Raw genomic sequence first — 53330 nt, 5'->3', positions numbered from 1 at the left:
GCTGAACGTTCTGTTCTGGTAACAGAATGCACTTAGCCAAAATCAGGATTTTTTTCATCTATAACACTTTCTTAAGATTCACAGAAATTTTCCTGACAACTTTCTTGACAAAATCTGTAATTAAATGTAGAATATAGTAAGAAAAATTACAGAAAAAGAGGGAAAAACAAAAAAAACCTGTCGAAATTTAACTGAAAATAGGTAATTTTTTTGTGACGAAAGACAATTCCCAGAGATCCAAAGGGAATGAAAGTGAGGAACAATCGGATGAACGGTATATTTGGGAATAGCATTTCAATGGCTGAGAAAACTTTGGATTATCTGTGGTCAAAGCAGCAGGTAACGTTGAATAATATTGCTAACGGAGAAACTCCGGGCTATAAGGCTCGTTATGTAACGTTTGAGGACGAATTCCGAAAACGTTTGCTGGCAGGAAAAGAGGGTACGTCAAGAGACATCGGGAAGGCCATAAGCAGTTCCAGACATTATATCCATGAAACAAAGGATGAATCAGCAAGAATGGACGGGAATAATGTTAACATGGATGTAGAGAATGTAGAGCTGGCAAGAACGAATCTTCAATATCAGTATCAGCTGAATGCATTGAATAGTGAAATTAGCAGGCTTCGTACTGTTATTAAAGGTTAAGACGGGAGGTATATGAGATGGAGCAGATGTTTATAAGACCTATGATCAATGGAGTCCATCGGGAATATAGGAATCGAAAAGAAAGTGACAACCGGACAGGATGGAGGTTCGGTGTTTCGTGATATATTTAAAGAAGCTATTCAGAACGTAAGAACCACGGATGAAGATTTGACGACACAGGAATACCTGCTGTCAACAGGCCAGATTGACGATGCGCATACCGTACCGGCGGCAGCAGCAAAAGCCCAGTTATCTGTAGAACTTTTATCATCTCTTCGGAATAAGGCGCTGGAAGCCTACAATGAGATTATAAGAATCAGCGTTTAAGTAGATAACAGGGCGGACGGATGCGATGGAAAAGATAAAGGAACTTTTAGGAAAACTGAATGATAAAGTAAAAAAAAGCCATAATCATCGGCGCTGTCGGCGTGGCGGTTGTGGCGGGCGCAATTGTGATCGCGCTGTCCATGCGGGAGAAGCCTTACGAGGTGATGTTTCCAAGTGTCAGCAGCGAAGAAGCCAAACAGATCATTGGAAAATTACAGGAAGACGGAATCGATTATCAGTATCATAACGGTGACATTCTGGTGCCCACGCCCCAGCTGGACACCACCAGAGCAAAGCTGGTTTCGGAAGGATATCCCAAAAGCGGTTTTACATATGATGTATTCAAAAATAATGTAAACTTAATGACTACGGATTCAGACCGGCGGAGGTTTGAGCTTTATGATCTGGAAACCAGAATCGGTTCTACTATTAAAGTGTTTGATGGCGTACAGGAGGCATATGTAACCATAGCTTTGGGAGAACCCTCCAAATATGCACTGTCTGATGACACGGCACAGGAGTCCAGTGCCCAGGCTGTTGTGGTTATGAAGGATGGAGGATCTCCCACGGAGGAGCAGGCAAAGTCTATCCAGCTTCTTATATCCAGAAGCATACCTGGATTGGTCATTGAGAATGTCTCTGTATTTGACGGAAATGGACGGGAAGTTTCCACCGGTTCCGATGATGAGGACATTAATAACGGTAAGGCAGGAGAAGAGATCACCAGGATGATCGAAGATCAGATTTCTGCAAAGGTCTTGAATGTCCTTGGACCTGTATACGGAAACGGCAATGTTCGTGTGTCCGTAAAAGGCACGGTCAATATGGAAAAACTGATTCGGGAGAGCATTGTTTACAATACCCCCGAAAAGATCGATGAAAAAGATAAAACGGGTCTTACCTCCGAAGAATCCATATTCAAGGAATATTCCGGAAGCGGACAGAATGCTTCCGGTGTGGCCGGCTCAGAAGCCAATGCAGATATTCCTCAGTACAATGCAGGAGGGACAGATGCGGAGAACGCATATGGTTCCAGCAGCCTGACCAGAAAATATCTTTTGAATCAGATAAAAGAACAGGGCCAGGTCAATCCGGGAACTTTGGAAAATCTCACTGTTTCCGTAGTGGTAAACGGAACCGGATTCGGCAGCATGTCCATTGACGACATAAGGGATTTAGCCGGAAATGCGGCAGGAATCCCTCAGGGAGAGCGTGCGGAAAAAATAACAGCCGTGGCAGCACCCTTCTATACCGTGGAAGTACCCCAGGCACCTGATATTCCTGCGGAAGCAAATACCAGCGGCATTTTGATCAATCAGTGGATTCTGATTGCGGCTCTGGCAGGAGTACTTCTCCTTATTCTGATTATAGTTTTGGCAGTAAGGCACAGAAGGAAAAAGAATGCTCTAATGGAAGGCACAGAGATAAGCCAGGAAGATGTTCCGGAACTGCCGGTTATGGGGGAACTGTCGGAGGCAATTGAAAAAGAACAGGCAATTCTGGAACCTGAAGAAGACAGGGGAGCAGAGCTGCGCCAGAGCGTCCGCGATTTTGCAGAGCAGAATCCAGAGATATCTGCTCAGTTGCTGAAAACATGGTTGAATGGAGGCGGTAACAATGACAATTAATCTGACGCCTGAACAAAAAGCGGCAACAGTAGTTGTTTCACTGGGAGTGGATAAGGCTTCTAAAGTGTACAAATACTTAACCGAAGATGAAATTGAGAAATTAACTCTTGAAGTGGCAAAGCTTGGACATGTGGAAGCAGAGCAGACGGAAGCTACTTTGGATGAATTTTATAAGACCTGCCTGACTCAAAAGGTGGTCACTGACGGAGGCTTGGAGTATGCAAGAACTGTTCTGGAAAAAGCTTTCGGCGAAAGCACGGCCAACAGCCTGCTTCAAAAGGTTACCCAGTCCCTGAAATCCAGATCCTTTGGGTTTATCCGGAAAAGCGATGTAAAGAACCTGCTTTCCGTCCTCCAGCATGAAAGAGCCCAGATCATTGCCCTGGTTCTTTCTTATACAAGTGAGGAGATGGCGGCTCAGATCATTTCTGAGCTTGCCCCTGAAAAGCGCATGCAGGTAGTGGAGGCCATTGCCAGAATGGAAAGCGCTTCTCCTGAAGGAATTAAAATTGTGGAAGATGAGATCAAGAAGCGGTTCTCCGGCATCCTTACTACCGATTACACCAGTGTGGGAGGTATTGATTACATAGCAAACGTTATGAACCACATAGACAGGAGCAACGAAAAGCTTATCTTCGACGAACTGGGCAGAAAGGATGCGGAGCTGGCGGATACCATCCGCAAGAAGATGTTCGTATTCGAGGATATCATTACCATGGACAATCGTTCCATCCAGCGCTTTATCAGAGAGTGCGATATGCGTGACATGGTTTATGCCCTTAAGAATGCAAACGAGCAGATGACAACAGTTATTTTCTCCAATATGTCAACCCGTATGAAGGAAAGCATCCAGTCCGATATGGAAGTTACCGTCAATGTACGCTTAAAAGATGTGGAAGAGGCTCAGCAGAGGATTGTCGGTATCATAAGGCGTCTGGAAGAAGAGGGTGAGCTGATCATCAATAAGGGCGGAAAGGATGATGTCATTGTCTAATATTATAAAGGCTATGCAGATGGCAGACCGTGTTCTGGAGTACGGATTTACCAGGGAATTTGAAAATATCAGGGTAAATGAAACAGAGAATCCGGAAAGGGAATCGGAGCGGGAAGATTCTGCAAACCAGGGATATGACAGGTATCTTCACACTACCGAGTTATACGAAGATGCCATAAAGAAGAGCCAGGTGATTCTGGACCAGGCAAAGGCGGATTCGGAAGATATCCTTAACCAGGCTAAGTCGGACGGGGAAAAGCTCCGTGCTCAGCTATGGAAGAAGGGCGCCAGGCCGGATATGACACGGGATATGAGGACGGCTTTAGAGAAGCCTATGAAGCACATAAAGCGGTTCTTGAGGCGCGCCAGGAAGAATTCCTGGAGGTCATGAAAAATACGATTGAGAGCGTTACGCAGGAAAAGGAAAAGATACTGGATAAATATATTGATGACTTAAAAAAAAGTCACTCTGACCATTGCGGAAAAAGTGATTCAGACCAGTCTGCGATCCAGCGGTGAGATCATTAAACGCATGATCGTGGCTGCCGCGGGAAAGCTTAAGAAAACCCAGTGGGTGAAAATTTATGTATCCCAAAGAGATGCGGGAATGATGATACAGGGAGATGTGGGGCTGTTAAGCGAATTGTCCCACATTTCCGGGAATATCAAGATCATAGCCATGGATCATGAGGAGGACGGAGCTTGTATCATTGAGCTTCCGGAGGAAATTATTGATGTCAGCGTGAATACCCAGCTGGAAAACATTAAAGGAATACTTAATAACGCCAGACTGTAACAGGAGGAACCTGCATGTTTAAGGAATTGACGGATCTCATTACAAAAACTGAGACAATCGACCATATCGGGAAGATTGAAAACATTGTGGGGATGTCCATGGAAGCCTCCGGTGGAAGGGCCAGTATCGGAGACATTGCCTATATTTACAATGAAGACCGGCAGGAACAGATACCGGTTGAAGTGGTGGGCTTTAAGGATGATAAAATACAGCTTATGGCCTATGAAAATATGAATGGCATTGCTGCGGGCAGCTTTGTCCGGAATACAAAACGCAGGTTAAAGGTACCGGTAGGAGATTTTTTAAGAGGTCGGATCATCGATGCAAAGGGAGAACCAATGGATGGGAAAGGACCTTTTGAATCTCCCCGGTACTATTACGTAGAAAATCCTTATATCAACCCCATGACCCGTCCGCCTATTACGGACAAGCTGGAATTTGGGGTCAAGGCCATTGATGGCTTAAATACCATTGGAAAAGGCCAGCGTATTGGGATTTTTGCAGGTAGCGGTGTGGGAAAGAGTACCTTGCTTGGCATGATTGCCAGAAATGTAAAGGCAGATATTAACGTGGTGGCCCTGGTAGGGGAGCGTGGAAGAGAAGTCCGTGAATTCATAGAAAAAGACTTGGGACCGGAAGGAATGAAACGTTCCGTGTTGGTAGTAGCTACCTTAGACCAGCCGGCCATGCTTCGTATGAAGTGCCCGTTGGTTGCTACCACCATAGCCGAATACTTTAAGAATCAGGGCAAGGATGTATTGCTTATGATGGATTCCCTGACCCGTTTTGCCATGGCTCAGAGAGAGATTGGGCTTGCAATCGGAGAGCCTCCGGTGGCAAGAGGATATACTCCCTCTATTTATGCGGAATTTCCCAAGCTGCTGGAACGAAGCGGCAACTTTGGAGAAGGTTCCATTACGGGAATCTACACGGTTTTGGTGGAAGGTGATGATACCAATGAGCCGATCGCGGATACAGTAAGAGGTATTGTTGATGGACATATTGTACTAAGCCGAAAGCTGGCCAATGCCAACCATTTCCCGGCCATTGACATAAGCGCCAGCATTTCGCGTCTGATGACCAACATTGTTTCAGAGGAACACCGGAAATTAGCTTCCCAGCTCCGGGATATGTTAAGCCTTTATGAGAAAAATGAGGACCTTATCTCCATTGGTGCTTATAAAACCGGCACGAACCCAAAGCTCGATATAGCTATATCCAAAATTGATAAAATCAATCAGTTCCTGTGTCAGGGAATACAGGAGCAGGCCAGTTATGAAGAGGTCTTAAAGAAAATGAAGATGATTTTAGCATAGATGCTGAAAGGGGAAGTGGAGCATGAAAAAGTTTAATTTTCCACTTAATACAGTATTAAATTACAAGGACCAGGTTCTGGACAATTTAAAAAATGAGCACGCTCAGATTGTGGATCAGGTAGTCAGGCAGGAAAAAAAAGGTTGAGGCCTTGTCGGACCGTAGGAAAGAGGCATGTAACCGGTTTCAGGAGGAGATAGGCCAGGGCATTGCCGTTAGTATGATGCGGGAATATGAGACCTATATCACCTTTATGCAGCAGAAAATTCTTGCCGAGCAGGGAGTTCTTCAGAGATTGAAAAAAAAAGAGGAACAAAAGCGGGAAGAAGTGGTGGAGGCCAGAAAAGAAGTGGTCTCCATCGAAAAACTGAAGGAAAAGAAGCTTTTGCAGTATAACAAAGAGGTCCTGCGCAGCGAAGAGCTGTTTATTGAGGAATTCGTCTCCAATACGACCTCGGTCCATGGAAGCAGGTAATCCTGCCGGAAAACTTCTGGCAGTTACCATAAAATCAAATGCCTGACGGCATGAAAAGAAAGGAGTGAGAAGATGACAGAGGTAAAAAAACAGCAGTGTGGATCTATTATCCAGACAACTGACCAGCAGTAGGAAAAAAAGAAGAAAAGGTAGCTGACGGCTTATCCGAGTTTAAGGCCATGTTAAAAAACGGCACTCAGAAGAAGGATGGAAAAAGCCAGGAACCAAGGGAATCCTTTGAAGAAAATCCGCCTGCAGCGGAAGTTGCATCAGAGGCTGCAGCTCTGGCTGCTGCGGCTGCAATGGCGAAAGTTCAGGGGGCGGAGGAACAGCTTCAAATAGCCGGACAAGAACCAGAGTTCCAGATTATGGAAGCTATTGGAGAGGCCCAGACTCCGGTTTTGGTGCCGGAAGAAAGCGGAAAAGTCCAGATAATGGATTCATTCCGTGCTTTGGATCAGCTTCGTTTTCAGCAGCTTGCAGAAAATGGCGTGGGAGCAGAAAAACTTGACGAGAGAAGTTTCACGACCTTGACGGATAGTTCAAATGAAACGCCGGAACCCACTTTCCTCAATACAATGGCAATGTTGCAAAAAAACAGGGAAAAAGGAACCTGTGATTCAGGATATAGCAGGGCAGAACCCGGAAGCAGCTGTAGACCCAGATGGGAAAAAGGATATTTTATCGGAGCAGCCGCTTATGAAAGCAGCAGAGACAGTTTCTGATTTAGCTGAAGAGGAACCGGTGGCGATTCTTTCCAAGAGCGGTTCTCAGGAAAAACCAGGCCCTGTGGAAGAAGATCAGGATAAAATCGGGAAAAGCCTTCCGGAAAAGCCCTATGAGCCTGAACGTCTCTGGAACAGACACCTTGAAAAGCCTGAGGAAGTCCCTACAACTGTAAGAGCAGAGAATTCGAAAGAATTGGAAGCAAAGTTATCGGAACAGATTTTAAAACAGATCCGTGAAGGAAATGGGGAACTGGACATCCAATTGGAACCGCATAATCTGGGAAAAATCCGCATAAAAATTTCTTATGAGGATAATCAAATCAGTGTTTCCCTTCTGTGTACGGAAAGCAAAACCCTAAAGCTTTTATCGCAGTCAGCGGGCGATTTGGGTTCCATTCTGGAAACTAATTTAGAGCGGCCCTTCCAGGTTCTGGTAGACAAGCAGGAGCCGGATTACTTAAACCAGCAGCAGGAGCAGGGCGGCAGGCAGGAACAGCGTGGACAGCATCAGGAAAGCCAGAGAGAAGAAAACCGCGAGGATTTTATACAAAAGCTGAGGCTTGGGATTTTTGAGACGGAAAGCGCCGAAGAAAGCGGTGTTGGTTACAGATAAGGAGAGAAATAATGTCGACTGTAAATGGAGTAAATTTGTATGGTTCTCTGGAAGATTTTAAGGCTAGAGCGAAAACCACCAGTAACAGTGAAATGACAACGGAGGGATTTTTCAGGCTTTTGGCAGCACAGCTTCAAAATCAGGACATGTCAAACCCAATGGATAACTCGGAGATGATGACTCAGATGACTCAGATCGCCATGATGCAGGCTATGAATAACTTCTCCACTGCAATGGGGGATTTTGCCCAGGTCAATACAATCAATTATGGAACTTCCATGATGGGAAAAGAAGTAATGGTTGCATACCACGATAAGAACGGGACGGTTAAAAAAATCACGGGAACTGTGACGAGAGTCGATATTTTTAATGGTGTGCCAACTATTTACATTGATGACGATGAAAAGACAGGCTATCCGGTTTCCAGCATTATGTCCGTTTATGAAAAAGGGCATAAGCCTCCGGATAATGTGGATGATCCAAACAAGGGCGATGGAGTCAAGGATCCGGAAACAGATAATAATACCGATGGAACCAAGGATCCGGAAACAGATAATAGTACCGATGGAGCCAAGGATCCGGGGACAGATAACAATACCGATACCAGTACCGGTTAGAATGCGCAGGTGATGATCAATGCTAGGTAAAATAAACCAGCATGAGGAACTAAGGCAGCTAAAGCTGCGGAATGCTGCCGCAATATCAAAACCAGCAGGCGGCTTCAATGAGATACTTCAAAATAGAATCGAGGAAAAGGAAGGGCTTCAATTTTCCCGCCATGCAGCAGAGCGGGTCAATCAGCGCGGAATTGAAATGTCGGATTCATTTTTGCAGGATTTGCAGTCCGCAGTGGAAAAAGCCCGTTCCAAAGGGGCAAAGGACGTGGTGATTATCAGTGACAGAGGAGCGTTTATTGTAAATGTACCTAATAATACGGTGGTAACAACCATGTCTGGCAATGAAATGAAAGAAAATATTTTTACAAATATCGACAGCGCCGTCCTACTATAGCTGGACCATTTATGGAGGCTTTTCCTGTTTGTCTGATTGACAGCAGGAGGAAGGCGAAAAAAACGAAGGAGAACAAAAAAACTATGGTCAAATCAATGTTTGCCGGTGTGGCAGGTCTTAGAACACACCAGGCCAAAATGGATGTTATCGGTAACAATATAGCTAACGTGAATACATGGGGATTTAAGGCAGGTACCATGTCCTTTAAAGACACTATGTACCAGAACACTTCAGCCGGTTCAAAGGGCAGCACGTCTGCCGGTGGCTATGGAGGAACCAATGCCAACCAGGTAGGGTACGGCGTAACGACAGGAAGCATTACCTATGATTTCTCTATGGGAAGCCCGTCGCCCTCTTCCAGAGGCCTTGACTGCTATATTGATGGTACGGGATTTTATATCGTAGGTCCTATGGTTGGGAACGGAGAGGGCTTTTCCCTGGAAGATGAGGATGTCATTTCCTCCAAGGGCCTGAGTCTTTCCAGAGTAGGAAAGTTCAATGTGGATAATCAGGGATATCTGGTTGATGATTCGGGAAATTATGTATATGGATTTGAGAATACCAATACAGGCGATCTTTCCGCCGGAGGAGAATTTAATACAACTACATTAAAGCCTCTGAGAATTCCCATGAAGTCAGATATGGCGGCCATAGGGAATAAGGAGGCGGCTAATGCGGTAGAAGCGGCTAAGAAGCAGCTTGAGGAAGCAAGGGCTGACTTAGCGAAGCTGAATGTGGCCTTAGGGAATGCAAGAAATGAGTATATTGATGCGAATAAAAAATATGAGGATGAATGTAAAAATCCAACTAATGCGACTCCGCCTAAAAGTATAAACGAGTTTATGGTAGATCGGGACGATGCAAAGAAAGCAATGGAAGATGCATATTCAAAGTGGGTAGCTGATAAAAGTGATCCACTAAAGGAATCAGCTTATAATACGGCAAAAGTTGATTATGAGAATGCAGAATTTGCTTTAATTAAGGCTCAAACAGCGCTTCGTCTGAAAGACCCGAGTACAACTCTTGGCGGTCCGAGTAAGTGGGATACGATCAGGGGTGATTATTTAACTGCTCTGGCGGCTTATAACGCAAACCCCAATGATACGACTAAAAATACATTGGATACAACGAAAAAAGGCTTTGGATGATCTTTATGCTGCCTTAAGCAAAATTGAACCAGGCTCGCTGGAAGGCATACGCGACGAAAAAAAAGCAGGCCGCAGATAAGGCTAAGGCCTTTGTTGATGCAGCAGAAAAGACAGTATCTGACAAAGAAAAGAGTTTGGAAACAGCCCAGAACAGCTCAACCAATACCCAGGTAGAAAATGCAGGATCAAGCAGTGAGAATGAACTTGCCAGCTTAAGCAACTACACAATCAAGGAAGATGGTACCCTGACAGGTACTTCTGTAGACGGCAGCGCCACAGTTATCATCGGTAAGGTTGCTTTAGCCGGTGTCCAGAACGTCAACGGTCTGGAAAAGACCACGGGTTATTACTATGTCCCAGGTGCTAATGCAGGCAGTGTAAGCATTTATGAAGCCGGTGGTGTCCAGGGCCGGATCATGGGAAATTATCTGGAAATGGCAAAGGTAGACCTTGCGACAGAGATGACAGATATGATCACTACACAAAGAGGATTCCAGGCCAACTCAAAAATCATAACAGTTACAGATCAGATGCTGGAAGAACTGGTAAATATTAAGCGGTAATAAGCTTTTGCAGATTTGGGGAGGCGGTGCTGCCGCTTCCCCCAATGAGAGGAGTTGAGCCATGATTCGTCTTACGAGACTGAATGATGAAGAATTTATAATCAATTGCAATCAGATTGAGCGGATTGAAAACATACCGGAGTCCAATGTTATACTGGTCAATGGAAAGCATTATGTGGTAAAAGAAAGTATTGATGAGATCATTGACCGGGTGATTGAATTTCAGGCACAGATATATGCGCGTGCGCAGAAAAAGAACGTTTAATCCAGCACTGCCTGGAATATAGGAGGTTACTTATGGATGTATCATTGATCGTTGGCTGGGTGCTGGGAATCGCATTGATTATCTACGGAATCGGCATGGAAAAGCTGATGAATTTTGTGGACATGCCCAGTGTTATCATTGTTGTGGGAGGTACAGCGGCAGCGCTGATAGCCAGCTTTCCATTTAAAACCCTGGCACAGATTCCAAAGCACATCGGAATAATGATCAGCTCCAACCGGTACAATTCGGAAGCCGTTATTCATACTCTAGTGGATATGGCGAAAACGGCAAGAAAAAAAGGGACTTTTGGTTCTGGAAGAACAGGCTGCCACCATCAAGGATCCTTTTCTGAAACAGAGCGTAATGTTGATCGTAGACGCCATGGATGCGGAGAAGATCAGGGAGATGCTGGAAAGTGAAGTGGCAGCCATGATGGACCGCCACGAGCAGGACGTCAGCATCTATGACAGGGGGTCAGGAGTGGCTCCGGCCTCGGAATGATTGGTACGCTGGTAGGATTGGTTAACATGTTAAAAAGTATGGATATGTCAGGAAATGGAGCGAACAGCCTTGGGGCTGATATGTCCGTGGCCTTGATCACCACCTTTTACGGTTGTATTCTGGCTCATCTGTTATTCAATCCCATGGGCAAGAAGCTCCGTATCCGGAACGAGGAAGAACTTTTGTACAAGCAGATTATTATTGAAGGCGTTTTATCCATTCAGGCTGGAGATAACCCCAAGTATCTGGAGGAAAAGCTGCTATCTTACCTGTCTCAGAAGCAGCAGGGAAAGATCACAAAGAAAAAAACCTGAAGAAGGAAGCGCAAATCCTGAGTAATGAGATTGCGAAAGAGGGAGTGCTTTAAGGGCATATCTTAATCCCAAAGAACATGGGTAGGAAAGAGAAAAACAGGTGGTTGTATGATAAAGAGAAATAAGCAGCCGGAGGAAACTGGAAGCTGGATGGATACATATGGGGACATGGTTACTTTGCTGCTGTGTTTTTTTCGTTCTTCTGTATTCCATGTCTTCTATGGACCAGACCAAATGGAAGAAGCTGGTGCAGAGCTTTAATCCCAGTGCTCTTGAAAGCATAGAGTCCAAAGCGAATGAAAGCGAGGGAGAATTCCGTGGAGATCCGGCAAAAGAAGAGGTTACGGATTTTGACGCACTGTATACGGCTCTGAAAGAGATGGTTTCAGAGAGAGGAATGCAGGATTCTGTAGAAATTACCCGCGGAGACGGTTTCACTTTTATCTCATTCCGCGACAAAGTATTTTTTGACGGGGACAGTTCTGTGCTCCGGCAGGAGGGCAAGGACATCCTTGAGCAGTTTGCTGTCGCTATGACGCAGGTGGATTCTTCTATAAAAGAAGTACAGGTATTGGGACATACCTCCCAGGGAGACCCAAACAGACCCAACAACATCCGAAACGACAGGATGCTTTCCGCTCAGCGTTCCGCAGAGGTTGTCATTTTTCTCCAAAGCAGACATGCTGTTTCACCGGAAAAACTGGTGAGCGCCAGCTATGGTCAGTTCCGTCCCATTGCGCCTTTTGATACGGAGGATGGGAGGGCGCAAAACCGTCGCGTGGAAATATTGATAACCAAGAATGATACGGTAGAAAAATCCCTGGAAGAGTATTACAACCAGATATATCAGGATTATCAGAACGTGCCGGGTAATTAAAAAATGAAGCGGAGTGAAACAAATGGCTGAAGTATTATCCCAAAATCAAATTGATGCGCTGCTCAATTCCTTGCAGGGAACAGATGAGCTGAGCCAGGAGATTGAAAAAAAAGAAGATGAATTAAAATATAGGAAATATGATTTTTACAGTCCTAAAAAGTTTACAAAAGACAGGCTTAAAGTTTTAGGCAGTATATTTGACAATTACTCCAGAATTGCAGGTTCCCAGATCAACAGCCTGTTTCGGACTTCCAGTGAACTGTCAGTCGTTACGGTAGAGGAGCAGCGGTATTATGAATTCAGTAACGCCTTAAGCGATAATGATGTCCTTACCCTTGTCAATGTGACTTTGCCGGATCATTCCAAGAATCCGCCGCTTTTAATCAATGCAAGCATGCCATTAATGCTTAGTTTGATTGACCGCATGCTTGGAGGTGTAGGGAAGGAAACCAATGTTAGCCTGTCCTATTCCTATACGGAAATTGAGATGGCTTTATACCGCAGAGTGATCCAATATGTAATAGGACCATTAAAGGATTCCTGGTCAAGTTATATTAATTTAAATTTTGAACTGGAGAGGCTGGAGGAAAACCCCAGCATGTTTCAGGAAATCGGTGTGGATGAAACAATAGTAATTATTGTCATGGATGTAGAAATGGAAGGCTGCTCTGGAAGACTCAGTCTCTGCATTCCGGGGAATCTCCTAATGAACACGTTCAGTATTATAGATAAGCGAAGAGCCAGTGCCATGGGAGATGAAGAGAACAGCCAAGATACGAAGCTTGAAATCTTAAACAACATCAGGGCAACTGACTTGATGATCCGAGCCAAGGTAGGAGAGTCTGTCATCACTCTGGATGATGTTTATAATCTTCATGTTGGAGATGTTATCAACTTAGGAACGCCTAAGGAATCCGACATCAAACTGTATGTGGAAGACCAGCCGTGGTTTAAGGGACAGTTAGGTGTTCACAAAAGGAATACAGCGGTTCGTATTGAAGGTCTTGTAGAAGAAGGAAATTACCAGGCCGGTGAAAGCTGAGTCAGGGATTATATAAAGAATTAAGGATAATAAAGGAGATGTAAAAAAATGGCGAAAATATTATTGGTAGATGATGCAGCGTTTATGAGAATGATGATTAAGGATACGTTGTCAAAAAAATGGATATACCGATTTATACGAGGCATCTGACGGGGCTCAGGCTGTGCAGATGTTCTCTGAAATCAGTCCGGATCTTGTAATCATGGACATTACAATGCCTAACATGGATGGTCTGGAAGCATTAAAGGCTATAAAGGCAAAATCCCCGGATGCAGCGGTTGTTATGTGTTCCGCCATGGGACAGGAGAGCATGGTAATCGAAGCCATCAAATCAGGTGCTAAGGATTTTATTGTAAAACCCTTTAAACCGGACAGGATTCTTAAAACTGTCACAGGCATTATCGGTTAGTTTTACCGCAGAGGAGGGGACAAATGTCATTTTTAAGTTCCATGAACATTAGTGCGTCGGCAATGACCGCCCAGCGTCTCAGACTGGATGTTGCGTCGGAGAACATTGCTAATATTGATACGACGAGGACGGAAGCAGGCGGGCCATACCAAAGAAAAATGGTGGTGCTTGAATCCAGGAATGAAAATAACTTCCGAAGAATTATGATGAATGCAGCCGGCATAAGCAGGCAGCAGAGCACAGGAGGTGTCAGGGTTTCACAGATAGTGGAAGACACCAGTCCCTTTAAGTCCGTTTACAATCCGGAGCATCCGGAGGCGGATGAAAACGGCTATGTGCAGATGCCCAATGTGGATTTGCTAAAAGAAACAGTAGACAGTATGTCTGCATACCGGTCCTATGAGGCCAACATAACAGCATTTAATGCCATAAAAATGATGGCCTCCAAGGCATTGGAAATTGGAAAATAAGGCGTGACTTGGCATAGAGGGCTAATGAGTATAAAGGGAGAAAAGTTGTATGGATTCAAAGAATTTTAGCGCATTTGAAATTGATGCCATAGGTGAAATACTGAATATAAGCCTTGGTGCCTCGGCCACTGCAGTATCTACCATGCTCAATGCCAGAGTTGATATTACCACACCGGTGGTAAAGGTATTATCAAAGGAAGAATTTGAAATTTCAAACCTGGAGCCGGCAGTAGGGGTGGAGATTACATATATTGCAGGACTTAGCGGAAGCAATCTAATGCTTTTAAAGAGGCATGATGTAAAAGTGATTGTAGATATGCTCATGGGCATGGAAACGCCGGAGGAAGAATTTGAATTAAATGAATTGAACATCAGTGCGATCTGTGAAGTGATGAATCAGATGATGGGGGCTTCTGCTACGGCACTGTCCGAGTTTTTAGGCAAGGCCGTTAATATTTCCACACCCAGCTCTTTTGAGATCGGCGATGTAAATGATTTCAAAGAAAAATATTATAACAATGAAGAATTCATGGTTGTGGTCGGATTTACTTTAAAAATTGCGGACCAGTTGGAAAGTGAATTTATTAACGTAATGTCTCTTGATCTTGCAAAGGACCTGGTCAGTGGATTCTTGCCCCAGGAAATGCTGGAACCGGTTCCGGAACCAAAGCCAATCCCGGAGCCAAAGCCAATTCTGGAACCTGTCATAGAGACGAAAACGGAATTAAGGGAGCCGTCTTCAGGCGGAGTCTTATCTCAGGAAGAGATTGAAAAGCTGTTGTCAGGCAGCTTTGGAGGTGAAGAGCCGATAAATGCTGTACAGCCTGCCAACAAGGAGACGGTTTTAGAAAGTCATGAAATACCAAAGATGACAGGAGATAACCAGATGGCAGTACAGCAGATGATGGGCCAGATACAGATGCAGCAGCAGATGATGACTCAAATGCAGCAGATGATATCACAGCTGCAAAGTGAACAGCAGAATATGAAAAAAAACAGGATCTCCAGAACCTAAAACCATAAATGTGAAACCTATCCCCCAAAACAGCTTAAAAGACGGGGGCAATGGATTTGAGGAACAGGAAGAAAACCGGGAACTTATTATGGGAGTGCCTCTTGAGGTGTCTGTTGAAATCGGCAGAACCAGAAAGCTGGTAAAGGAAATCCTTGAATTCACCAAGGGGTCCTTGTTATCCTTGATAAGCTGGCGGGAGAACAGGTTGATTTATATGTAAATGGCCGCTGCATTGCGAAAGGCGATGTGGTGGTTGTAGATGACAATTTTGGCATCCGTATTACAGAGATTACTAAAAAAAGCGGAGAATAGAGAGGAAGTGGCTGCATTTGAATAGCGTGATCAGTCTGTTATCTGCGCTGCTCCTTACCGTAGTCATTCTGTATTTGAGCTATGTATTTACCAGAAGCCTTGGAAAAGGAATCGGGCTGAAGCGGGGAGGAACCTGTATGCAGATGTTGGACAGGCTTCCCCTGGGACAGGATAAAGCGATAGCAATCGTCCGTGCAGGGAGTCACTATTATCTTATCGGCATTGCTTCTTCTCAGATAACCCTTCTATCTGAACTTTCAGAAGAGGACATTCCAGAGGGAATTTCAGCCCAGACCCCATTTACCGGGGCAGAAGGGTATGAAAGCTTTAAAAAAACTGTTAAAAAAATATACAGACAGACACAGATGATGTGTAAGGAGGAACCATGAATACAGATGCCTTGATTAATATTAATGGCGGCCGGGTGCCGACTCTGGAGGTTTTCCTCATTTTGACCATCATTTCCCTGCTGCCATCTATTCTGGTGATGATGACTTCCTTTACAAGGATTATCATTGTTCTATCTTTTACCAGAAATGCCCTGGGAGTCCAGCAGAGTCCCCCCAATATGGTGCTGGTTGGAATTGCATTATTTTTAACACTGTTCATTATGGATCCAGTGATAAAGGATGTGAACACCAATGCTTACCAGCCTTACATCAGGGAGGAGATAAGCCAGAAAGAGGCACTTGACCGGGCGGCAGTTCCCATGAAACGGTTTATGCTCAAGCAGACGAAGACGGACACATTGAATCTGTTTATTGATTTGTCCAAAACCGACAAACCGGAGAACGTTGAGGAACTTCCAATGACAGTAATCATTCCGTCATTTATGACTCAGAGCTGGAGCGGGCTTTTACAGCGGGATTTATGATTTTTCTGCCGTTTTTACTGGTTGATATTATTGTATCCAGTACCTTGATGTCCATGGGTATGGTCATGCTGCCGCCGGCCATGATTTCACTTCCATTTAAACTACTGTTGTTTGTAACGGTTAATGGATGGGAGCTGCTGTTTTCTAATTTGGTTAACAGCTTCCATTACTGACAGGAGGGATAAAAGATGACGGATGTTGCAGTAAACAGCCTGATGTATGAGTTATTCGGGCTGGTGGTCAAGCTGGCCGGTCCGGCGCTTATTGTCAGCATGATCATCGGAATCATTATTTCTATTGTGCAGGCGGCGACCCAGATCCACGAGCAAACGATTACCTTTGTTCCGAAGCTGATCGTTATAGGCCTGATACTTTTGATAATGGGTGATCATATGATGACCACTCTCAGTGATTTTACTATCAATATTTTTAATACCATGCTGAAATGAGATGGGCATGAAACACCTTCCAGGGTCTTATGATGGCCGAAAGATATGGAGAAAGAAGAGGAAACACCCTACGGGTATACCTTTACACCCGGTAAAACGGGGTGGGCCCTGTCCAAAAAGCTTGGACAGTAATGATGAAAGGAAGATTTAGATGCCGGAAATAGGACAGGTAATGCTGTTTTCTCTTATTTTTATGAGAATGTCAGGTTTTATTCTTTTAAACCCGATTTTGGGCAGAAGAAATATTCCGGCACAGGTCAAGGGCGGTATGATCATGGTATTTACGCTGTTGATTTATTCTTTTTCCTCGGCTCAGGTGCCAGAGCCTGTGAATTCCATTGAATTTGCAGTACTTCTTTTAAAAGAGTTTGCCGTTGGGTTTACCATTGGCTTTGTTATGGAATTATTTCTTATGGTCATTACTTTTGCAGGGGCAGTAATGGATTTTCAAATGGGTTTGTCCATGGCAATGATCTATGACCCTCAGACTAACGCTCAGATCGCTCTTACAGGAACCCTTTATCAGGTGTATTTTATCCTGTTGTTTTTCGCGGTGAATGGCCATCTGGCACTATTTAAGCTTCTCATAAAATCTGCAGAAATAGTTCCTTACGGTCAGGTTGTTTTTGGAAGCCGTGTGGCGTGGGCAATGCTGGAAGTTTTTATCCAGTGCATAGTTATGGCCGTTAAGTTTGCATTTCCTATCGTTGCCATTGAATTTTTAACGGAGATTGCAGTCGGGGTTTTAATGAAAATAATCCCCCAGATCAATGTGTTTGTTGTAAATATACAGGCAAAGATCGTAATTGGTTTCATTATGCTGATTTTTCTGTTTTCTCCTATGACGGATTATGTAAGCGGTGTGATAAGCCAGATGCTTTTAACAGTTCAGGATATAATCAGACTTCTATAATGCAAAGGATGTGATGAGCGGCCATGCAAGATCCTTCAAAAACAGAAAAGGCCTCAGCGAAAAAAAACGGCGGGATGAACGAAAAAAAAGGGTCATGTTCCCCTCAGTAAGGATGTGGTCATGATAGCTTCCTTACTTGGAACCTTCGTGCTGTTGAAAATGTTATTTCCTTTTATGTACCGGACCATGCGGGATTATATGATAAAATATTTGAGCCTGGCTCCCGGGGTGGAGAATCTGTCTGATTATTCCACCGGAATTTTTGGAGATACAGCGTGGGCAATTTTAAAATCGGCTCTTCCCATTCTTCTGGCAGGTATTGTACTGGCTGTACTGGGAACTGGGGTACAAACTAGATTTTTGTTTACAAAAAGCAATTTAGCCCCCAAGTTTAGCCGGCTCAACCCCATTCAGGGAATTCAAAATTTACTTTCTCTAAAAAGCCTGATAGAGCTTTTGAAAAATTTGCTGAAGATTACCATACTGGGAATCATCCTGTTCCAGATCATAAAAGGGGATTTAAGGCCAATTGCAAGAACCATTGATATGGACTTAAAAGAATCTGCTATGTATGTACTGAATGCCATTATGGATATGGTATTCAGGGTTTCTCTTATTTTCCTGGCTGTTGCCGGTTTTGACTTCTTTTATCAGCGGTGGGATTATGAACGTCAGATCAGAATGTCAAAGCAGGAATTAAAAGAAGAATTCAAGCAGACGGAAGGAAATCCTGAGATTAAGGGGCGTATCCGCAGCCTCCAAAGAGAGAGGGCACGTTCCAGGATGATGCAGTCGGTTCCTGAAGCGGACGTGATCATACGTAACCCCACTCATTATGCGGTGGCTCTGCGCTATGATATAGAGAAGGACAATGCTCCCGTTCTGGTTGCCAAGGGCCAGGATGAACTGGCCTTGAGGATTGTGGCTATAGGCGAGGAACATGGGGTATATGTGCTTGAAAATAAACCTTTGGCAAGAGGCATCTTTGCCGCCACCCAGGTTGGGGCTGAGATTCCTTCAGAATACTACGGTATGGTCGCTGAAATTCTGGTGTATGTATACCGCATGAATAACAAGATCATAGAATAAAGAAAAACAGCAGAGAAACTGAAAGATATGGTGTAAAAGAATGAAGACTTTACTGAAAAATTCTGTAGTAGTATTTGTCATTTTGATCGTACTTCTATTGATTATTCCATTGCCTCCGTTTTTTTGTGGACGTAATGATTATTATAAATATTTCCCTTTCCATGATTATCCTGCTGATAACCATGAACATAAAAGAGCCTTTGGAATTTTCCATCTTCCGGCCCTGCTTTTAGTGACAACCCTGCTGCGTCTGGGTCTGAATGTGTCTTCAACGAGAAATATTTTGTCCAATCAGGGGTCTTCGGGACAGGTAATCAAAGCCTTCGGTGATTTCGTCTTACAGGGAAATGTTGTAGTTGGTTTTATCATATTCCTCATTATCGTTCTGGTAAACTTCCTGGTTATTACAAAGGGTACGGAACGTGTATCAGAAGTTGCGGCCAGGTTTACCTTAGATGCCATGCCCGGTAAGCAGATGGCCATTGACGCGGATTTAAGCTCCGGTCTGATCAATGAGCAGGAAGCAAAGATAAGAAGATATAAGGTTCAGAAGGAAGCGGATTTCTACGGAGCCATGGATGGTGCCACCAAGTTTGTAAAGGGAGATGCCATCATGTCCCTGATCACCACTGCCATTAACTTTATTGGAGGCGCCATTATTGGTATGGTGCAGTCAAATCTGGAGTTTGGCCAGGTGATGTCCATTTATTCTATTGCAACGGTGGGTGATGGACTTGTTTCCCAGGTCCCTTCTCTTCTGATCGCTACGGCTACCGGTATGGTGGTAACAAGAGCTGTATCAGAAGGCACCTTAAATGATGACGTATCCAGCCAGTTTATGGCCCAGCCCAGGGCTATTATGCTCACTGGTTTTGTAATGATCGTGTTAATGCTGGTACCTGGAATGCCTAAAATTCAGTTGACAGTTATGGCAGCGGTTCTTATTATAACTGGTTACCGGTTAGGGCAGAGGGTTCGTCTGTCAGCCTCCGGTCTTCCGGAAATGGCGGCAGCCATGGCCGCGCCCGAAGAAGCGGCACAGCCGGCTTCCGATGAGGAATCCTACTACCGGGATGTGAACAATGTTTACGCTCTCATTAACGTGGAACCTATTGAAATGGAATTTGGCTATAGTCTGATTCCGCTGATCGATGAGAGCAGCGGCGGGAAGATGATCAACCGGATCGTTATTTTCAGAAGGCAGTATGCACAGGACATGGGGCTTGTTATTCCCTCTGTCAGGCTCAGGGACAGTTCCAGTTTAAATACAAACCAGTATGTCATAAAGATCAGAGGCGAAGAGGTGTCCAGGGGAGAAATTCTGGTAGATTATTATCTGGCATTGGAACCGCCCTCTCTTTCCGGCGAAGTAGACGGAATTGAAACTGTGGAGCCGGCTTATGGAATTCCCAGTAAATGGATCAGGCCGGAAAACAAGGAAATGGCGGAAATTTACGGTTATACCGTTATTGATCCACTTTCTGTCATGCTGACCCATTTATCAGAGACCATCAGGCAGCACGCTTATGAGCTGTTAGGACGGCAGGAAGTCATGCAGTTACTGGAAAATGTGAAGAAGCATTCTCCGGAGCTGGTGGATGAACTGTTTCCGAACCAGTTTACATATGGAGGCATTCAGAAAATTCTCATTAATTTATTGAAGGAAGGGGTTCCAGTCAAAGACATGGAAACGATTCTGGCAACCATAGCAGATTCTCTTCCAACCACCAGGGATATGGATGTGATTACAGAAAACATCAGAATTGCTTTAAAGAGAACCATAACCAGAATGTTCTGTGAAGGAGGACAGATGAAGGTTCTCACCCTGGATGCAGAACTGGAGAAAAATATTATAGGCAGTATGGCAAAAGGAGAACAGGGCATCTATCTGGCCCTCAGCCGGATGTGATGCAGTCTGTGATTGGACAAGTGGGAGAACAGATGAAGAAATTCACGGATTTGGAGCAGAAGCCGGTGGTTCTTACAAGCCAGGTTGTCAGGCTTTATTTCTATCGGTTGATTGAACAGTTTTATCCCAATGTATATGTCCTTTCCTTTAATGAGATTGCAAATAATATTCAGATTCAGGCAATCGGGAATATCACCCTTTGACCGGATTTTGTTACAGAAAGGCAGTGTTAGTCGGGATGGAACAGGATTTAAGCCAATATACCAATGAAGATTTATTAATTAAATATAAGAGAACAAAAGACATCAGGGTCAAGCATGAACTGGTGATGCGGTATATAAATATGGTCAGGAACATATCTCTCCAGATGCGGGACGTATATTTAAGTTTTGCGCAGGTGGAGGATATTGTCAATGAAGGCGTATTGACGATTATGAGCGGAATCGAAAAGTTTGATCCGGAATTAAACGTAAAGTTTGAAACATATATTTCCAAGCGGATTCGTGGAATGGTTATTGATATGGCGAGAAAGCAGGATTGGATTCCCAGAAGCGTAAGAAAAAAACGCTAAAATGATGGATAATGCGGTCGTGGAATTGTGCAACCGTCTGGGCCGTTTTCCTACTTCAAAGGAAACAGCAGATTATATGGACATCACCATGGAAAAATACCAGGAGACTCTTGGCAAGACAAATGTTTACAGCGTCATTTCCCTGGACATGGTCCTGGAGGTGGGAAGTGATGATAAAAAGTCAATGCAGCTTCCGTCAATGAGCGAACATGACCAGCCTGAGAATCATTATCTCCAAAAAGAGTTTAAAGAGATTTTGGTTTCCGCCATAAATGATTTAAAAGAAAATGAACAAAAGGTTATTTCATTGTACTATATGGACGAATTAAATATGAGGGAGATTGCGCAGATTATGAATGTCAGTGAACCCAGGATCTCCCAGATTCATTCCAATGCGCTTCAAAAGCTCAGATTGAATCTGACTAATTTCATAAATGAGTAGCAAGAAGGGAGAAATGAAATGTTTCAAGGATTCTATAATCTGGCATCAGGAATGCTGTATCAGACCAGAAACTTAAATGTAATCGGAAACAATATGGTCAATAGTGCAACTCCGGGGTATAAACCAGACCGCATGGTCAGCACTACGTTTCGGGATGAAATGCTTTACCGGAGCGGAAACCGCGATAAAAGCAATCCCGTTCAGATTGGGTCCGTATCAATGATACGTGCTTCCAGAAGTACAGTGACCAGCCATAATCAGGGGGCAGTAGAGGAAACTGGAGGAAACCTGGATTTTGCTTTGACAAAACCAGGATTCTTTGTCATTCAGGATTCTGCAGGAAATCAGGTTTATACAAGAAACGGCTCTTTTACTACTGATGGAGATGGATACCTTTCTTTAGGTTCCCGGGGCAGGGTAATTGGAGAAGATGGAAACCCCATTGAGCTTCCCTCAGACCATATTATGGTGGATCAGTCAGGCAATATTTATGAAATGCCCATAAAAGGACAGGGAACCGGAGAGGACGATGGGGATACGGAGGAACAGGAGCCGGTTCTCTTGGGAAAACTCCGGGTTGTGGACTTTGATGATTACTCCCAGCTTGTGAAGGGAGACAACGGCGTTTTTACCACGACTGCTGCGGGTAATGGGGTGGATGGAGGAATCCAGTGGAAGTCACTGGAACGGTCCAATATTGATCCCATTGAAGAGATGACTCAAATGATCACCAGCCAAAGAGCGACTCAAAGTGCTGCCCAGGTACTTAAGATATATGACCAGCTTATGGGCAAGGTGGCCAGTGATATAGGCAGAGTATAAGGGGGAAGAGTAGATGAACCAGTCTTTTTATATTGGAGCTTTGGGCGCCTTAAATCAGCAGACAAAGCTTAATGTGGTATCCAATAATATTGCTAATGTAAATACAACAGGCTTTAAACCTCAGTACAGTGTGTTTTCAGATCTGATTTATGCCCAGGCAAGAAGCACTCAGGGCGGCAATGCGGCTAAAACGGGAAGTGGAACCAGAGTAGACCTTGTCAAGTCAGATATGACTGATATGCCTTATCGGGAAACAGGGCTTGAGAACGACTACGCCATAGAAGGAGAAGGCTTTTTCATGTTAAAGGACCCGGTTACAGGGGCTATTACCTATTCCAGGGACGGACACTTTCAGCTTTCCATGATGGGAGATAATTTTTATCTGGTGAATTCTTCAGGAAAGAGAGTCTTAAACATGGACCAGCAGGAAATTTCCTATCCTGTCAAGCCTGCTGTTTATCCCGGACAAGAGGAGGAAATTGAGGAAGAGGAAGAAGAACTGGAAGAAGATGAGCATGATCCCAAAGCCATAGGCGTGTACACCTTTGCAAGAAGAGACGGTATTTCTGACATAGGAAATAACGAATACGCTGTAACGGAAAAAAACGGAGCTCCCATTCTGCTTGAAAAGGCAACGGTAGTAAAAGGCGCCGAAGAGGTGTCCGGCACGGATTTTGCCAAAGAAATGACCAGAATGATGGAGGCACAGAGAGCGTATTCTTACTCTCTTAAAATGGTGCAGACCTCCGATGAAATTGAAACAACCATAAATTCACTTCGGCAAGGCTGAGGATAGTTTATCAGGAAGGAGGGTGATATCATGAAGATAACACGTTACGATGAAATGAGTGGATTAGGGCTGGACTTAATCCGGGAGATAGGCAGTATCGGCACAGGAAATTCAGCCACAGCCCTTTCCTCCATGTTGGGAAAGGCTGTGCGCATGACTCTTCCGGATGTGCAGATTCTCGGTTATAATGATGCAATTAAGTTTTTGGGAGACCCGGAAGAAATTGTGGCGGCTATATTGGTAAAGATGTCTGGAGAGATCAACGGCCTGATGCTGTTTGTTCTTAAGCTGGATTTTATCAACGAAGTTTTATCCAGTCTTATGCAGGAGGAAATTGAAGATTACTATCAGTTAAATGTTTTGGAAACCTCTGCACTGGAAGAGGTGGGAAATATTATCATATCTTCTTACGTCAATGCAATTTCCTCCCTCAGTGACGTTTCCATTAGTTTGTCTGTTCCTGATATAGCGGTAAATATGCTGGGCGGAATTTTAAGCGTGCCCATGGTGGAATTTGGCTATCAGACGGATAAAATGATGATGATCAGCGGCCAGTTTATCATAGGTGGCAAGGTACTCCACAGTGATCTTCTGATGATGCCGGAAATTCAGTCATTGAACTTTTTAATGGAAAAGCTGGGGATAATCAATGGATAAAAATCTGACGGTTGGAATCGCAGACATGAAGTTTGCCAGGCAGGAGGGAATTTTAATCACTTATGCCCTTGGTTCCTGCATTGGGATCAGTTTGTATGACCCAATGATCAAACTGGGAGCTTTGGTACATATTATGCTTCCTGAGGTATTCGGTTCAGGTGATGGGAATATATTTAAATACGCAGATACCGGACTGGCTGAGACGCTGCGCAAGATAGAGATCATGGGAGCCAGAAAGCCCAGATTGATTGCTAAGATTGCTGGAGGAGCCAAGATGTTTGAATTACAGGGAAACAGTACTCTTGGTAATATCGGCGCCCGTAATATTGTCAGCGTGAAGCAGATTCTTCGCTCAGAGGGAATCCGCCTTGTGGCTGAAGATGTTGGAGAAAACTACGCACGGACCATGACTTTTGATGTAAGTACAGGAAGCGTCAGAATCAGAACTTACGGTAGGGCGGAAATTGATTTGTAAACATTATGAACCGGAAGAAATATGCCGATATTTTATTAGGCAGATGTTTTTGCCGGATTATATTGAGATAAAGGAGAAGAAGTATGGCAGAAACAGAGATTTTGTTAGAGTCAGGAACCAATGAGATCGAAATAATGGAATTTACCATTTACGGTGAATTATATGGCATTAATGTGGCAAAAGTACGTGAAATCATGATGTCAGATAAAGTAAAGCCCATTCCTCATGCCCACCCTTCTGTAGAGGGAATATTCAAGCCCAGAGATATCCTTCTCACTGTAATTGACCTTCCTTATTACCTGACAGGAAGCAAAACGGAGCAGCAGCCGAAAGATTTATTCATTATTACTAACTTTAACAAGCTGCATATTGCTTTCCGTGTTCACAGCGTGGTGGGAATAAGCGCATTTCATGGGAGGATATACAGAAGCCGGACAATACCATCAGCCGTGGGGAGGAAGGAGTGGCAACAGGCATTGCCCAGTGTGGTGATGATCTGGTGACAATCCTGGATTTTGAAAAAAATCGTAGCGGAAATTGCTCCGGAAACAGGGATTCAGCTGGAAGAGATTACCAGATTTGAAGACAGGGAAAAAAAATGAAAGTCCAATCCTCATTGCAGAGGATTCCATTCTGTTGACCAGGATGATAGAAACCTCACTCAGAAAAGCAGGCTACGATAACCTGACTTTTAAGAATAACGGACAGGAAGCGTGGGACTACTTAAATGAGATTCGTAACGATTCAGATCTTGATAAAAAAGTCAGCCTGATTATTACAGACATCGAAATGCCGAAAATGGATGGCCACCATCTGACAAAGCTGATTAAGGAAAATATGGCCTTACAGCATATCCCGGTTATTATTTTTTTCTTCCATGATCAATGAGGAATTAATGATCAAAGGAAAAAAAGCTGGGTGCAGATGAGCAGTTGTCCAAACCGGAAATCGGACATCTGGTAGAAGTGATCGACATTTGCTTCAAAGGAGGTAAAAGAATGGATAGATATGTCACCCGGCAGCCTATTAAGGCACTTGCGGAGGATAAGATCATCGGCTACGAGGTGCTGTTTCAAAAGGATTATGACGCCCTGTATAACAGTTCCGACGTGGCGGCGGCAGATACCATTGCAGGTTTTCTTATGCAGAACACGGAAAGGATTTTCCAGGATAAACTTACATTTGTAACATTTACTCCTTCTTTATTGTTTCGTAATATGCCGAAAATTTTTGATAAGGATAAATTAATTATTCAAATTGAAGATCATGTAATGATCCATCCCTTATCGCCCACCATAATCAAAAAATACCGCACAGAAGGCTATGTCTTTGCCATCAATGATTTCCAGTTTTCTCCCAAGTATTTTACCATGCTGGACTATGTTACCTACATAAAAGTGGATATCAGCAGCAAGCACGAAGGAAGAGAACGGATTTCCTTAAGTAATCTTATCAATACCATGAAAGGCTTTGATAAGAAATGCATCGCAACCGGAGTCAATACCAAGGAGGACTATGAGCTTGCCATGGAAATCGGTGCTGACTATGCGGAAGGCAGCTATGTGGCAGAGGCCATGGCCAGGAGAGTAAAGCGGCTGGAATTCCTGGAAGGGAATTTCTTCCAGCTTGTTGTGGAGGTATCGAAAGATGAGCCGGATATTGAACGGATAGAAGAGGTCATAAGCCATGATGCGGCGTTAAGCTACGCTCTTCTTAAAATTGTGAATTCCGCTTATTTTGCCCTGCGCAGACGGGTGTCCTCCATCCGTCAGGCGCTGGTAACCATGGGAATCAGTCAGTTAAAGCAATGGGTATATCTTTTAAGCTTTAACAATGATTTTGAAAGTGATGAGTCCCGTGAGGCCATGATGAAGCTGTCATTCCTTCGGGCTAATTACGCTATGGTTCTTTCCGACCATATCAAGGACCTGCCGATTATCCGGTCAGAGGTTTATATGATGGGAATGTTCTCCACCCTGCAGTACATGATTGATGCGCCTTTGGAGGAAATACTGGAAGAAGTGCCGGTAGCCCAGGAGATTAAGGATGCACTGCTTAGTCAGGAAGGGATATGCGGAGCGCTTTACAAACTCATTCTCAGCTATGAAAATGCGGACTGGAAAGCTGTAAAATCCCTGTCAAATGAATTAGGTATTCCTTCTTCTTTGCTGGCGCAAACCTATATGGATTGTGTGGAAACGGTAAATGAGATATGGGAAGGGGTAATAAGCAGCGGAGAACGGGAATCAGAGAATGTAATAAAAGAAGCCCACACCTAATGGTGTGGGTTTTCTTTTACCGTAGAACAGGCTTTGGTTAATTCTACGACCACCTGTTGGGAAAAGCGGGTGGTATAAAAGTTTAAAAGAGGAGAAGCGGTGGCTTGCTCCGCAACAATATATTTGGGAGGCAGATGGGACAAAGCCAGGGCCGTTACATCGGCAGTGCACCGTTCACAGCTGCATACATCAAATTTATCCATGTATTCTGGTGCCGCATTTTTTTATGATGTGTTCCATAACATTCAAATATTGAAATGGTGGAACCACTGGTTCCGGGATCTTAGGTTCTGCTTCCTGGGCAAGGGCTGGAGCCTCCGGGCCAGGAGCATGTTCCGTCTCCCTCATATCCTCTACATCTTTCATATCCTCTGTTTCCTCCGCCTCTTCTAACTGCTCCCTGATCAGTTCTGCTACCGGGTCTGGAGCTGAAGAGGACATGTCTATAATGGAAATAGGAGTCGGGGGAGAAGGCGGCTGATTTGAATCAGTAAGTTCCCTGATTTTCTCCGTAGAATCGGAGGTTTGTCTGGCTGCAAGATTTTCCCTGGCAGCTTCTTCTTTTGAGGACTCCGCCTCTTCCCCTGCTAACAGATTCATAACATGGGCTGTTTTACTGCTTTTTCTGGCCATAATTAAAACTCCCTTCAGGTAATTAATTTTTATGTTGCTTGATCAATTCCAGAACCTCGGAAATCAATTCCCTGTAGTCCTTGGCCGGATTGGATCTGGGAGCATAATCCAGAAGGTTTTCTCCCTGGGCCGGGGCCTCAGCCACACTGACACTGGATCGAATATGAGTGTTAAATACCGTAGAGTTGATCTGTAAGGCGATTTTCTGAGCCATCTCTTTAACCTCTTTGGAAAGGAGGGTTCTGGGATTATATTTGTTAAGCAATATTCCAAGGACTACCAGATCCGGATTAACGGAGGAACGGACAGTGTTGATGGTATCTTTAATCTGGGAAACTCCCAAAAGGCTTAGAATTTCCGGAATCATGGGAATGATCAGATAGTCGGCAGCCGCATAAGCATTTACAGTTAGAATATTTAAGGCAGGGGGAGTATCAATAATAATATAATCGTAATATCCGGCAACAGTAGAGAGAATATTTTTCAGAATACATTCCCGCTGCTTTCCTGTAAACTCCAGTTCAGCTCCGCTTAAGAGGATGTTGGAGGCGATTACATCGCAGCGTTTTGTGGACTGGATAGCCTCCTGCAGGGAAGCACTCCCCTTTAAAACTTCGTATATGGTTGCGCCGGATTCGATCTGCAGCCCAAGGCTGAAACCCAAGTTGCCCTGAGGGTCTAAATCCACTGCCAAAACTCTTTTATGATTCATGGCCAGACCGCAGGCAAGAGCACAGGAAGTGGTTGTTTTGCCTACGCCGCCTTTTTGATTTGTAATTGCAATGACTGTTGACAACTTCTATTCCTCCAATCGTAAATTGAAATAAAACTATTATCTTTAGTATACAATATGTCGATAAATAAGTATAGTAAAAACAACAAAAAAACTGGATTTTCGACAATCAGATGATGTGTGTCGTTTAGAAAGGAGCTTCAATATGGCATCAGTATACAATAGTGTGACGAATAGTAGTTATTCTTCTTCTGTCCGCGGTTTTGGCGGCCTTGCCAGTGGCTTAGACCGGGATAGTCTGATTGAAGGCATGACCGCTGCCACAAGAGCGAAGATTGCGAAGCAGGAAAAGGGCAAACAGACCCTGCTGTGGAAACAGGATGCTTACCGCTCCATCAGTTCCAAGCTGATTGAGTTTTCTCAAAAATATACTTCCTATACAAGCCCGGATACAAATATTTCCAGTGCTGCTTTCTGGTCAAGAAGCAGTGTGACGCCAATAGGAACAAACAGCAAGTATATCCAGGTATCAGGAAGTCCTTCTAATTCCAGTACCGTTTCCATTGTAGGGGTGAAACAGCTTGCAGAAAAGGCCTCCGCCGTTTCCGGCGATTATGTTACCAATGGAACCTTAAGTACAGGAACGATTGATGTAAATGAAATCAAGACAGTCGGCACGCTGGAAGGGGAGAGTTTAAAATTTCAGATTGGAAACAAAACGTTTAATGTTCGGTTAGACAGCGGTACCGATCAGGATGGGAATCCATATGATTTTTCAAATGGAGCACAAACAGTGAATTCCATTACAAAAGCACTGGAGGGGGTTTCCATAGGAGGGGGCAAGACTCTGGCTGATATGATTAAGGTAACCGCGGATCCTGCCGGTTCAATAAGCGATCCAGCGGGAACTCCATTTACGCTGGATTTTGTGTCCAAGGATACCGCAGGAAATGATATTCGTCTGGCAGGAGGAAGCGAGGGAGCATTGAAAGCCCTTGGCATTGCTGATAGTGATGCCCTTGCGGAACTGGATAAACAGGGCAAGACGGTCATCACTGCCAGCGGAATGGCGAATGAATTAAAGACAAATCAGGATCTTTTTAAGCCTATGTCCTTTCGCGATCAGGTTGATGGCAAAAAGATGACCTTTACTTATAACGGGGTTTCAAAATCCATAACGCTTTCCTACAAGGCCGGGGATAGTTTAAGTGATTTTGCGAAGGACATCCAGACAAAACTGGCAAAGGAATTCGGAGAAAAAAAGAATTGGAGTGGCAGCCATTAATGGAAAGCTCGAGTTTAAGACCCAAAAGCCTGATGGGACTGGTGTGCTGATGACAGATCTTCTGACCTGTCAATATCCTCTGCCGATGCAGGAGTGACAGGGAAGACTGGTGCTTTAAACGTGGAAAATGGGGAATCAAACCGACTGAGGATGAATGCCTCCTTTTTGGAATCAGGGTTAAATAAGGACTCATCGAAGGTGAAAACTGACCCATTAAACATCACCATCAATGGTGTTGATATCAAAGGGCTTACTTATGGTAGTAGTATAAATGAAATCATCAAAAAGATCAATGAGTCCGATGCCGGTGTAACTGTAAGCTATTTAAGAAATGCCGACAGATTCTCCATTGTATCAAGGGACGAAGGAGCATCCGGAAAGATAAAATTCGATGACAAAACTACAGATGGTCAAAATACAGATAACGTGAAGCTGTTTGGATCCTTAGCCGGAACAGAGGATTCTAATGGAGTGGTAACTCCTCCGGCTGTGATTCAGGGCAAAGATGCTGTTATCTTTGCGAAATACGGTGATTCATCCGCTCCAGTGGAATTGACCCGGGGAAGTAACTCCTTCAACCTGGATGGCTTAAATGTTACCGTAAGCGGAACCTTTAATGAGACGGGTGTATACGATAAAGCTGAGGAAGTCACCTTTGATGCCAAAACAGATACGGATAAGATCATAAAAGCTGTTACTGATATGATTAAAGACTATAACGATATCATTAAACTGGTAAATAGTGAAGTTTCCACTAAGCCAAACCGCAAATATGAACCGTTGACAGATCAACAGAAAGAACAGATGAAGGATTCTCAGATTGAGAAATGGGAAACAGAAGCCAAAAAGGGACTGCTTTTTAATGATCCTGAGCTGCGAAACCTTTCTGACAGTCTGCGCTTCGTTTTTTCGGCTGGTTCTGAGAACCAAAGAAAGCTGGAGTCTTTTGGAATATCCACAAGCAAAGATTATTCAGAGCAGGGAAGCCTTGTGCTTGACGAGGCAAAATTTAGAGCAGCTTTAGAAAATTCTGCCGAAGATATGAAAGAACTCTTTACCAAGCAAGCGGATAAGACGACAGGAGAAACAGGCGGCTTTATGTCCCGTCTGACTACCATAACCGATAACTATGCCTCTACAAAAGGAGCAGTTAAGGGCAGCCTGATTGAGAAGGCTGGTTCCATCTATGCTCCTACCAGCATTCTGTCCAATACCATTAAAAAATCTGTTGACGGAATAGATAGTATTATTACACGTCTTCAGTCACAGTTGAAAACAGAGACAGACCGGTATGTAAAGCAGTTTACCTCATTAGAGACATTGATTTCTCAAATGAACTCTCAAAGTAGTTGGCTGAGTTCAGTCGGCGGGCAATAAGGAACGGCGGTGCGTAATATGAATGCAAATGGTTATCAGAATTACAAAGCTCAGGCGGTAAATACCATGACTCCAGGAGAGATGCTTGGTCTCCTGTATGATGAGTTGTTAAAGCGTCTGACTAGAGCGGAACTTGCCCTGGAAAAAAAAGATTATATGCTTTTCGACCAATCCATGCAGCGTTCCAATGAAATTGTCAATTATTTAAAAAGTACCCTGGATCATAACTATGAAATAAGCTCCGAGCTGAATCGGCTGTATGACTTCTTTCTTTATGAGTTCAGCCGGATCAGCGCAGGAAGAAATGCAAAGGTAATCGCAGAAGTCAGACCCTTGATTGTGGAATTGAGAGATGCCTTCAAAGAGGCGCAGCGGTTAAGCAGTTAAAAAAAAGGTGCCGGAGGGAAAATTTTCTCTCGGTTATTTAATATTCAGTTATAAGAATGAGGGAGGATGAACATGGAAGATTCCATGCTGGTTGAAATTCTTAAAGAGATGCAGAAGAAATATATGTCTATAGCTGAAATTGAGCGCATTACCCGGGAGATGGGGGATTCCCTGTCCCGAAATGACAGGGAATCGGTTCAAATGTTGTTGGGAATGCGTCAGGATGAAATGAACAAAGCAGATGTATGTACCAGAAACGTAGAATGCCTGGTATCCGCCCTGTCGCCCGATGAAGGCAGTCAGGTAAAAGAGTGGCTAAACGGCAAAGGAGACAGGAAACCTGACAGTCCTACGGCTGAGCTGCTGGCGGAGAAAGGAAAGAGTATTCAGCTTGTGCTGAAACGGACCATTGAAGCGGACCGCCTCATAAGCATACGGTTATCAGGAAAAGACTCTTACTATCAATAACTAACATGGAAGTACGATTGATTAACCCGGAGGACCGATCATCCAAAGAGGTCCTCCGTTTGAAGCATGGTAGTTTAATTCCTTCAATATAAGAGAGGGATCCCAGTCTATTTGAGAATTATCGTATTGATTAGCATCAGCAATTTTCACCATTCCCCCTTCTGTAAAGCGGGTAAGGATAATAAAATGACCGTTCTGGGTGAAATGCCCCTTTTTCATAAGGGCTACGACCAAATGACCGGAATTTAATGCATCTGCCAGCCCCTGAACCGTATAATCTTTAACTGGTGCGGCATTCAGGCCGTAAGCAAGGGCGCTGTCTAATATCAGTCGGTGATAAGAACCCTGACCAGGGGCCCAGGACTTATTTGCTGCCGCCCACACAGCCATATCAGGTGGAAGTACCTGATTGCCGGTAAGGCTTGTGACAACCATGGCCATGACTGTGGGGCCGCAGCCGTAGGTGGAAAGAGGATCCTTTCCACCATATAGGAAGCTGCCCCATCTTGCGTCAGACTGGTTGTAGTAGGTAAGAGGGCCGCATACGCTGTCCAGCATGAGGTCATATCTTCCTTCTTGAGGGAAATCGGCTGTTGGCGTTTCAGGGCTTTCATTTTGAGAATAGTCTGAGATAATTGCTGTTTCTCCCAGGATCGCCTGATTAAAGGAAGGGGAGGACATAAAAGGAATTACAGTCAGAAACAGAGTTCGGAACATGATATATTGGATGGTATTCAACACATTCACCTTTTCTATAATAATATTCATTTCTATGTTATTTATCGAACTGCTGTCTGATAAAGTTAAGATTGCTATAAAAAAACCGATATATAGTATAAGAAGTATTAATTTTTCAGCGGTAAATGATCTGCTGACAGCAGGAAAACGTATATTGATTAAAGGTGGAATCGTGAATGAGTAAAGGATACGAAGAACGGTATTTAATGACATTGCTGTCATCAGTGCTGAACCAGAAAGAATCACCGGCGCCGCTGAGGTACTTAAATTGGGAAAAGATGTTTCGGATTGCTGATTATCACCGTGTGGCTCATGTTGTTTATTACGGAATTATGGGATTAGATGAAGAGATTCCTCAGTCTGTGCGTCAGCGTTTTTTTGGCAAATATTTAGAATCCGTTCATCGGGTCGAACGTTTACGTTCAGCAGAAAAGCAGGTTCGGACTCTTCTGGAAAGGAACGGGATTAACTGCTTTTTTTTAAATTATTCTGATTTTGTTAAATGTTATCCCATCGAAGAAATGTGCTGCAGGGAGTTTATAGAGATCGGCACGGAAAAAAAGTATGCCCCGGTTGTCAGAACACTTCTTTGGAACGCGGATTTTGAAGAACGATATACGGAGATCCGAGGGGAACTTTACTACCGGGTCCCGGGAAATAAAGTTTTATGTTTCAATCAGACCATGTTTTTTGGCAGATCCATGCAGAAGTTTTATACCAATCTGATTCATTCCCTGCCCAATAAAAGGGGCTTAAATCATATCCGGGAGATGAATGCCAGTGAGACGTATTTATTCCTTATGTGCAGGCTGACGGATTCTTATGCCAGAGGGGATATCAGTTTAAGCCAGATTATGGATTTTTGGGCATTTTATAAAGCCAGGGGGAATTCTTTTTATGGCCTTATATTTACGAACGTTTGAAGGAGCTTAAAATAGAGGAATTTGCGGAACGTCTGGAATATCTTATCCTCCGCTGGTTTGGCACTGGAACGGGAATTGAAAATGTGGAAATATATGATGCCATGGAATCTTACATCTTCAGCAAAGGAACGGAAGGGCGTGAAATCAGTGAGCAGTTCCTGCCCCTAATCAAAACGGTTGCCGATTGTTACTCCAGGGACAGGAAAAAAAGAAGAATTGAAAAGGCTGGTAGCGTGGCTGTTTCCGGATCGGGATTATATGGAAACCATATATCCAGCATTAGAGAAAGCCGGCGTATTCCTCCCTGTTTTTTTGGCTTATCCGTCTTGAACGATATTTTAGAAGGCTGGTTGTCAACAGAATGGAAGAAAAGTTCCGGATTTCAAAAAAAGACGTTTTTTCGGTTTATTTGGAGAAAGTATCAGGCAGTAAATGCGGAAGAGGCGGAAGAAATAATAGAAATAGAAGAGAAAAAGGAAATAGAGGAGAAAAAAAGAAGAAGAACAAAAAAAGTCAAAAAGAAGAAAAGACAGCGGAAATACCTAAATAATATCAGGTATTTCCGCTGTTTTTTTGACTGGCTCATCAAGTCCTTGATTTTGGAAATAGAGCCTGCGTTCAGATGAGAGGAAGCGGCCTCCTGATTGGCCGAGACAGCTTCCAATAACTCTGTACGAAGAATTGAAATTTCCTTTGGTGCATCGATCGCTAACTTTACCCAGTCATTTCCAATCTCGACAATTGTAACAGTTATATTGTCACCAATAGTAAGAGACTGGTTATTTTTTTCTTTGAAGAATCAGCATACTAATCCCCCTTTTTCGTAAAATCCTTAAGCGGATGACGGAAACGGTAAAGGGGATTATCCAAAATTATCTGTCTGGCTTCCCGGGTTTCTGTATTTACCGCAATAGGAGCCTTTAAATTTACCGTGCTGTTTTCCATGGGGTCATGGATCACGCTGATAACATAATAAGAAACCTTATCCTCGCTGTCTGCAATTTTTAAAAGTTTTTGATCCTCTTCCGATAATTCCGGTTCGTATTTCTCATAAAACTGGAATGGATTCATAAGAATAAAGGAAACGCGTGGATCATCTACGGACTGCAGGCAGATCAAAGCATCGCTGTTCTCCTGAAAGGCCAGAGGAACATAATTTTTTTAAGTCAGTAAAACCAAACAGCCCGTCAGAAAAATGTATGAATTCTTTTTCTGAACAGGAAATCTTGCCAAAATATTGTGTATTGATTTCCATAAATACCTCCAGAATACAGGATTAAGCGAGAATATCTACCGGAGTATGATTGAAGTAACTGGCCGCGCTGGGCGGAACATAAAGAGGCTTGCCGATATATTCAATATTCACGTCAGGCATCTGAGTGATAGATAACTCAACATTTCCCGGTATAAACTCAAAATTTCCATTTGCTACCTTCATGTCAAAACTTAATTTATCCATTTGGTATTGCATGGATAAATCAGGATCAGACCATTCGATATCAGGGCCTGTAGTGGGAAGAAAACGTAATCCGAATTCTCCCGTAGGCTGCGACGCACGCTGGCTGAATATCTGATCCAGGGGATTTGTAATCTTTGGGTCTAACAACATGGCACCTTCCTTTGCATATGTAGCAGTAGCCTCCATGGCTGCGGACTTGCCCTTGGCAGCGGCCTGGCGAACGCTTTCCATAGTAGTAGGGCAGACTGAATTACGTGCATCGTACGTATCCAGTTGTAATTTGATCGGGCGATTTTTTTATGGTCAGGCCGCCCTTGATTCTGTTGGCTATCAGTTCAGACTTAGAACTAGAATATTCCAACCTTGCTCTATGGATTTTCAGTTCGTATTCAATAGGTATGGTAGTAATCTTTAGCAATGTTTCCATTATAACACACCTCCATCAATTTTACTTCATGAAATCGATAAAAGATGGAGATAAGATGCTGGTTCCTACCTTAAGGGCGGCATTGTATGCGTACTGATTCCACATGTAATCGGTAATAGCAGCAGCAGGGTCCATTCCTTCCACCTTTAACATCTGTTCTTGCAGAGAAATATCGTTATTTTCAAGCCGGTCCTTTGTTGTATTTAAGAATTCTGATTTAACGCCCAGATTCGTGACTTCATTTAATACCTTGGTTCCTAAGTCTTTAAACTTGTTCATAAGCTTACCATAAGCCTCTGTATCAAAATCATCTGCCTCCAGGGCATCAGCCAGCTGGCCGGCTAATACAATGGCATTATCGCTCAATCCATCCGCATCTTTTCCGAATCCAATGGCTTTTATGCGGGAAGAGAAAGTTAAATGCACTGGAAGGCACGACACGGTCAATGCCATCGAGAGAAAGGCCCATCCCTAAGTCAACATAAAGGGTTTCTTTGGATAATTTAGTAAGATCTTTATAATCCTGGCTACCTGGTGCGGCATTCACATCAATTCCCCGGTAAGTAAGGCTTTTCCCATCCTCAGACAGCACAAAGGGCGGATTCTCTCCGTCTGCTCCGGCAAATAAAAATGTGTCTTCATAGGTGGAGTTAAGGCTTAAAGCCATGGATTTTTGAAACTGACGAATGGCAGCGGCAAAGGTCTCCCGCGCTTCCGGGGTCTGCTTGTCGCCGCTCATAGCCTGTATGTTATAATCAGAACTAATGGTTTTCATAGCATTGGATATCTGCATGAGGGCATCTTCCTGTCCATCCTGACGGGACTGAACATCCGATAAGGTGCTTAAATTATCCAGATTCTTGTAATATTTGCGGTGAAGCTGGGAGGCGCGGGCTGCAGATGCAGGATCCTCTGCAACGCGGTTAAAGCTTCGCTGAGTCATAACATGGTCTCTGGATTTATTTAAATTGGCTATGGAAGCTGCAAGATTGCTTTTATAATTCCGTATAATCGCATTGGTTGAAATTCTCATTGGAAACCTCCTATCGTCCTACGATGCCGGTATTGTTTATTAATGTATTCAGTGCTTCGTCAAGGGTTGTCATTAGACGGGCGGCAGCGAAAAGGATCTTTGGTACTGCATCAGGTTGATGCCTTCCTCATCTAAAGAAACACCTGATACCTCATCCTTGCTGTCTGCAGTCTGCTGTAGAACAGATATGTGGTTATCAAGGATTGCTTTATTGGCGGAACTGTCAATACCCTGAGTATTTTCCAGGTTAGAGTAGCACTGGAAAAAGCTTCCGGTATAATGGGTAATATATCCGGTCTGGGCAACTCCGTTGTTGTCCTTATAGGTGTATTCATATTTGAAAACCCGCTCATCACTCAAGGCTTTCAGCATTTTTAAAATGTTGTCATTGGCAGTGGAACCCGCATCCTCATCATGAGAGGGGATGATGTGAATGGTGTTGTTCATCCAGTCATCGGATATTTTAATGTTGCTGGCGGTAAAACGGCTGCTTCCATCAGAGGTCTGGAACAAATCAAAGTTTCTGATATTGACAGGATTTGCTTTATAGCCAAGGGATATATCTGTTCCATCAAGGTTCTTGATACTGTCCACATCCGTTGATACGGCACTGGTACTACGCCATTCCAGCTTTCCGGAAACATAGGACCATGCACCGGCTTCACTGTTGCCATCCACCAGCATGTTTAGATTAGATGACGGGTCATTCAATTTTGTGACCAGGTTGTTTATACTATCCTCAAGAGTTGCTCCAATGGGTATATCATTTGCACCGCTGCCAAATGTATAAGTCGTGCCATTAACTGTAATGGTTTCTCCTCTTAAGAAGTTTCCGGTCGTCTTTGAGAAATCCATACTGAATACTGCTTCTCCAGTAGCAGAGTCCTTTGATGCTGTGCCCATATCCGGCAGCAAAGTCACTCCGGTATAAGGTTTCGTATTTACATTCAGTTGATTAAAGGTCTTTGCAAAGGTCTGGACAAAAGCTTCAAAGGATTTTTCGTAATATCCGATTCCTCTGAAATCTGTGGAAGGGTTGTCCATTTCTCCCGATTTATTCAATACATCCACAGTTCCTTTTAAAGTTCCCTCTTTCAGATAAGCGGTAATATCCGTTTTCAGAGTGCTTACATCCGCGCTTTCAGGGAAATCACTGGCAGGAATTAATGATATGGAGACCGTACCATCCGGCTCTCCATTTATTCCTTTGTTTCGTTCCATAGAAAATAAAGCGACATTTTGGCCGTGTTCTCCTGCAGTAAGAGGATAAGTCATGCCATCACTGCCTTTGAATTTTATAACCGGATACTCAAATTTAGTTCCTGTGGCAACGACCACATCCTTGTAAGTTACAGTGATGGGAAGATAACCGGCAAGTTCATCGAATTTTTCATTTCGCTGATCCAAAAGTTCAAGAGAGGGATTGCCCTGTACCTGGCTCTTCCAGATGGCGTCGTTTAACTCTCCGATGTCAGAAAGGAGACTGTTGATGGCAGGGATATCCGTACTTTCCAGGCCATTGATGGTTTCCTCCCGAACACTTTTAAGGTCGGCGGCCTTTTGATGGATGTAATTTACAAGGATCTGAGCCCTGGAACGGACAATGCTGTCATTCTCGCTGCTGTTTGCTCTAGAGGCCAGTTCATCAAGGCTGGAGCTTAATGAACTGAGCGCTGTTTTTAGTGCATCTTTATCAGTCTCATCAAAAATATCCGCTAATTGATCCAAGGTAGCCTGTTTTGCATCTGCTGTTCCCACCTTGGCAATCTGATTCCGGAACTGAACATCTAAAAAGGGATCCCTTATCTGGGAAATGCCGGTAATATGAACGCCGTAACCTATTTTAGAACCAGGCCCTGTGCTTGTGTTATCCGCGCCTCTTGTATTAAAGCTTATTAAATCCACCCTCTGTCTGGTGTAACCCTTTGTGTTAATATTTGCTATATTCTGTCCGGTCACGTCAATAGCCCGCTGGCTGGCAGTCATGGCCAGTTGGGCAATAGTAAAGCCAGAAAAAGTAGAGCGTGTCATATTAATCCCTCCCATTTTGCTTTGTCTGGAGCCATTTCCCTTTGAGAATTCTGAATGGCTTTGTCTATCATGTGAAGATTGAGTTCAATCATGGTTCTTGCAGCATCACTTATTTCCTGAAACAGCCTGACCTGGCGGGAAAGTCTGTCAAACAGTTCTTTCAGCCGGTTACGGCTGTCGTCCTCTGAGACTTTTGAAAGGATCTGCTGAAAGGTATCACCCTTCATTCCAAGCTGCTCCTGGCAATCCTCCCGCTTTTTATCAAGCCTCTCAGCTTTAATATGGCGGCCTGTTCCTTGTTCATGCAATCTTCCACATAAGTGACCCGGTTTTTTTTAGCGGCCTCCAGCTTTACCTGTTCAACTGAAACCAGGTCCTGAAAAAGCTGGATCATATCCTCAATAACTGCGATAAAATCATTCATGAAAATCTTCTCCTTTGTATAAAAGAATCCTTTCGGCGATCTTGTTGGCATCCACCTGATAGGTTCCGTCCTCAATCTTCTGTCTTAAGCGGTTCAGCTTTTCTTCTGATGCGGTCTGTTTAATTTCTTTCATAAGGGCATCTTTGAGGGTTGAGATGAATTTGGTATCCATTGCTTCCTGGGGAGCGGAACGGATGGTGATTGCATCGTAATTGTTCTTACCGGATTCAGAAAGGCTGATTTCGTTTTGATCCTGGTTCTGCCGTGTCATGGAGGTATTATACCGCGTACTGTAATAGTTCTGTGAAATACGCATTTATTTACTCCTTTCTAAGAAGTTTATAAGGAAGTTCGATTTGCCTGGCGGCATATCAAACGGCTGATTTTCTAAATGACCTAAGTACCCATTATAGATATTATGAATAAGATTCAGGCAGCGCTTTTGTTTATTGTTATTAAGAAAACCATGCCACGAAAATTTTTTTATTACATCTATAATATCGTCAGTTTTGAGAAAATATTAACTTCGGGAACAGAACTTTCTTAATTAAAGAGAACTTAGATGCTTCATCAGGACGCCTGCTATATTTGCACAGGGTACCTGTCTGGTGACAGCTCCTATGTTGTAGGCTACCATTGGCATTCCGTAAACAACGCAGCTATCCGCATCCTGTCCAATGGTAAAGGCTCCCTTTTTTTTCATCTTAAGAAGTCCGTCGGCCCCATCACGCCCCATTCCGGTCATAATGATCCCCACGGAGGAGGCCCCGGCCGTGTCGGCTACGGACTGGAAAAGAACATCCACGGAAGGACGGTGCCCGCTTACCTTTTCACCGGAATAGCAGTTTACCGTGTAACGGCTGCCCATTTTCACTACCTTCATCTGTAAGTCGCCGGGAGCGATCAGCACCTGGCCCCTTTCTATGGTATCCCCGCTTTGGGCTTCTTTTACGTTCATGGCGCAGAGCCTGTTTAAACGGTCTGCATACATTTTGGTAAAGCCCTCCGGCATATGCTGGGTGACCACAATACCGGGTGTGTCCGCAGGAAGGTCTTTAAGCACCTGGAGAGTGGCTTCTGTTCCGCCTGTAGAAGCGCCTATGGCAATAATGGTATTGCAGGCATTCATGGAAAAGGTCATTTTTCCCACAGCAGGCTTACCAGGTTCAAGGGGAGGAGGGGTAGAAGCGGGGACCTTGATGACAGCACGGGAAGCAATAAAGATTTTGCTGATCAGTGTATTTAAAAATGTGCTGGCAGTATTGCTGCTGGATAAGTCAGGTTTTCTTACAAAGTCCACAGCGCCTGCAGAAAGGGCTTCAAACACGTTTAAATTAAGAGAAGAGACTAAAATGACTGGAACCGGGTGTTTGGGAAGAAGTTTTTTTACAAACTCAATACCATTGACCATGGGCATCTCCACATCAAGTGTTACTACGTCTGGTTTAAGTACAGGAATCTTACGTTCCGCGTCAAATGCATCAACAGCATATCCGATCACTTCTATATTAGGATTTTGAGAGAGATTATCCATTAATACCTTGCGAAACAGCAGGGAATCATCTACTATGAAAACCCGGATTTTATTGGCCATAATTTATTCCTCCTGTTATTTCTTTTTGCCTGCCCACGTTTTATTGGCAGAGCTGCCTCACTTTATCGGGCATAAAGGGATACCCGAAAGAGATTACGTTCATAAGTCGTTACAGTTCAGCTATGCCATATATAATTGTATACTGGTGAATCAAGGGAATATGTTTGCATATCCGGCTGATTCATAAATTCAAGCTGAAAGCTTTTTTTCTTTCAACCTTTGGCGGATAGAACATTGATTCGCCGCTGACTCGTCGAACCGCAGCCCAAAATCCGTGTAATATAAAATCCATTTACTGAAATGGAGAGACAGTAAATAGATTTTATATTACGCAGATCATTCTTTTCGGTAAGTAGCCGGCATTAAGTACCGGTAAGGTGTTTTTTTCTTTGTTGATTGTTTCAGAGTGACCAATAAATAAGTATCCACCTGGGGCAGTTGCGTCATAGAATCGCTGAATCAGCCCATCTTTGGTATTCTGATCAAAATAAATCATGACATTCCTGCAAAAAAATAATATCAAACTTCAATCGGAACCGAATGGGGTCCATAAGATTGAAGGTCTGGAAAATTACATTTGATTTAATTGCCGGAGCTACGGAATACAATCCCTGCTCCGGGGTTTTGACAAAGTATTTGGATATCCACCCAGGAGATAAGTTCTTTAAAGAATCCTCATCATACACCGCTTCCTTTGCAGCTTTTAAGGCATTCTGAGAAATATCCGTGGCAAGGACCCTGGTGTCCCAGAGGGCGGCCTGGGCCCCCAGGGTATCCTTGATGATCATGGAAATGGTATAAGGTTCTTCGCCAGAAGAACAGCCGGCACTCCAAATACTTAAAACTTTATTCTTTTTTTGTATTTATTAAATTAGGAAGAACAGTATTCTGAAAAAAGTTAAAATGAGCCTCTTCCCGCATAAAGTAGGTGTAGTTGGTTGTAAGCTTGTTGAGCATTATTTCCAGATCAGCCTGATTCTTTGATGAAAGAATGTGATCTACATAATCTGTGAAGGAAGTGTATCCCATGGAAATGATGGTGTTTGACAATCTTCCCATAATGAGCTGCATCTTTTTAGACAAGTCGATTCCGTAATTTTTTTTCATGAAATCCACCAGTCGCATGAAATCATGCTGCGAAATAGTTAACATAGGGCGGCCATCCTTTATGAGTTATTGACTAAGGCTTCGCAATCCAGAAGAAGGACAATGTGGTTATCCGAAACGGATATCATGCCGCTGACCAGTTCTTCCCGGTTATTGGCCGGAACCGGTGAGATTCTGGAATAGTCAATATCAAGAACCTGCTCCACAGAATCCACGATGATTCCTATAAAAACAGAATCCACATTTAAAACAATGATACAGCTTGAGCTGGTATATTCAATGTCCGGTTTGCCAAGTCTTGACCGGATATCCATGATGGGAACGATCTGCCCTCTTAAGTTGATGATTCCCTTTACATAGCCTGGCACCATAGGCATAGCAGTAATGGTATGGTTGGTGATGATTTCAATAATATAATTGGTGCTCACACCAAAGGTCAGGTTCTCTGTACGGAAGGTTAAATAACGTTCCGTGGCTTCTGTCTGCGCAGAAGTAAAAACTTCGGATGTAGCTGTATTTTCTGCTGGCATTTGTATTCCTCCAATTCAATTCGGCTGCCCACACTTTCTGGGCTTAAAGGTATACCCCGTGGGTATTTTCATTAATAGTACTGATTTTGTGATGCGGCATGCAGGTTTAAAACGTCTAATATGATGCTGATACTGCCATCACCAAGAATGGTACAGCCGCTGATACCGGAATCCTTAACATTAAAGCTGTTTAAGAATACCGGGAGAGGTTTTACAACAACCTGCTGTTCTCCTAAGAGTTCATCGACAAAGAGGCAGTAAGATTTGTCACCGGATTCCACCCAAACCAGAATTCCATCTTCAATGCTTGTAATCTCGGTTTCAATATTATAAAGTCTGTGAATGCGGATGATGGGATAGAACTGATTCATGCACTTAACGATCTCATTACCTGCCGTATCATAGATCACTTCCTCATTCTTCACCTTAAAGGACTGACGGATATTCGCAATCGGAATAGTAAAGACTGATTTTCCCACTGAGATCTCCATACCATCCACAATTGCCATGGTAAGGGGGATTTTCAAAGTAGTGCACATGCCCTTGCCTAATTCACTGGAAATACTTATGGTGCCTCCAATATTTTCTACATTTTTCTTAACTACATCCATGCCAACTCCCCGGCCGGAAAATTCAGTGACTACTTCATTGGTTGAAAAGCCGGGAGCCAGAAGAAGACTTAAGATTTCTTTTTGAGAATATTCGCTTTCCGGTTTGGTGAGAATGCCGTTTTTCTTTGCTTTTGCAAGAATTGCTGCCGGATTCACGCCCTTTCCGTCATCGCTGATGGTAATGATGACTTCGTTGGTGGTGTGGCTTGCGGAGAGAGTCAGTTCTCCCTGAGGATTTTTTCCTGCGGCAATACGTTCTGCGGCAGTCTCTTCTATTCCATGGTCCATGGAATTGCGGACAATGTGCATGATGGGATCTCCGATGCTGTCTACGATGGACTTGTCAACTTCTGTATTTTCCCCGATAATGGTTAAGCGCACGTCTTTTTTTCAGCTTTTGCTTCATGTCCCGGACAATTCGGTTCATTTTCTGGAATACGCCGGATACAGGAACCATGCGCAGGGACATCACAATGTCCTGTAAATCATCGGTCAGCTTGCGAAGCTGTCTTGTGGCCTTTAAAAAGCTGTCAAGGTTCTTTAAATTCTGGATCTCAGGCGATGAAGTCACCATGGATTCCGTAATGACGATCTCACCGACGATTGCAACCAGGTTGTCCAGCTTTGCCAGATTTACGCTGATCAGATTCTGCTTGTTAGGCATCGGATGGCCGCTTCCTGGAACTGGAGAACCGGGGGCCGGGGTGGTTTCACCGGCAGATGGGGCTGAAACGGCCGTGGCATTCTGCTTTTCTGCAGTGTGAGCAGCCTTGGCACGTGGATTTTCAATCAGTTCATAGGAACGGATGTTGTTCATATTGTTGATATGGGATATGGCTGAGTCCGCTTCCTCACGGGATTGGAAGGTAAGGAAAAGCCTTTTTCAATAATAGGTCCGCAGCTCTGGCTGTTAGTCTCCACATCGGCAGGGTAATAGCCGAATTCCAGACCGGATTCTTTTAATGCGCTGATGATCATGAAAGCCCGAAGGTTTTCCATTCCGCAGCCTTCATCAAAGAAGATGCGAAGGAAAAGGCAGCCGCATCGTCCGGGCATTCTGCTAAGTCCAGACGGATTTCTTCCAGGCTGGAGACAGAGACCGGGGCTGAAATGACCGGCGCCGGCTGGGAAGCTTCTTTGGGACTGGAGGTGCCCGAAAGATCTTTTTCCCCGGCAGCGGCTGGAGTTTCATCGCTGATTTTTTTTAAGAAGCTATTAATTTCTTGGGTCAGATGGTCGACATTATCACTAAGCGGCTCATTATTTTCCACTTTTGAAACTTCAGCGCGAAGCATATCAGTAGATCGGAACATTAAGTCAAAAAGAGTGCTTTTGTGGGAACTGTCAAGGGATTCCAGACCATTCTCACGGATAAAAAAGAATAAATCTTCAATACGATGAGCTATCTGCATCAGAGAGTTAAACTCCATCATAGCGGAAGAACCCTTGATAGTGTGCATAATGCGGAAGATTTCATTTACGTCATCCACCGTAAAATCTCCTGCTTTTTCGGCTTCTATCAGGAGCTCGTCTAATTGCTCCAGGAGGGAATTGGTTTCAAACAGATACATATCAAGCATATTATCCATGCCGTTATCCATAATATTTACACCGCCTTGTCTAGTTTAGTATATGTCTATTTATCGGTATGGTTGGATAAAAAAATAATAGTAATTTAAATAACCTTTCGAAAAATATATAAAATACCAGTTTAATGGAGGCATAATATGGCAGATATTTTGAAAGTCACAACACCCCTTTCAGGTTATGATAATTCCACGATAAAGAACAACCCTCAGGCTGGCCAGGGAATCCATATTCAGAATCCCGTAGACCCTTCAAAAGTGACGAGAGGGATAACCGGACTGATTCCGGGGGAAACGGGGAACAACAGCTGGCATTCCAGTACGGGTCGAATTTTGGGGCATTTCTAAATCAGGTAAAGAACATACCCGATCTTTCCAAAATTTTTACCGATATTTTTTTTCAGGGCGAAGAAATGCTGACGGGCGGAGTCATGGGAGAGGAAGCAGCGCAGAAGATCGCTTCTTTTTTTGAGGCGGCCAAGATGCAGGGGGAAGAGATCCTGCCCTTTATGAAGGAACAGCTGAATCAGCAGTCCGCTTCAATGGAGGTATTTTTGACCAGCTGCGTCATGTGATGGCAGAAACAACTTCTGTGGATTTAAAAGCAGAGATTTTAAATTTTGTTAGAAAATTCAGTGATATGTCTTCCGGAAAGCATATACTTCATGATATATTTAATACAGTGAAGGATATGGAAGGATATGTTTTTAAGCAGACGAGGGAGCAGATCGAGGCCTTGCTTAAGGAACTGGACTTATCTGCACCCGAAGGGGATACTTCCCACAACAGCGCGCTCTTAAAGGAAAAAAATCCTCCCTTTTCTGGGCCGTTATATCGCAATGAATCACGACATGGGCACCATACGTGATAAGATTTCTCTTTTAACGATATTAATGGCAAGGTATGAGAATGGAAACAGGGAAGAAGTTTTACAATCCTTTTCAAGGCTTACAGGTTATCAGGGATTTCGTAAATTTTTTGGAACCATGACAATGGAGCAGTTCGATGAGCTGCTTAATCAGGTTGATTTAGAGCAGGCGGCAGGAAAAAAACCAATGGGCGGATAAGTTTATTGATTTTCTAAAGACCGGCGTGGATGGAGCACTGGCCTTGAGAATAAGCAGATGTTTCAGAATATGCTGCAATCCATGGTTTTAAATGAAAGTGTTTATATGCCTCTTTTACATCTGGCATTCCCCATGAATGTGGATGGGCGGAAACTGTTTTCCGAAATGTGGATTGATCCTGACGAGGAGGGCAGCAGCACCCAGGCAGGGGCAAAGCATACGACCAGAATTTTTGTTAAATTTGATATCAGGGAATTAGGTCAGTTTAAACTGCTGCTTTTTATGGGGACAATGCGGCTTCACTTCAGCTTTATTATCCGGAAAAGATGCAAAAATCAGAGGGCAATATTCATAAAGAGATTAAAAATATCCTTGACCGGTATCATTTCCGGGCAGACAGCATTTACCTCCAGGCAGGGGGCGGACCCACCTCCCCGGTAGAAGTATTCCCCAAAATCCAGGAAAGGAAAAATTCAGTTGATGTCAGAATTTAATAAAACGTTAAATAAAAAGGCGGTCGCGCTTAAATATGATGATGCAAAGAATTCTGCTCCGGTTATCGTGGCCTCCGGTATGGGATATATGGCGGAGAAAATAATAGAAACTGCCAATGAAAGCGGTGTACCCGTTTATGAGGATAATTCCCTGGCAACTATTTTGACCCAGCTTGAACTTGGGAGCCAGGTGCCGGATGAATTATACCAGACTATTGTGGATATTTACCTTTATTTCCTGAATTATGTACCTGGTCCGGTGGAAAAACCAACATCGGAGCCGGAGCCTGTACAGGAAACAGAGGAAGAAGAAATAATAAAAGAGGAAACGGTGGAGTAGGTTATGTTTATTGAATGTGAAAAAGCAAGTGTTTATACTTTGAATGGTGTCTATATCGCAGAGGTAAAGGTAGTTGATTCCCATAAGGACAGTATGGGACTTATCTTTGAAGAGGAAGATATGGATAAAGTGAGCACAGAATCCGTAATCGTATTTTATGACGGCGTTCAAGGGCTTGTTACATGCAAATGCCGTTTATCCGGAAGGGTAAAGATCAATGGCGATGAAATCGGAGAGATCGGAAATGCGATCTACAAGGTTCCATGCCTGATTGATGAATTGATCGGCATAGAACAAAGACGGCGTGACCTTAAGGTCAGGATTTCCTTACCGGTTACCTTGGAAACAGCAGATTCAGACGGAAAGGTAACACATATAGCCGCTAAAATAAAAGATATCAGTGCAGGCGGGATTGGGCTTGAATCAGCTGTTGAACTAAAGCAGGATCAGATCTTTTCTTTTTTTGTTTGAAACTGACAGCGATTGTACCAGACTCAAAGGCTCTATTCTATGGGTGAATAAACTGTCAGGTGAGAATGAACCGCCCCGCTACCGGTATGGCAGCCGTTTCTTTGATATGACATCTTATCAGGAATCCATGGTCAGAAAGTTCACTTTTCTGGAACAGCTGAAAAGAAGAAAGACACAGTAAATGTTTATTGGAGAATAGGAATATGATGGAACAGGTAAATGCAAAGAAACCATAATATGCTGTATATAACTTAGCGGTAGTTTAAACTGTTGAATAAAGGCGTATTTATTAAAAAGGAGCGATTTCATGAAACAACAAAAGAGGGGATTGGCAATAGTTATTTTAGCAGCTTTTTGCCTGTGTCTCTTCCCTGAAAAAGCAATGGCAACAGAGGCAATCAATTCAATCAGCATTAAGGTGGTACTTAATATCGAGGCAGGCGACCGTCTGCCTGACATACAGATTAATAAAACCGGTGGGGAATGCTATGTGAACTCCGGTGATAAAAAGTACACGGTCAGGGATGCGAAGTGGGTCACCTCCACCTCAAAGGATATGTCGGTAGGGGAAGAACCCAGGATGAGTGTGACCCTTACTCCTTCCGATGAATACGATGCTTATTTTAAGTCCTCTTATGAGGCTGCTAAGATGAAAATCACAGGTGGTTCCTATGTCAGCGCAAAGCGAAATGGCAGTGACCTGATTGTCACCTTAAGGACGAAGCCTGTCAAAGGCCTGTACGCGGAACCGGAAGATGTGGGCTGGAAGGATACAAGGCTTGGCCAGGCTGTCTGGTCCAAGGGAGATAACACTTCAGGCGCTTATGAATTATGGCTTTATTGCGGTAAAAAGATCATATTAAAAAAAAGAGCAGGTAAAAGCCACTTCCTATAATTTCTATCCGTATATGACAGAGGAAGGAACTTACTCTTACAAAATCCGTTCTGTCCCATATAAACAGGATGAACTGAAGAATGGAAAGAAAAGCGGCTGGGTGGAGTCTGACGAACTGGTTATCAGGGACCGGGATGTATCCGATGGAACAGGAAAAGACTCAGACACAATTGCCGGTTCAGCGAATGGCTCCGGGGTAAAAGAAGGCTGGGATCAGCAGTCCGGAGTGTGGTACTACCGGTATGCCGATGGAACGGTTCAGGCTAATTCCTGGATGGAACTTGATAACGTATGGTACCGCTTTGACCAGGAAGGAAAGATGGTAACAGGCTGGTTTATCCTGGATTCCGATATCTATTATATGAATTCCAAAGGGGCAATGGTGACCGGCTGGAATAAAATTGACAATACATGGTATTATTTTTATCCGGACAACGGCTACGAGGCCCCCATGGGAGCAGCCGCAACCAACTGGCAGGTCATAGATGGCTATTATCATTATTTTAACAGCCAGGGTGCCATGCAGAAGGATTGGATCAACCAGGCAGGAAGATGGTATTATTTAAATACCATACAGGGGAACTTAGAGGGAGCGATGCTGAAGGGCTTATTCACCCGGAATGGGCATACATATTTTACCGGGGAAGACGGAGTCATGGTAACCGGCTGGCAGAAGATCGATGGACTGTGGCGTTATTTTAATCAGGATGGCACAATGGCGGTTAATACGGTAATCAATGGATTTCCGGTGAATGAAGATGGAGTATGGGTACAATGATGAGAGATAAAAGAAGAAAACTGCATACGATGTTCCTTGCTGTGCTGGTGGCAGCATTTACATGCTTACCGGCTGTTATGTCCTATGCTGCCGATTCTGTTGTGATTCGAAGCGTGAATCTTAAGTTTGACAGCCAGTATGGGAATGAAGAAATACTGATGCCTGGTATTTCCACATCCACTGTCGGAGTATCGGTAAAGGAGGCAGTCTGGAAACGGGATATCAGCAAATGGAAGGCATCAAAGAATGAACGGGTCAGCGTGTTTTTAACATCAGACACTACGATATTTGCAAATGCCTACAACCGGTCAGAGTGCAAGGTTACTGGGGCGAAGTTCGTTTCCGCCAAAGCCCTGGATAACAATACCCTGGAAGTAAAGGTGGATTATGTTCCCGTAGTAATTTTAGGAAGAACAGCCAGGGCCGGCTGGAGCGACAGCAAAAAGACAAAGGCAGTGTGGGAAAAGGTTGAATTTGCTACGGGGTATCAGGTTGCCCTGTATGCAGATGATAAACTGAAGAAGCGCATTTCCGTGGAAACCAATATGGTGGATCTTTCTGAATACATGGATAAGGATGCTGTTTATTACTATGAAGTCCGGGCAATCGGCTATACTACCGATGACCGGAAATATATGAAGGAAGGGGACTATGTCACTTCCGATGATACGATTATGGAATATGACGGCGATACATCAGGTAAATGGAAGGGAAATACCTACAAGCAGGAGGACGGCGGAGTCCCCAGGAATAGCTGGAAGCAGATATTAAATGACTGGTATTATTTTGACGGGAATGGAGTTTACCAGACAGGCTGGCTCCTGTCAGGTCAAAGATGGTATTATATGAATCCCAAGGATGGAAAATTACTCACAGGCTGGCAGTTTGTCAATGGGAAATGGTATTATTTAAATCCGGGCGGAGGAGAGATGCTGACGGGCTGGATACAGACCCAGCCAGGAATCTGGTATTATTTAAATCCGGATGGCAGCATGGCAAGCAGCACAAATGTGGGCAATTATTGGGTGGATGCTTCAGGAAGATGGATTCCGTAAAAGCCGGAGATTGACGGGAGGATTAAATTTTGGCAACGATAGACCAGTTAAGGCTGTCTGCACTTACCAGTGCAAAGGCAGGGCAGGCAGGATATACGGCAGCTTCATCTGCCAAAGGGAATTTTAAGCAGATTTTAAAATCAGTAGTAAAGGCTCCGGAAAACCTTGAGGCCATATTCAAAGAGGCGTCTAAAAAATACGGTGTTTCCGAAAAACTGTTAAAGGCAGTTGCTAAGGCAGAATCGAATTTTAACCCATCTGCTACTTCAAAGAAGGGGGCTGCCGGAGTGATGCAGCTGATGCCAGCCACTGCCAGATCCCTTGGAGTGGACGATCCTTATGATGCAAGAAGCAATATTATGGGGGAGCTAAATATTTAAAAGAAAATCTGGAACGGTATAAAGGGAATGTGGATCTCACCCTGGCGGCTTATAATGCGGGCAGCAATAATGTAAGCAAATATGGAGGAATCCCTCCTTTTAAGGAAACACAGGAGTATGTAAAGAAGGTTAAGAATTATATGGGTGATTCCGAAACTTCAGGATATTTGGCGGACGTATCAAGTAATCTGCAATATCTTCCAGATCAGACATTGGAAGGTGAAAGCGAAAGCGAAAGCCTTGTACCGGCTAAATCCGATTATCTTTATTTGATCGAACTGATGAAGCTTCGGATGCAGATGGCTTCCTACAGCATTTCCGGTCAGTTTGATTCTGATGATTCAGCAGTTGGATCAATCTATAATTTATAAAATAAAGCCTAATGGAAAATCGAAAGAAATAGATTTCATTAGGCTTTATTTAATTAATAATAAATAACATATTATTTTAGTTATATATAAGATCTGTTTGTTGCGAAGATCTTACTTTTTGGAAATTGCATCACTTACTTTTACCAGCGCCTCAATAAAATATGATTTTTTAATGGGCTTAAAAACAAAAGGAATATTGGGACCCAATTCCTGCACCTTCCGATGTGTTTCATCATAGACAAGAGAACTGATGATGATGATCCCTGCCTCTGGATGATGCTCCAACAGGCGTTTGGAAGCTTCGATACCATCAATTCCAGGCATTATAATATCCATGGTCACAATATCAGGCTTTTCCCTTTCATAGGCTTCCAGAGCCTCCTCACCGCTTCTGCACTGGTAGATTACGTCAAAATTTGTACCTTTCAGTAATTGTTCTATCTCACTGCGTGTTACAATTGAATCATCGACGATCATAATAGTTTTTTTTCATATAGCTTCCCTCCTTCTGAGTTAATTACTTCCGATCGTAATTTCACCTTCGTTATTTTTATAAATGATACTTCTGGAGTATTCCTCCTGAACCAACAGGCTGGAAGAGCCGATTCGGATGCGAACCACGGGCAGCAGCTGCTGGCATTGAATGATTCCGGATTGTTCCTTGTCAATTGTGTCTATTTCTTCCAGACGGTTTGTGATCTCCTGTTCCCGGATGCTTAAATAGGTGGAAGCCTGCTTTAAATCCTCCAATAAATGCTGTTTATCCTGTCTCTGGGTGGTTTCAAGATAGGTGATATTTTTTTCTCACTTCCGACATGTTATGATGAAGCTGCTCCAGTTCCCTGGTAAGACGGGCGGATTCCTCCACGTTTTTAGGAACATTTGCAATTATTAATTCGGTAATGAGCCGCCGGACTTTGGAACCAATAATACGTGCATTGATGCTGTTGGCAGCCAGAAGGGTTCCGCCGATAATGACGCCCATGCCGGAGGTAACAATAATATCCTGACCGCTTTCTATTTTGGAGTTGATAATGCTTTCTGCATATACATTTCCTCCGGCGGTGACCGTGCAATGCTCCAGGTAGCGACATTTGATATCGGAGTCAGAGGTCAGAGTACCGCGGCCGTTTCCAGACATACCGCTGGCAATGGTAATGGCTCCCTGAGCAGTAATCTGGGCACCTTCTACGGAGCCCCGGACGTCAATGCTTCCGGTAGCCTTCACCGAAAAACCATTTCTTACATCTCCGGTAATCAATATATCGCCGTCATAATCTAAGTTTCCCGTGCTGTTATCAATATCACCACTTATCTTAAGGATAGGATCTACCTGGAATTTTCCATTAACAAATGTTACATGGCCGGTTTTTTGAGAAAGGAGCAGAGTCCGGTCCTCCGAAAGCTTTGTATTGCGGCCTGCAGGCACGGGAACATCAGTTCCCTTAATGGTACAGGGATAAGGCTGCCCGGTTATGGTCATACCATTTTCACCCGGAAAAGCAAGAGTAATACTGCAGATCGCTTCTCCATCTTTGACAGACTGAATATTATTTAATTTTTTTTGTAATCCACAGATCCGTTTTCATCTTCTATAAATTCAAGCTTAAGATCACGTTTAAAATGGTCTTTAATAGAACCATCAATTCCGTCACGCGCAAGGATTCCCTTTGCAATTAGTACGGCCTGGCCATAGACCTGATTTTCAACAATTGATTTCAGAGACTCCTCTATAATTCCGGTAGATACATGTTCCTGATTGAGGATTGATTTTAAGTCCTCTTCCTTTATATCCTGGCCGCCGTTAAATGGAGGGATCACATAAATCCACGCAGCCATCCGATCCTTTGAGATATTAATATAGGCCTGAGCCGCCCTTGGCTCGGGATCCTGCTCTTGTGCAGCTTCGGTTGTCCGTTTAATAACATTGGATAATGATTGCATTTTACTGGTGAACTGAGCACATTCAATGCATAATGCCTCTTCGTCGATCCGTACAATAAGCGGATCATCGGATGGCTCCCATATAAAAGAACAAGGAGGTTTGTTTTCCATTTCGAAAAATGCGGTTGTTGCGGCAGAACTTTTTTTGTGCGGCTGGATCGGATACTGTTTCAATAAGATCTTCATTTGGGGATTCTTCAGGTGAAACATCATCAGTTGTATCAGACATCTCTGAAGGCTCCGCAAAGCGTCTTACATTTTGGAAAAGGCTAAAGAATCCTTTTTTTAGTTTTTTTCTTTCATTTTCTTCCCCTAACATTAAAAAAATACCTGCTACTTTTAACCTGTATGCAAGTAATTGGCTGATTTCTATCGTTTCTTTGGCTGGAGTCAATAGACGTCACGTTATGACGCTGTTTGGCTTCGCAAGCAAAGAAATGCTGACTCCTGTTTCTGGTCATTCCATTCCTATGTATATATAGTCAGATGAGATTAGTCTTGAGCCTTTGTTAATCAGATTACCTGGATCGAGCCATGAGAATCTATTTCGTTGCACGCTGGATTTAATCCTGCCCGGTCTTTTTGGAATTACACTCCTTGAATTATCTATTAATGATAATAATCTGTCATACAGATTGCCGGGCATTGAATTACAGGGTACCGGGATCCTTGATCCAAGACACGTCATAGGAACACCTCCTTCTTAAATTACAAATCGGTTTTACTTTTATATCGGCAAACTATACTATAAATATAACATAATAGTTGCCTTTTGGTTACTTAATTTTAAATAAATATATTTGGTAACATAAAATAGTTACTAAAAACTGGAGTTGTGTAACCATTTCCGGTTTTATAAGAGAATTTTAAGACTAGGCTTACGGACATGCTGCCAGGTTTGCAAGGGGAATACAGCCTTTCTTGATACTTCTGGTGTAATCGCTTTATGGCAGAAGCATAGGCATAGGAAAAGCAAAGGCCATAATGTTTTTATGCTTTACGGGGCTGATCGTATCTATGATTGATTTTTGTATTTGCATATAGATTTTCTACTTTATATAGAAGCTATATACTCAAAAGAATAAATTATAAAAACAATTTAAAATAATTGTTGACTTTTGTCGAATGCTTTGGTATGATATAACTCGCCGCTGAAAACGGCGGCAAATTTCTTCTAAAACACATCGATGAACGATGAAAAAAAGTTTTAAAGAAAATTCAAAAATAGATTGACAGAAATAACCAGTTATGATATCCTATAAAAGTTGCTGCTGAGACAGCGACACAGGAAAAGCACTTTGAAAACAGAAGATTGAACAGTATGTAAAACCCTGAAAATTCTAATAAAACAAGTCATGTTTGATGGCTTTGAATGAGAAAATTTCAGAACGAATACAAGTAATTGTATACGAACCAAACAACAAGTAAAACGGGAAATAAATTAGCTAGTTAGTTGATTTTGACCCCAG

Annotated in this window: 77 protein-coding genes and 6 pseudogenes; 57 read left to right on the top strand and 26 right to left on the bottom strand. The window is 43.5% G+C overall.

Features of this window, described 5'->3' with window-relative positions; all coding sequences use genetic code 11:
* Nucleotides 1-246: 246 nt before the first annotated feature.
* The 38 genes and pseudogenes from flgB (at nt 247) to JCM10519_RS22290 (ending at nt 26720) form a co-directional block, all read left to right on the top strand.
* Nucleotides 247-648 carry a flagellar basal body rod protein FlgB gene (gene flgB / locus JCM10519_RS22455; protein WP_347845164.1) on the top strand — a complete coding sequence of 134 codons (402 nt, stop codon included), beginning with the start codon at nt 247-249 and terminating at the stop codon, nt 646-648.
* A gap of 48 nt (nt 649-696) precedes the next feature.
* Nucleotides 697-975, top strand: coding sequence for a flagellar hook-basal body complex protein FliE (locus tag JCM10519_RS22450; protein ID WP_054742016.1), 279 nt, complete (start codon nt 697-699; stop codon nt 973-975).
* A gap of 80 nt (nt 976-1055) precedes the next feature.
* The gene (gene fliF, locus JCM10519_RS22445; protein ID WP_347845179.1) at nt 1056-2603 is read left to right on the top strand and encodes a flagellar basal-body MS-ring/collar protein FliF; all 1548 of its coding nucleotides are present in this window, start codon (nt 1056-1058) and stop codon (nt 2601-2603) included.
* Nucleotides 2593-3597, top strand: a complete 1005-nt coding sequence (gene fliG, locus JCM10519_RS22440; RefSeq protein WP_347845163.1) for a flagellar motor switch protein FliG — start codon at nt 2593-2595, stop codon at nt 3595-3597. The genes fliF and fliG overlap by 11 nt, the downstream gene beginning before the upstream one ends.
* Nucleotides 3590-3988, top strand: a complete 399-nt coding sequence (locus tag JCM10519_RS22435) for a hypothetical protein (RefSeq protein ID WP_054742002.1) — start codon at nt 3590-3592, stop codon at nt 3986-3988. Before fliG ends, JCM10519_RS22435 begins: the two co-directional genes overlap by 8 nt.
* The gene (locus JCM10519_RS33045; RefSeq protein WP_347845162.1) at nt 3985-4116 is read left to right on the top strand and encodes a hypothetical protein; all 132 of its coding nucleotides are present in this window, start codon (nt 3985-3987) and stop codon (nt 4114-4116) included. The genes JCM10519_RS22435 and JCM10519_RS33045 overlap by 4 nt, the downstream gene beginning before the upstream one ends.
* On the top strand, nt 4085-4393 hold the full coding sequence (locus tag JCM10519_RS22430; RefSeq protein ID WP_347845161.1) for a hypothetical protein: 309 nt from the start codon (nt 4085-4087) through the stop codon (nt 4391-4393). The genes JCM10519_RS33045 and JCM10519_RS22430 overlap by 32 nt, the downstream gene beginning before the upstream one ends.
* Before the next feature lie 14 nt (nt 4394-4407).
* The gene (gene fliI, locus JCM10519_RS22425) at nt 4408-5709 is read left to right on the top strand and encodes a flagellar protein export ATPase FliI (RefSeq protein WP_054741998.1); all 1302 of its coding nucleotides are present in this window, start codon (nt 4408-4410) and stop codon (nt 5707-5709) included.
* Between the two features lie 22 nt (nt 5710-5731).
* On the top strand, nt 5732-5854 hold the full coding sequence (locus tag JCM10519_RS33040) for a hypothetical protein (RefSeq protein ID WP_347845160.1): 123 nt from the start codon (nt 5732-5734) through the stop codon (nt 5852-5854).
* A gap of 4 nt (nt 5855-5858) precedes the next feature.
* Nucleotides 5859-6182 (top strand): flagellar export protein FliJ, encoded by a 324-nt coding sequence (gene fliJ / locus JCM10519_RS22420; protein WP_347845159.1) that lies wholly within the window; start codon nt 5859-5861, stop codon nt 6180-6182.
* Nucleotides 6183-6361: 179 nt separating this feature from the next.
* Nucleotides 6362-6907 (top strand): hypothetical protein, encoded by a 546-nt coding sequence (locus JCM10519_RS22415; protein WP_054741993.1) that lies wholly within the window; start codon nt 6362-6364, stop codon nt 6905-6907.
* Nucleotides 6882-7523: a flagellar hook-length control protein FliK gene (locus JCM10519_RS22410; protein ID WP_054741991.1), complete on the top strand. Its 642-nt coding sequence runs from the start codon at nt 6882-6884 to the stop codon at nt 7521-7523. Before JCM10519_RS22415 ends, JCM10519_RS22410 begins: the two co-directional genes overlap by 26 nt.
* An 11-nt stretch (nt 7524-7534) precedes the next feature.
* Entirely contained in the window at nt 7535-8140 is a 606-nt protein-coding gene (locus JCM10519_RS22405; RefSeq protein WP_054741990.1) for a flagellar hook capping FlgD N-terminal domain-containing protein, read from the top strand.
* 19 nt (nt 8141-8159) lie between these two features.
* Complete coding sequence (locus JCM10519_RS22400) at nt 8160-8534, top strand: TIGR02530 family flagellar biosynthesis protein (RefSeq protein WP_054741988.1); 375 nt, start codon at nt 8160-8162, stop codon at nt 8532-8534.
* Between the two features lie 83 nt (nt 8535-8617).
* Nucleotides 8618-9682: a flagellar hook-basal body complex protein gene (locus tag JCM10519_RS22395; protein WP_347845158.1), complete on the top strand. Its 1065-nt coding sequence runs from the start codon at nt 8618-8620 to the stop codon at nt 9680-9682.
* Nucleotides 9683-9705: 23 nt separating this feature from the next.
* Nucleotides 9706-10245: a flagellar hook-basal body complex protein gene (locus JCM10519_RS22390; RefSeq protein ID WP_054741984.1), complete on the top strand. Its 540-nt coding sequence runs from the start codon at nt 9706-9708 to the stop codon at nt 10243-10245.
* A 61-nt stretch (nt 10246-10306) separates the two neighbouring features.
* Nucleotides 10307-10510, top strand: coding sequence for a flagellar FlbD family protein (locus JCM10519_RS22385; protein WP_054741982.1), 204 nt, complete (start codon nt 10307-10309; stop codon nt 10508-10510).
* Nucleotides 10511-10542: 32 nt separating this feature from the next.
* Nucleotides 10543-10929, top strand: a complete 387-nt coding sequence (locus tag JCM10519_RS33035; protein ID WP_347845157.1) for a hypothetical protein — start codon at nt 10543-10545, stop codon at nt 10927-10929.
* A pseudogene (locus JCM10519_RS33030) lies at nt 10874-11350 on the top strand (hypothetical protein). Before JCM10519_RS33035 ends, JCM10519_RS33030 begins: the two are co-directional and overlap by 56 nt.
* A 135-nt stretch (nt 11351-11485) precedes the next feature.
* Nucleotides 11486-12202 carry an OmpA family protein gene (locus JCM10519_RS22375; protein WP_347845156.1) on the top strand — a complete coding sequence of 239 codons (717 nt, stop codon included), beginning with the start codon at nt 11486-11488 and terminating at the stop codon, nt 12200-12202.
* A gap of 22 nt (nt 12203-12224) precedes the next feature.
* Nucleotides 12225-13244 (top strand): FliM/FliN family flagellar motor switch protein, encoded by a 1020-nt coding sequence (locus JCM10519_RS22370; RefSeq protein ID WP_054741980.1) that lies wholly within the window; start codon nt 12225-12227, stop codon nt 13242-13244.
* A 48-nt stretch (nt 13245-13292) separates the two neighbouring features.
* Nucleotides 13293-13653, top strand: a pseudogene (locus tag JCM10519_RS22365) (response regulator).
* A gap of 23 nt (nt 13654-13676) precedes the next feature.
* The gene (flgC, locus tag JCM10519_RS22360; RefSeq protein WP_054741978.1) at nt 13677-14123 is read left to right on the top strand and encodes a flagellar basal body rod protein FlgC; all 447 of its coding nucleotides are present in this window, start codon (nt 13677-13679) and stop codon (nt 14121-14123) included.
* Between the two features lie 49 nt (nt 14124-14172).
* A pseudogene (fliN, locus tag JCM10519_RS22355) lies at nt 14173-15450 on the top strand (flagellar motor switch protein FliN).
* A 26-nt stretch (nt 15451-15476) separates the two neighbouring features.
* Nucleotides 15477-15839, top strand: a complete 363-nt coding sequence (locus JCM10519_RS22350) for a flagellar biosynthetic protein FliO (protein ID WP_054741976.1) — start codon at nt 15477-15479, stop codon at nt 15837-15839.
* Nucleotides 15836-16497 (top strand): annotated as a pseudogene (gene fliP / locus JCM10519_RS22345) (flagellar type III secretion system pore protein FliP). Before JCM10519_RS22350 ends, fliP begins: the two are co-directional and overlap by 4 nt.
* 15 nt (nt 16498-16512) lie before the next feature.
* Nucleotides 16513-16773 carry a flagellar biosynthetic protein FliQ gene (locus JCM10519_RS22340; protein WP_054741974.1) on the top strand — a complete coding sequence of 87 codons (261 nt, stop codon included), beginning with the start codon at nt 16513-16515 and terminating at the stop codon, nt 16771-16773.
* 151 nt (nt 16774-16924) lie between these two features.
* On the top strand, nt 16925-17686 hold the full coding sequence (fliR, locus tag JCM10519_RS22335) for a flagellar biosynthetic protein FliR (RefSeq protein ID WP_054741972.1): 762 nt from the start codon (nt 16925-16927) through the stop codon (nt 17684-17686).
* A 120-nt stretch (nt 17687-17806) separates the two neighbouring features.
* Nucleotides 17807-18775 carry a flagellar biosynthesis protein FlhB gene (flhB, locus tag JCM10519_RS22330; protein WP_347845155.1) on the top strand — a complete coding sequence of 323 codons (969 nt, stop codon included), beginning with the start codon at nt 17807-17809 and terminating at the stop codon, nt 18773-18775.
* Between the two features lie 40 nt (nt 18776-18815).
* A pseudogene (flhA, locus tag JCM10519_RS22325) lies at nt 18816-20887 on the top strand (flagellar biosynthesis protein FlhA).
* The gene (locus JCM10519_RS33025; protein ID WP_347845154.1) at nt 20884-21255 is read left to right on the top strand and encodes a sigma-70 family RNA polymerase sigma factor; all 372 of its coding nucleotides are present in this window, start codon (nt 20884-20886) and stop codon (nt 21253-21255) included. The pseudogene flhA and the gene JCM10519_RS33025 overlap by 4 nt, the downstream one beginning before the upstream one ends.
* A 1-nt stretch (nt 21256) precedes the next feature.
* Nucleotides 21257-21697: a sigma-70 family RNA polymerase sigma factor gene (locus JCM10519_RS33020; protein WP_347845153.1), complete on the top strand. Its 441-nt coding sequence runs from the start codon at nt 21257-21259 to the stop codon at nt 21695-21697.
* Between the two features lie 18 nt (nt 21698-21715).
* Entirely contained in the window at nt 21716-22519 is an 804-nt protein-coding gene (locus JCM10519_RS22315) for a flagellar hook-basal body complex protein (RefSeq protein ID WP_054741971.1), read from the top strand.
* A gap of 13 nt (nt 22520-22532) precedes the next feature.
* Nucleotides 22533-23309, top strand: coding sequence for a flagellar hook-basal body complex protein (locus JCM10519_RS22310; RefSeq protein ID WP_054741970.1), 777 nt, complete (start codon nt 22533-22535; stop codon nt 23307-23309).
* A gap of 30 nt (nt 23310-23339) precedes the next feature.
* Entirely contained in the window at nt 23340-23966 is a 627-nt protein-coding gene (locus JCM10519_RS22305; protein ID WP_054741968.1) for a chemotaxis protein CheC, read from the top strand.
* Nucleotides 23959-24441 carry a chemotaxis protein CheD gene (locus JCM10519_RS22300; RefSeq protein ID WP_054741965.1) on the top strand — a complete coding sequence of 161 codons (483 nt, stop codon included), beginning with the start codon at nt 23959-23961 and terminating at the stop codon, nt 24439-24441. Before JCM10519_RS22305 ends, JCM10519_RS22300 begins: the two co-directional genes overlap by 8 nt.
* Before the next feature lie 83 nt (nt 24442-24524).
* Nucleotides 24525-25415, top strand: a pseudogene (locus JCM10519_RS22295) (chemotaxis protein); the annotation flags it as partial.
* Nucleotides 25416-25439: 24 nt separating this feature from the next.
* A complete protein-coding gene (locus JCM10519_RS22290; RefSeq protein WP_054742054.1) occupies nt 25440-26720 on the top strand; it encodes an HDOD domain-containing protein in 1281 nt (426 codons plus the stop codon).
* On the opposite strand, the gene JCM10519_RS22285 is transcribed toward JCM10519_RS22290, so the two are convergent.
* The 3 genes from JCM10519_RS22285 to JCM10519_RS22275 are packed head-to-tail and all read right to left on the bottom strand — an operon-like array spanning nt 26717 to nt 28149.
* Complete coding sequence (locus JCM10519_RS22285; protein WP_054741963.1) at nt 26717-26923, bottom strand: late competence development ComFB family protein; 207 nt, start codon at nt 26921-26923, stop codon at nt 26717-26719. The genes JCM10519_RS22290 and JCM10519_RS22285 overlap by 4 nt on opposite strands.
* Nucleotides 26916-27353, bottom strand: coding sequence for a hypothetical protein (locus tag JCM10519_RS22280; RefSeq protein WP_054741961.1), 438 nt, complete (start codon nt 27351-27353; stop codon nt 26916-26918). Before JCM10519_RS22280 ends, JCM10519_RS22285 begins: the two co-directional genes overlap by 8 nt.
* Nucleotides 27354-27375: 22 nt before the next feature.
* Complete coding sequence (locus JCM10519_RS22275) at nt 27376-28149, bottom strand: AAA family ATPase (protein ID WP_054741960.1); 774 nt, start codon at nt 28147-28149, stop codon at nt 27376-27378.
* 142 nt (nt 28150-28291) lie between these two features.
* On the opposite strand from JCM10519_RS22275, the gene JCM10519_RS22270 reads away from it, so the two are divergent.
* The 4 genes from JCM10519_RS22270 to JCM10519_RS22255 all read left to right on the top strand — a co-directional run bounded on the left by JCM10519_RS22270 (nt 28292) and on the right by JCM10519_RS22255 (nt 31603).
* A complete protein-coding gene (locus JCM10519_RS22270; RefSeq protein ID WP_054741958.1) occupies nt 28292-29371 on the top strand; it encodes a flagellar cap protein FliD N-terminal domain-containing protein in 1080 nt (359 codons plus the stop codon).
* 93 nt (nt 29372-29464) lie between these two features.
* Nucleotides 29465-30748, top strand: a complete 1284-nt coding sequence (fliD, locus tag JCM10519_RS22265; protein ID WP_054741956.1) for a flagellar filament capping protein FliD — start codon at nt 29465-29467, stop codon at nt 30746-30748.
* Nucleotides 30749-30766: 18 nt separating this feature from the next.
* Nucleotides 30767-31135 carry a flagellar export chaperone FliS gene (fliS, locus tag JCM10519_RS22260; RefSeq protein ID WP_054741954.1) on the top strand — a complete coding sequence of 123 codons (369 nt, stop codon included), beginning with the start codon at nt 30767-30769 and terminating at the stop codon, nt 31133-31135.
* Between the two features lie 72 nt (nt 31136-31207).
* Nucleotides 31208-31603, top strand: coding sequence for a hypothetical protein (locus JCM10519_RS22255; RefSeq protein ID WP_054741946.1), 396 nt, complete (start codon nt 31208-31210; stop codon nt 31601-31603).
* A gap of 21 nt (nt 31604-31624) precedes the next feature.
* Here the strand turns inward: JCM10519_RS22255 and JCM10519_RS22250 are convergent, their stop codons facing one another.
* Nucleotides 31625-32341: a C39 family peptidase gene (locus JCM10519_RS22250; protein ID WP_347845152.1), complete on the bottom strand. Its 717-nt coding sequence runs from the start codon at nt 32339-32341 to the stop codon at nt 31625-31627.
* 176 nt (nt 32342-32517) lie between these two features.
* On the opposite strand from JCM10519_RS22250, the gene JCM10519_RS22245 reads away from it, so the two are divergent.
* Entirely contained in the window at nt 32518-33264 is a 747-nt protein-coding gene (locus tag JCM10519_RS22245) for a nucleotidyltransferase family protein (RefSeq protein WP_054741941.1), read from the top strand.
* Complete coding sequence (locus JCM10519_RS22240) at nt 33261-33890, top strand: hypothetical protein (RefSeq protein WP_054741940.1); 630 nt, start codon at nt 33261-33263, stop codon at nt 33888-33890. Before JCM10519_RS22245 ends, JCM10519_RS22240 begins: the two co-directional genes overlap by 4 nt.
* 181 nt (nt 33891-34071) lie before the next feature.
* Here JCM10519_RS22240 and JCM10519_RS22235 read toward each other — a convergent pair whose 3' ends face one another.
* The 17 genes from JCM10519_RS22235 to JCM10519_RS32985 form a co-directional block, all read right to left on the bottom strand.
* A complete protein-coding gene (locus JCM10519_RS22235; RefSeq protein WP_347845178.1) occupies nt 34072-34410 on the bottom strand; it encodes a flagellar assembly protein FliW in 339 nt (112 codons plus the stop codon).
* Nucleotides 34411-34540: 130 nt separating this feature from the next.
* On the bottom strand, nt 34541-34996 hold the full coding sequence (locus JCM10519_RS22230) for a DUF6470 family protein (RefSeq protein ID WP_347845177.1): 456 nt from the start codon (nt 34994-34996) through the stop codon (nt 34541-34543).
* Between the two features lie 175 nt (nt 34997-35171).
* Nucleotides 35172-35516 (bottom strand): hypothetical protein, encoded by a 345-nt coding sequence (locus JCM10519_RS22225; RefSeq protein ID WP_054741938.1) that lies wholly within the window; start codon nt 35514-35516, stop codon nt 35172-35174.
* Complete coding sequence (locus JCM10519_RS22220) at nt 35506-36183, bottom strand: hypothetical protein (protein WP_054741936.1); 678 nt, start codon at nt 36181-36183, stop codon at nt 35506-35508. Before JCM10519_RS22220 ends, JCM10519_RS22225 begins: the two co-directional genes overlap by 11 nt.
* A gap of 72 nt (nt 36184-36255) precedes the next feature.
* A complete protein-coding gene (gene flgK, locus JCM10519_RS22215; protein WP_054741934.1) occupies nt 36256-38214 on the bottom strand; it encodes a flagellar hook-associated protein FlgK in 1959 nt (652 codons plus the stop codon).
* Complete coding sequence (locus JCM10519_RS22210) at nt 38211-38441, bottom strand: hypothetical protein (protein WP_054741932.1); 231 nt, start codon at nt 38439-38441, stop codon at nt 38211-38213. Before JCM10519_RS22210 ends, flgK begins: the two co-directional genes overlap by 4 nt.
* A complete protein-coding gene (locus tag JCM10519_RS22205; RefSeq protein ID WP_054741930.1) occupies nt 38438-38638 on the bottom strand; it encodes a hypothetical protein in 201 nt (66 codons plus the stop codon). Before JCM10519_RS22205 ends, JCM10519_RS22210 begins: the two co-directional genes overlap by 4 nt.
* A complete protein-coding gene (locus tag JCM10519_RS22200) occupies nt 38631-38954 on the bottom strand; it encodes a flagellar biosynthesis anti-sigma factor FlgM (RefSeq protein ID WP_054741927.1) in 324 nt (107 codons plus the stop codon). The genes JCM10519_RS22205 and JCM10519_RS22200 overlap by 8 nt, the downstream gene beginning before the upstream one ends.
* Before the next feature lie 231 nt (nt 38955-39185).
* Nucleotides 39186-40232, bottom strand: coding sequence for a chemotaxis-specific protein-glutamate methyltransferase CheB (locus tag JCM10519_RS22195; RefSeq protein WP_054741924.1), 1047 nt, complete (start codon nt 40230-40232; stop codon nt 39186-39188).
* A gap of 322 nt (nt 40233-40554) precedes the next feature.
* Nucleotides 40555-40728 (bottom strand): CheR family methyltransferase, encoded by a 174-nt coding sequence (locus tag JCM10519_RS33015; protein ID WP_347845151.1) that lies wholly within the window; start codon nt 40726-40728, stop codon nt 40555-40557.
* Nucleotides 40715-41068, bottom strand: a complete 354-nt coding sequence (locus JCM10519_RS33010; RefSeq protein WP_347845176.1) for a CheR family methyltransferase — start codon at nt 41066-41068, stop codon at nt 40715-40717. Before JCM10519_RS33010 ends, JCM10519_RS33015 begins: the two co-directional genes overlap by 14 nt.
* A 10-nt stretch (nt 41069-41078) precedes the next feature.
* Nucleotides 41079-41384: a hypothetical protein gene (locus JCM10519_RS33005; RefSeq protein WP_347845150.1), complete on the bottom strand. Its 306-nt coding sequence runs from the start codon at nt 41382-41384 to the stop codon at nt 41079-41081.
* A gap of 14 nt (nt 41385-41398) precedes the next feature.
* Nucleotides 41399-41869, bottom strand: coding sequence for a chemotaxis protein CheW (locus JCM10519_RS22185; protein ID WP_054741922.1), 471 nt, complete (start codon nt 41867-41869; stop codon nt 41399-41401).
* A gap of 71 nt (nt 41870-41940) precedes the next feature.
* Nucleotides 41941-42861, bottom strand: coding sequence for a chemotaxis protein CheW (locus JCM10519_RS33000; protein WP_347845149.1), 921 nt, complete (start codon nt 42859-42861; stop codon nt 41941-41943).
* Complete coding sequence (locus JCM10519_RS32995) at nt 42824-43297, bottom strand: hypothetical protein (protein ID WP_347845148.1); 474 nt, start codon at nt 43295-43297, stop codon at nt 42824-42826. Before JCM10519_RS32995 ends, JCM10519_RS33000 begins: the two co-directional genes overlap by 38 nt.
* Nucleotides 43294-43479 (bottom strand): hypothetical protein, encoded by a 186-nt coding sequence (locus tag JCM10519_RS32990; RefSeq protein WP_347845147.1) that lies wholly within the window; start codon nt 43477-43479, stop codon nt 43294-43296. Before JCM10519_RS32990 ends, JCM10519_RS32995 begins: the two co-directional genes overlap by 4 nt.
* Nucleotides 43455-44051: an Hpt domain-containing protein gene (locus JCM10519_RS32985; RefSeq protein ID WP_347845175.1), complete on the bottom strand. Its 597-nt coding sequence runs from the start codon at nt 44049-44051 to the stop codon at nt 43455-43457. The genes JCM10519_RS32990 and JCM10519_RS32985 overlap by 25 nt, the downstream gene beginning before the upstream one ends.
* Before the next feature lie 156 nt (nt 44052-44207).
* Between JCM10519_RS32985 and JCM10519_RS22175 the strand changes: the two genes are divergently transcribed.
* The 13 genes from JCM10519_RS22175 (at nt 44208) to JCM10519_RS22120 (ending at nt 49917) form a co-directional block, all read left to right on the top strand.
* On the top strand, nt 44208-44414 hold the full coding sequence (locus JCM10519_RS22175) for a hypothetical protein (RefSeq protein ID WP_054741920.1): 207 nt from the start codon (nt 44208-44210) through the stop codon (nt 44412-44414).
* 65 nt (nt 44415-44479) lie between these two features.
* Nucleotides 44480-44641, top strand: a complete 162-nt coding sequence (locus JCM10519_RS32980; protein WP_347845146.1) for a hypothetical protein — start codon at nt 44480-44482, stop codon at nt 44639-44641.
* Complete coding sequence (locus JCM10519_RS22170; RefSeq protein ID WP_054741917.1) at nt 44641-44934, top strand: hypothetical protein; 294 nt, start codon at nt 44641-44643, stop codon at nt 44932-44934. Before JCM10519_RS32980 ends, JCM10519_RS22170 begins: the two co-directional genes overlap by 1 nt.
* Nucleotides 44906-45133, top strand: coding sequence for a hypothetical protein (locus JCM10519_RS22165; RefSeq protein WP_347845145.1), 228 nt, complete (start codon nt 44906-44908; stop codon nt 45131-45133). Before JCM10519_RS22170 ends, JCM10519_RS22165 begins: the two co-directional genes overlap by 29 nt.
* A 57-nt stretch (nt 45134-45190) precedes the next feature.
* Nucleotides 45191-45574 (top strand): hypothetical protein, encoded by a 384-nt coding sequence (locus JCM10519_RS22160; RefSeq protein ID WP_054741913.1) that lies wholly within the window; start codon nt 45191-45193, stop codon nt 45572-45574.
* A 39-nt stretch (nt 45575-45613) separates the two neighbouring features.
* Nucleotides 45614-45967: an EscU/YscU/HrcU family type III secretion system export apparatus switch protein gene (locus JCM10519_RS22155; RefSeq protein ID WP_054741911.1), complete on the top strand. Its 354-nt coding sequence runs from the start codon at nt 45614-45616 to the stop codon at nt 45965-45967.
* Between the two features lie 3 nt (nt 45968-45970).
* Nucleotides 45971-46438: a PilZ domain-containing protein gene (locus JCM10519_RS22150; protein ID WP_054741909.1), complete on the top strand. Its 468-nt coding sequence runs from the start codon at nt 45971-45973 to the stop codon at nt 46436-46438.
* A 43-nt stretch (nt 46439-46481) separates the two neighbouring features.
* Nucleotides 46482-46619 carry a hypothetical protein gene (locus JCM10519_RS22145; protein WP_347845144.1) on the top strand — a complete coding sequence of 46 codons (138 nt, stop codon included), beginning with the start codon at nt 46482-46484 and terminating at the stop codon, nt 46617-46619.
* 126 nt (nt 46620-46745) lie between these two features.
* Nucleotides 46746-47333 carry a hypothetical protein gene (locus JCM10519_RS22140; protein ID WP_054741906.1) on the top strand — a complete coding sequence of 196 codons (588 nt, stop codon included), beginning with the start codon at nt 46746-46748 and terminating at the stop codon, nt 47331-47333.
* Nucleotides 47334-47346: 13 nt separating this feature from the next.
* Nucleotides 47347-48111 carry a hypothetical protein gene (locus tag JCM10519_RS22135; RefSeq protein ID WP_054741904.1) on the top strand — a complete coding sequence of 255 codons (765 nt, stop codon included), beginning with the start codon at nt 47347-47349 and terminating at the stop codon, nt 48109-48111.
* The gene (locus tag JCM10519_RS22130; protein ID WP_054741902.1) at nt 48108-49166 is read left to right on the top strand and encodes a hypothetical protein; all 1059 of its coding nucleotides are present in this window, start codon (nt 48108-48110) and stop codon (nt 49164-49166) included. Before JCM10519_RS22135 ends, JCM10519_RS22130 begins: the two co-directional genes overlap by 4 nt.
* 29 nt (nt 49167-49195) lie before the next feature.
* Nucleotides 49196-49546, top strand: coding sequence for a transglycosylase SLT domain-containing protein (locus tag JCM10519_RS22125; protein ID WP_054741901.1), 351 nt, complete (start codon nt 49196-49198; stop codon nt 49544-49546).
* 29 nt (nt 49547-49575) lie between these two features.
* Complete coding sequence (locus JCM10519_RS22120; protein ID WP_054741899.1) at nt 49576-49917, top strand: hypothetical protein; 342 nt, start codon at nt 49576-49578, stop codon at nt 49915-49917.
* A gap of 111 nt (nt 49918-50028) precedes the next feature.
* Here JCM10519_RS22120 and JCM10519_RS22115 read toward each other — a convergent pair whose 3' ends face one another.
* The 5 genes from JCM10519_RS22115 to JCM10519_RS22095 are packed head-to-tail and all read right to left on the bottom strand — an operon-like array spanning nt 50029 to nt 52180.
* Complete coding sequence (locus JCM10519_RS22115) at nt 50029-50394, bottom strand: response regulator (RefSeq protein WP_054741897.1); 366 nt, start codon at nt 50392-50394, stop codon at nt 50029-50031.
* Nucleotides 50395-50430: 36 nt separating this feature from the next.
* Nucleotides 50431-50667, bottom strand: coding sequence for a hypothetical protein (locus tag JCM10519_RS22110; protein ID WP_054741895.1), 237 nt, complete (start codon nt 50665-50667; stop codon nt 50431-50433).
* A 31-nt stretch (nt 50668-50698) separates the two neighbouring features.
* A complete protein-coding gene (locus tag JCM10519_RS22105) occupies nt 50699-51430 on the bottom strand; it encodes a FapA family protein (RefSeq protein ID WP_347845174.1) in 732 nt (243 codons plus the stop codon).
* Between the two features lie 41 nt (nt 51431-51471).
* Nucleotides 51472-51972, bottom strand: a complete 501-nt coding sequence (locus JCM10519_RS22100; protein ID WP_347845143.1) for a flagellar assembly protein A — start codon at nt 51970-51972, stop codon at nt 51472-51474.
* Entirely contained in the window at nt 51926-52180 is a 255-nt protein-coding gene (locus JCM10519_RS22095; protein WP_054741889.1) for a hypothetical protein, read from the bottom strand. The genes JCM10519_RS22100 and JCM10519_RS22095 overlap by 47 nt, the downstream gene beginning before the upstream one ends.
* Nucleotides 52181-53330 lie beyond the last annotated feature (1150 nt).

The organism is Clostridium sp. NkU-1, from assembly GCA_001312405.1.
Note: the sequence above shows the minus strand (reverse complement) of the source record. Positions and strands in the feature narration are given on the sequence as shown.

What these genes read in the sequence shown, in the direction of transcription:
- flgB (WP_347845164.1), top strand. Translation starts at nt 247, where the DNA reads ATGAAAGTGAGGAACAATCGGATGAACGGTATATTTGGGAATAGCATT.
- JCM10519_RS22450 (WP_054742016.1), top strand. Translation starts at nt 697, where the DNA reads ATGGAGTCCATCGGGAATATAGGAATCGAAAAGAAAGTGACAACCGGA.
- fliG (WP_347845163.1), top strand. Translation starts at nt 2,593, where the DNA reads ATGACAATTAATCTGACGCCTGAACAAAAAGCGGCAACAGTAGTTGTT.
- JCM10519_RS33045 (WP_347845162.1), top strand. Translation starts at nt 3,985, where the DNA reads ATGAAAAATACGATTGAGAGCGTTACGCAGGAAAAGGAAAAGATACTG.
- fliI (WP_054741998.1), top strand. Translation starts at nt 4,408, where the DNA reads ATGTTTAAGGAATTGACGGATCTCATTACAAAAACTGAGACAATCGAC.
- JCM10519_RS33040 (WP_347845160.1), top strand. Translation starts at nt 5,732, where the DNA reads ATGAAAAAGTTTAATTTTCCACTTAATACAGTATTAAATTACAAGGAC.
- JCM10519_RS22415 (WP_054741993.1), top strand. Translation starts at nt 6,362, where the DNA reads ATGTTAAAAAACGGCACTCAGAAGAAGGATGGAAAAAGCCAGGAACCA.
- JCM10519_RS22410 (WP_054741991.1), top strand. Translation starts at nt 6,882, where the DNA reads ATGAAAGCAGCAGAGACAGTTTCTGATTTAGCTGAAGAGGAACCGGTG.
- JCM10519_RS22405 (WP_054741990.1), top strand. Translation starts at nt 7,535, where the DNA reads ATGTCGACTGTAAATGGAGTAAATTTGTATGGTTCTCTGGAAGATTTT.
- JCM10519_RS22400 (WP_054741988.1), top strand. Translation starts at nt 8,160, where the DNA reads ATGCTAGGTAAAATAAACCAGCATGAGGAACTAAGGCAGCTAAAGCTG.
- JCM10519_RS22395 (WP_347845158.1), top strand. Translation starts at nt 8,618, where the DNA reads ATGGTCAAATCAATGTTTGCCGGTGTGGCAGGTCTTAGAACACACCAG.
- JCM10519_RS22385 (WP_054741982.1), top strand. Translation starts at nt 10,307, where the DNA reads ATGATTCGTCTTACGAGACTGAATGATGAAGAATTTATAATCAATTGC.
- JCM10519_RS33035 (WP_347845157.1), top strand. Translation starts at nt 10,543, where the DNA reads ATGGATGTATCATTGATCGTTGGCTGGGTGCTGGGAATCGCATTGATT.
- JCM10519_RS22375 (WP_347845156.1), top strand. Translation starts at nt 11,486, where the DNA reads ATGGGGACATGGTTACTTTGCTGCTGTGTTTTTTTCGTTCTTCTGTAT.
- JCM10519_RS22370 (WP_054741980.1), top strand. Translation starts at nt 12,225, where the DNA reads ATGGCTGAAGTATTATCCCAAAATCAAATTGATGCGCTGCTCAATTCC.
- flgC (WP_054741978.1), top strand. Translation starts at nt 13,677, where the DNA reads ATGTCATTTTTAAGTTCCATGAACATTAGTGCGTCGGCAATGACCGCC.
- JCM10519_RS22340 (WP_054741974.1), top strand. Translation starts at nt 16,513, where the DNA reads ATGACGGATGTTGCAGTAAACAGCCTGATGTATGAGTTATTCGGGCTG.
- fliR (WP_054741972.1), top strand. Translation starts at nt 16,925, where the DNA reads ATGCCGGAAATAGGACAGGTAATGCTGTTTTCTCTTATTTTTATGAGA.
- flhB (WP_347845155.1), top strand. Translation starts at nt 17,807, where the DNA reads ATGATAGCTTCCTTACTTGGAACCTTCGTGCTGTTGAAAATGTTATTT.
- JCM10519_RS33020 (WP_347845153.1), top strand. Translation starts at nt 21,257, where the DNA reads ATGATGGATAATGCGGTCGTGGAATTGTGCAACCGTCTGGGCCGTTTT.
- JCM10519_RS22315 (WP_054741971.1), top strand. Translation starts at nt 21,716, where the DNA reads ATGTTTCAAGGATTCTATAATCTGGCATCAGGAATGCTGTATCAGACC.
- JCM10519_RS22310 (WP_054741970.1), top strand. Translation starts at nt 22,533, where the DNA reads ATGAACCAGTCTTTTTATATTGGAGCTTTGGGCGCCTTAAATCAGCAG.
- JCM10519_RS22305 (WP_054741968.1), top strand. Translation starts at nt 23,340, where the DNA reads ATGAAGATAACACGTTACGATGAAATGAGTGGATTAGGGCTGGACTTA.
- JCM10519_RS22300 (WP_054741965.1), top strand. Translation starts at nt 23,959, where the DNA reads ATGGATAAAAATCTGACGGTTGGAATCGCAGACATGAAGTTTGCCAGG.
- JCM10519_RS22290 (WP_054742054.1), top strand. Translation starts at nt 25,440, where the DNA reads ATGGATAGATATGTCACCCGGCAGCCTATTAAGGCACTTGCGGAGGAT.
- JCM10519_RS22285 (WP_054741963.1), bottom strand. Translation starts at nt 26,923, where the DNA reads ATGGATAAATTTGATGTATGCAGCTGTGAACGGTGCACTGCCGATGTA.
- JCM10519_RS22280 (WP_054741961.1), bottom strand. Translation starts at nt 27,353, where the DNA reads ATGGCCAGAAAAAGCAGTAAAACAGCCCATGTTATGAATCTGTTAGCA.
- JCM10519_RS22270 (WP_054741958.1), top strand. Translation starts at nt 28,292, where the DNA reads ATGGCATCAGTATACAATAGTGTGACGAATAGTAGTTATTCTTCTTCT.
- fliS (WP_054741954.1), top strand. Translation starts at nt 30,767, where the DNA reads ATGAATGCAAATGGTTATCAGAATTACAAAGCTCAGGCGGTAAATACC.
- JCM10519_RS22255 (WP_054741946.1), top strand. Translation starts at nt 31,208, where the DNA reads ATGGAAGATTCCATGCTGGTTGAAATTCTTAAAGAGATGCAGAAGAAA.
- JCM10519_RS22245 (WP_054741941.1), top strand. Translation starts at nt 32,518, where the DNA reads ATGAGTAAAGGATACGAAGAACGGTATTTAATGACATTGCTGTCATCA.
- JCM10519_RS22220 (WP_054741936.1), bottom strand. Translation starts at nt 36,183, where the DNA reads ATGAGAATTTCAACCAATGCGATTATACGGAATTATAAAAGCAATCTT.
- flgK (WP_054741934.1), bottom strand. Translation starts at nt 38,214, where the DNA reads ATGACACGCTCTACTTTTTCTGGCTTTACTATTGCCCAACTGGCCATG.
- JCM10519_RS22210 (WP_054741932.1), bottom strand. Translation starts at nt 38,441, where the DNA reads ATGAAGGGTGATACCTTTCAGCAGATCCTTTCAAAAGTCTCAGAGGAC.
- JCM10519_RS22205 (WP_054741930.1), bottom strand. Translation starts at nt 38,638, where the DNA reads ATGAATGATTTTATCGCAGTTATTGAGGATATGATCCAGCTTTTTCAG.
- JCM10519_RS22200 (WP_054741927.1), bottom strand. Translation starts at nt 38,954, where the DNA reads ATGCGTATTTCACAGAACTATTACAGTACGCGGTATAATACCTCCATG.
- JCM10519_RS22195 (WP_054741924.1), bottom strand. Translation starts at nt 40,232, where the DNA reads ATGGCCAATAAAATCCGGGTTTTCATAGTAGATGATTCCCTGCTGTTT.
- JCM10519_RS33015 (WP_347845151.1), bottom strand. Translation starts at nt 40,728, where the DNA reads ATGATTTATTTTGATCAGAATACCAAAGATGGGCTGATTCAGCGATTC.
- JCM10519_RS33005 (WP_347845150.1), bottom strand. Translation starts at nt 41,384, where the DNA reads ATGTTAACTATTTCGCAGCATGATTTCATGCGACTGGTGGATTTCATG.
- JCM10519_RS22185 (WP_054741922.1), bottom strand. Translation starts at nt 41,869, where the DNA reads ATGCCAGCAGAAAATACAGCTACATCCGAAGTTTTTACTTCTGCGCAG.
- JCM10519_RS32995 (WP_347845148.1), bottom strand. Translation starts at nt 43,297, where the DNA reads ATGAACAACATCCGTTCCTATGAACTGATTGAAAATCCACGTGCCAAG.
- JCM10519_RS32990 (WP_347845147.1), bottom strand. Translation starts at nt 43,479, where the DNA reads ATGGAAAACCTTCGGGCTTTCATGATCATCAGCGCATTAAAAGAATCC.
- JCM10519_RS32985 (WP_347845175.1), bottom strand. Translation starts at nt 44,051, where the DNA reads ATGTATCTGTTTGAAACCAATTCCCTCCTGGAGCAATTAGACGAGCTC.
- JCM10519_RS22175 (WP_054741920.1), top strand. Translation starts at nt 44,208, where the DNA reads ATGGCAGATATTTTGAAAGTCACAACACCCCTTTCAGGTTATGATAAT.
- JCM10519_RS32980 (WP_347845146.1), top strand. Translation starts at nt 44,480, where the DNA reads ATGCTGACGGGCGGAGTCATGGGAGAGGAAGCAGCGCAGAAGATCGCT.
- JCM10519_RS22170 (WP_054741917.1), top strand. Translation starts at nt 44,641, where the DNA reads ATGGCAGAAACAACTTCTGTGGATTTAAAAGCAGAGATTTTAAATTTT.
- JCM10519_RS22165 (WP_347845145.1), top strand. Translation starts at nt 44,906, where the DNA reads ATGAATCACGACATGGGCACCATACGTGATAAGATTTCTCTTTTAACG.
- JCM10519_RS22160 (WP_054741913.1), top strand. Translation starts at nt 45,191, where the DNA reads ATGTTTCAGAATATGCTGCAATCCATGGTTTTAAATGAAAGTGTTTAT.
- JCM10519_RS22155 (WP_054741911.1), top strand. Translation starts at nt 45,614, where the DNA reads ATGTCAGAATTTAATAAAACGTTAAATAAAAAGGCGGTCGCGCTTAAA.
- JCM10519_RS22150 (WP_054741909.1), top strand. Translation starts at nt 45,971, where the DNA reads ATGTTTATTGAATGTGAAAAAGCAAGTGTTTATACTTTGAATGGTGTC.
- JCM10519_RS22140 (WP_054741906.1), top strand. Translation starts at nt 46,746, where the DNA reads ATGAAACAACAAAAGAGGGGATTGGCAATAGTTATTTTAGCAGCTTTT.
- JCM10519_RS22135 (WP_054741904.1), top strand. Translation starts at nt 47,347, where the DNA reads ATGACAGAGGAAGGAACTTACTCTTACAAAATCCGTTCTGTCCCATAT.
- JCM10519_RS22130 (WP_054741902.1), top strand. Translation starts at nt 48,108, where the DNA reads ATGATGAGAGATAAAAGAAGAAAACTGCATACGATGTTCCTTGCTGTG.
- JCM10519_RS22115 (WP_054741897.1), bottom strand. Translation starts at nt 50,394, where the DNA reads ATGATCGTCGATGATTCAATTGTAACACGCAGTGAGATAGAACAATTA.
- JCM10519_RS22100 (WP_347845143.1), bottom strand. Translation starts at nt 51,972, where the DNA reads ATGGAAAACAAACCTCCTTGTTCTTTTATATGGGAGCCATCCGATGAT.
- JCM10519_RS22095 (WP_054741889.1), bottom strand. Translation starts at nt 52,180, where the DNA reads ATGTTAGGGGAAGAAAATGAAAGAAAAAAACTAAAAAAAGGATTCTTT.